This is a genomic window from Streptococcus sanguinis (assembly GCF_003943735.1).
Taxonomy (GTDB): domain Bacteria; phylum Bacillota; class Bacilli; order Lactobacillales; family Streptococcaceae; genus Streptococcus; species Streptococcus sanguinis_E.
Window position 1 is genome coordinate 1 of record NZ_RJMV01000004.1, and the last position, 57,671, is coordinate 57,671.

The window sequence follows — 57,671 nt, forward strand, 5'->3', positions numbered from 1 at the left end:
GGTATTCAAAGATTTTTTTAAATATTTTAAATCCTCTACTTGCGGATGAACGTTTTTAATCTTATATCTGTCAATTATTGATAACAAATCATCAATTGCTTTTAAAACTGTTTCTAACATACTATCTTCCTCCTCAATGAATTATTGGCCATGAATCTATGACCTCCACACCATCTAAATTCCATGGTGAATCAATGAAAATTTGTTCTTTATTGAGCCCACCTTGATAAATTCCTCCCTGACTCCCTACAGGACCGTCATAGATAGTAGTTCCTTTAGGAATCTTTATTTTATAGACTTTATCAATTGCAGACTGACCACTATACGAACCATCAGGGTTTGTCCAGATATCTTTCACTGCTGTATCAATCCTCACCTGTGCTCTGGACTGAGGTGCTTCTCTAGTAAACCATTGTCCTAAAGGATTATCAGCATTACCCGCTCTATAAAATATTGTATCTTCTGAAAGTACGGTTTTATTATATCGACCTCCATAGAAATTTCGATTTGGAGTTGTAGAAAATTCAGATAATGGACCGGGATTAGTATATGAATTATATTCATACGAATACAAATCCACATATTTAGATTGAATATTGTTCATCGACGGCAATTCCGGAGTCCAATTCTTTGATGGAAGTTTAGGACCAACCACCGGCTGACTCCCCACACTCGGAATTTTTCCTTTGATCCAATCTTTTCCTTTGCCAAAAGCTTCGGGGATTGTTGTATAAGGTTTATTGTAATACTGGTTATACCCCACATAAGCAGAATACAAGGCAGTTCCCCAGCTAAGTGTTTCAGTGATAGGATGGATGTGATTATACCATTCAGCTGTTTGGATTTCTTCGGCTGTCGCAGGCTCAAGTGTAATTGGATTGATCCCTTCTTCAAGGATGTAATGATTAAACTTCGCCATATAATTAGGGTCGCGCCAGCTAAGTAATTTCTGACTATCCATTAAAAAATAACGGTCTGTCACATAGCGATGATTGGCCCATTCAGTCTCTGACATGCCTAAACTTCCAAATGGTTTCACATGAGCTTGGGAAATGGCGTTTTTGAGCTCAGGAAATTCTTTTTCTATCTCCTCTTGGCTCATTCCATCTATTTTTTTCTTAAAAGCTGGATTAACCTTAGCTATTTTTTTGAGACAGAGATTTCTTTTGAATAATTACACGACCTGAGTAATCCCAAGCCGTGTAATAGTTTTATGAATCGATATTGGATTCTTCATAAAATATTTAATTCTAATCAGTCATGACATTTCATAAATTCTTTATTTCAAGTTCAACTTGTTCATCTATAGCATCCAACAAAGCTCTTTTTATCACAGAAATTAGATTCTTTCCACTGCTTGTCACAAAATAATCTGATAGCGCTTTGATATCTGGACTGATATTGTCACCCCAAGGAGGCATTTTACTTCTATCTTCATTATCCCAAACAACTTGATTAGGATTAATTCTTTCTAATTCCTTTTGGATGGTCTCCAATTCACGCAAAGCCTCCTCCAACTGATGTGGTTCTAGCTTTCCGCTATATAACTCATTCATCAAAATAGGGAATCTGCTCCCCCAAACATTATTTTCTAAACGAACACAAATCGTTGAAAAAAACGAGTGGAGAAAATCTCCTGTTCCAATCGAGTACCAATATAAATCTACTTTTAAACCGACTGTCATAAGTTCCTCACGCTCTCTTGAATAGAATTTCAGATTTCTGGAAGTATTATCTTGAAATTTTTGTAAACAAGCTCTGAGGCTCTTCTCTTGAATCATTTCCCATAAACCTGACAAAAGCTCTAGTCGATTCCCCTCTATACTGAATCTGAATCTCTATTCCATCCTAATGACTTCGTTTACATTTTTCATATTTTTTAGAATAAGACTGTAAATTATTAAATTGATCCCCATGTTTGAAAAATTAATTTATATATTCACCACCCATTTTCGTTATAAAATTTATCAACTAATCCCCAGTCATAATCAGAAATAGCTGAACCAGTTTCTGTTTCCCTTAAGTCAATCCCTAATTTTCTTAATGTGGCTAAGGACATGTGCCCCAAACAAATTGGGCCTAAAACTGAATCTTCCATCGAAAGTCTGACTGAAATTTCTTTTAATTTATTTATAACATCAACATCATAGATATCACTATTAACAATTTCTTTTATTATGTGATAAGACACAATTGGATTTAAATCTATATTACTTATTAAATCTTTATTATTATAAGTTTTGGTTTTAATTTTTTTAAGAATATTCACCATTTACTCCTTACTATCTTAAATGATTTGTTAACAAAGCTCTCTCATTCATATAATTTTCAAACAAACTATTAGCTATATCCTTACGTCCTATTGACTCTGCCCAATGAATTTCTTTCATATATGCATTCAATTCCATCTTCAACCTATTCTTTGTTTGGAAATGATATTCCATACCAGGGAATCCTTGTTTGACATCATCTAGATAATGTTGCCTTTCGTGCAGTAAAGCTCCATAAGATGCATTATCGTCTATAACCAGTTGTCCCGGCTTGCCTTTAGAAGGAGAATATCCCATCACTCCCTCACGATGAACTATTTCTACCCCCTGATTTTGTAAGTCATCTAAAATATTTTGCCAATCATCAGGATTTGATATTCTACCTGGTCCAAACTCTTCTCCTAATGGATCAGCCCCCTTCCTAAACATCATATAGTCATTTGTACTATTAAGAGATGGTACCACCGGCTGACTCCCCACGCTTGGAATTTTCCCTTTAATCCAGTCTTTCCCTTTGCCAAAAGCTTCGGGGATTGTTGTATAAGGTTTATTGTAATACTGGTTATACCCCACATAAGCAGAATACAAGGCAGTTCCCCAGCTAAGTGTTTCAGTGATAGGATGGATGTGATTATACCATTCAGCTGTTTGGATTTCTTCGGCTGTTGCTGGCTCAAGTGTAATTGGATTGATCCCTTCTTCAAGGATGTAATGATTAAACTTCGCCATATAATTAGGGTCGCGCCAGCTAAGTAATTTCTGACTATCCATTAAAAAATAACGGTCTGTCACATAGCGATGATTGGCCCATTCAGTCTCTGACATGCCTAAACTTCCAAATGGTTTCACATGAGCTTGGGAAATGGCGTTTTTGAGCTCAGGAAATTCTTTTTCTATCTCCTCTTGGCTCATACCATCTATTTTTTTCATGAAAGCTGGATCAACCTTAGCTAATTCTGTGGGGCTCAAACCTCGATGATCACTTTTTACTTGGTCATATCTCGCCATAATCAATTGAAGAGCATCCTGACTCATAGTTGCAATAGATACATCAGTATATCCCGTGTTTAAAAAATGTTCATAGGCCTGAATCTTGTCACCATACTTTTCCTCAAGCTCAGCTCGGGACATATCGAACACATCCAGTAGATTGTCCCCTTTTTCTGTCTTAAGATCTTTATTAAAGTTTGAAATTATTTTCTTCCATTCCGAACGTGGTTTGCCCTGCAGCTTCTCTGCGAGCTTACTTCGGTAATAGATTTCAGCAGCACCGGATAACTTCATATCTTTAACAGCCTTGTCTATAGCCTGTTCTTGTGGTGTCCGATAATCACTCTTTGAAACAGTCTGAATCTTCTGAGCCTTCATCTTAGCAGACCAGCTCATATCTATGCCATCAGTAGAGTAATTACCCTCACTGTCTACCAATACCTGACTAAGCTGCGTCGCTCCTTGAATAGCTAAGCCCAAAACCTGCAGACTATCTGTGAAATACTGGGACACCTGAGCCACAAACCATTCCAGCTTGTCAATTTTTTCCTGAATTTCCCGAATGCCGATATTTAGCTGAGTTTCAACTTCCATTAAAGCAGATGTCTGAGATAAAAGGTCTCCCAATTTACCTGTCAGCAGAGCTCCTGCATTACGGAAAAAATCTTGATTATCTGCAATCTGCTTTTCTACTTTTGCCAGTTGCTCATTTTTTATTTTCAGCTGTTCCTTCAGTAGATCCAAGTCCAATTCGCCATATCCAGCCACCTCGGAATCAGCACTTTTATAGGAAGCAAGCTCTCCCTGAATATCATCAATAGCCTCTTGTAGCTTCTTAATGGCAGGGATGATTACCTCAGTAAATAAGCCTTTTCCCGCTGTATAAGCCGCTCCCTGCAGCTCACCCGACTCCAAAGATGCAATCAAATGGTCGCAGCCACTAGATAGACGATCGGTCACTTGATTGGCTACTTGAAGGTTACCGGTCATCGCTTGGATAAGCTGGGCTGAATCTGCTGCACTATATTTTACTCCCATGGCAGACTATTCCTTTCTTTGATCAGTTTTTCTCGCTCTTCTTCCATAGTCTTTCTTGTTTGACGACTGAGCTTTCCAAGTTCATCCATCTGAACATCCACATAGTTCTTAACCTGTCGGTTAAGAGACTGAGTTTCTGATAAATCACGACTGAGGGCAGCAGAGCTTTGAGGGTGTTCATAAAGTAGATGTTCCATTCGGGTCGTCAAGTATTGGAAATCCGTCGCAAAATTCGCCAGGGAAATCTCGTATTGACGTTTCATCGTCATAAATTCGTCTTCTTTTTGGTCAACTTTGAGAATTTTTTCGTAAAGTGCCTGACGTTCTTTTTCGCTTTTATCAGCCTTCATCTCAACTCTCCCAGCGCTTGGCTTCCTCTATATCGCGTTTCTCAATTTTTGCAGCAATTTCTGGAAATTTATTGGCCTGAGTCAGAACAGCAGAGCTGAAGTCACCGACAGCCTGAAGCATTTGATTGCAGGCCTGACGGCCAGCTTCCATTCCAGCAATCCCTGTTGTATAGGAAAATTCGACTTGTTGATTTTGTGCATTGCTAGTATCAACTCCAACGAGCTCGCTGATAGCAGAGCCAGCTGAAATGGTGCTCGATTTAATTTGTCCCATTATTGCTTCTCCTTTTGGAATTTTATTCAAGAAAACATAAAATATACCCTTTCATTATAACATATCCCTCAAAATAATAGACGCAAAAAGAAAAAATCAGAAAGTCTTTCGACTTCCTGATGCTTGTTTAATAAAATACTGCTAAATCTTCATTCAGCTTCTTCATGTAGTGTTTGTGGACTATGTAAGACAACACAGCTAAGCCTGCTAAAACTAGAGCAACTATCACATAAATTACCAGAGGCGCAAGAACATTGGATATAAAGAAGAGAAGAGTAATGACAATCAACATTCCTAAAATCAGAGCGATGGCTAAGAGAGTTTTCACCATATTATTATCTCGGCTCATCAATTCTGTGACATTGGACCAATTAGTCACAAGATGCTTGTAGTCTCGGTAGTAACCCCAAGAACTCCACATTAGGCTAATTAAGGCCCAAACAATCACCATGCCCAAGAAAGTCACTGGATGCATACCGGAAACAAGGCTAGTTATCAAAAGCAAGGTCAGAGGCAGGATAGACTGGACGGCAAAGAGCTGCCAAAACTTCAGACGAATATATTGCTTCAAATCAAAGGGGAGAACCTTGAGATAATCAAAATTTTCCCTTTCCAGAGAAATCCCAATAGCCGTAAGGTTGCTGCCGCCTGAGTTTAGCGTTGCAATCAAAACAGCCAGAGCCATCATTGGCAAGAGGAAACGTGGTCCCAGATAAGAAGTCAAAGACAGGCCACCTTGTATCATGCCCATTCCCATACTGAAAATGACAATGTAAGGGAGAAAGGCCGACATAAAGATAGCTTGCATAATGACAGAACCCTCGCTCAAGAGCCTGATATTGTAATGCCAGACAAACTTTTTGAGATTTTTTGCTTCCGCAATATTGATGTCATGCACGCGCTCCCGCTTTCCTACTGAAGAACCCGTCATCAGGGCTGCCTCATAAAACTCAGGAATCACCTTGGTCTTTACGATGAAAAATAGAAGAGCCGCAACTGCCACCCATCCCAAAAATCCCAGCAGGGAAGCTGTATGAAAAGGATGAAGGATAAAATCATAAAAGGCTTGAACTGGCGGAAAGAAAGCTTTGACCTCTGTACGATTTATGACGCTTCTGTTGTTCATTTGATTAATCATAAAATAGAGGAAAAAGGATCCAACGGAAACAAGAGCCAGAATGACATTGGACAGGATGGTCTTATACTTCCTGAAAAAGGCTGTCTTGGTAATGAAATGGACGGCAATCAGAATCAGAAAGGTGATGACTGAACTTAAAATCAGAATAGCAAACAGAGCCAAGAGCAGGCCCAAGAAAGGATTACCACCTTGAAAAGCCAAAACCAAGAAATAACTGAACATAGGCAGAATGGCAATCAGCAAGGTCAGAATAACCGAAATGCTTTTGCCGACAATGATTTCTGCTTCGCTAAAAGCATAAGGACGATAAGACTGTAAGTCCTTGCTTTCATAAAAGACATTGTAAAAAACCAGGAAGCCTTGAGACATAGAAAAGAGAGCAAAAGCAGAAACCAAATTGGCAAAGAGCCCCGGATTGCCAACCAGTTGGTTCAGGGAGCCCATCAAGCCGAAAAGAAAGAGATAGACCAGTCCTAAAATCAGATACATGCGGATGGCCTTCAGCGATACATTGACCTTACGCTCAGGATTCTTAGCTTGCATCTTACGGTACTGCTGCAGCTGAGACGGCTGAATAGCATAGAGGATGTTAATATCAACGAGTTTTTTTATAGCTTTAATGCGCATCAGGACTCACCTCTTCTCTGCGGCCTGCTAGACCAAGATAGATGGTTTCAAGAGACTGTTCTGGATGTTGACCTTTTAGTTCTTCAATCGTTCCATAGAAAATCAATTTCCCTTTTTTGAGAATGGCCACCTTATCACAGAGCTGCTCTGCCACTTCCAAGACGTGGGTTGAAAAGAGAACTGTATTTCCTTTATCTGCATGTTGGCGCATCATCTGCTTGAGGTCAAAAGCTGCCTGCGGATCAAGACCCGTCAGCGGCTCATCCAGAACCCAAATATCCGGATCAGACAAAAGTGCCGCTATGACGAAGACTTTTTGCCTCATCCCATGAGAGAATGAATCAATAACCTCATACCGATGAGAGCCAAAGTCGAAAAGATGGAGCAGATTTCCCAATCGCTCTTCAACTTCAGCATTCGTCATATCGTAAGAAGTCGCTACCAGTTCCCAAAACTCATTGGCAGTTAGGCGCAAAAATAGATCAGGTGAATCAGCTACATAGCCAATTTTTTTCTTGATTTCCAAACGATTAGCGGATAATTCTTTCCCATCCACAAAAATCTGTCCACTACTAGGATTGATAACGCTGACCAATGACTTAATGGTAGTAGATTTTCCGGCGCCATTGTGACCAATCAGACCGACGATTTCTCCGCTCTGCAAGGTCAGATTCAGCTGATTGAGAGCTACCGTTCCTTCATAAACTTTAGTGACATCTTTAAATTCAATCATAAGAGAGCTCCTTTACTGATTTCTATACAGATTAGTATACTCTTTTTGAGGCTTTTTGTCTCAGCTAAAAATGTTTCATTTTCAATTTTAAAAAGATTTTTCAAATTATAAAAGAGCTAAATCTCTATGAGAGTGAAAAAACGCAAACGATTGCGCCTTTCTGCTTCTTTTGGTACAATAAAGCCAATCAGTGAGAATGAAGAGGAAAATTTATATGGAAAACCAAACCTTAATGCAGTATTTTGAATGGTATCTGCCAGATGACGGTCAGCATTGGAATCGCTTGGCGGAAGATGCACCAAACTTAGCAGCGAAAGGGATTCGCAAGGTCTGGATGCCGCCCGCTTTCAAAGGAACAGGCTCTAATGACGTCGGCTATGGTGTATATGACCTCTTTGATTTGGGAGAGTTCGACCAAAAAGGGACTGTACGCACCAAGTATGGATTGAAAGAAGAATACCTCCGAGCGATTGAAGCACTTAGCCAGAACGGTATCGAAGCTATTGCTGATGTGGTTCTCAATCACAAGGCCGCAGCAGACTATAAAGAGCGCTTTACCGTTGTTGAAGTTGATCCTAACGACCGCACAAAGGTCTTGTCAGAACCTTTCGAAATCAAAGGCTGGACTAAGTTTGTCTTCCCAGGCCGCAAAAAAGCCTATAATGACTTTGAATGGCACTGGTACCACTTCACTGGCACAGACTATGACGCCAAAAACAACAAGTCAGGCATTTACCTCATCCAAGGAGACAATAAAGGTTGGGCAGATGATGAGCTAGTGGACAACGAGAATGGTAACTACGACTATCTCATGTATGCGGATATTGATTTCAAGCACCCCGAAGTCATCCAAAATCTCTACGACTGGGCTCATTGGTTTATTGAAAGCAGTGGTGTACATGGCTTTCGCTTAGATGCTGTTAAGCACATCGATTCCTTCTTTATGAAGAATTTCATCCGCGATATTACTGAAAAATACGGCGATGATTTCTATGTCTTTGGGGAATTTTGGAATAGCGATGAGAAGGCCAATAACGATTATCTAGAAAATATTGACTACCGCTTTGACCTAGTCGATGTTAAACTTCATCATAATTTATTTGATGCCAGCAAATCTGGAGCAGACTATGACCTGCGAACTATTTTTGATCAAACACTTGCAAAAAATCATCCCGAATCGGCTGTAACCTTTGTGGACAATCACGATACCCAGAGAGGTCAGGCTTTGGAGTCTACTATCGAAGAATGGTTCAAACCAGCCGCCTATGCTCTTATACTTCTAAGAGAAGCCGGATTGCCCTGCGTCTTTTATGGAGACTACTATGGCATTAGCGGAGAATTTGCACAAGAGAGCTTTCAAGAGATACTGGATAAACTCCTAGACATCCGTCTCAATCTGGCTTATGGTGAGCAAACCGACTACTTCGACGATGCCAACTGTATCGGCTGGACTCGTCAAGGTAAGCACGATGGTCAGCCAATCGCTGTCCTTATCAGCAATGCTCAAGCCGCTAGCAAATCCATGCTAATCGGTCTAGAATGGGCTGGCAGAGAATTCAGCGATTATCTAGGCAACAGCTCTCAAATCGTAACTATTGACGACCAAGGCTGGGGAGAATTTCCTGTGGAGGAAAAATCAGTCAGTGTTTGGAGTGCTAGATAAGTCACAGAAAACATATGGAAAAAGAAAAATAAGACCGAATTGGCCTTATTTTTTTCTTCTTTCTTTCTTGGAATGTAGTAAGCCAAAGGAAGCCAAAAGGCTAACGACTGCTGCTCCCAAGAATGATGAAGGTGCACTACCTGTATTTGGTAATGTGTGTTTGGACACTCGAGACAGAACCGGACTAGTCTCAGAGTTTTCAACCCTTGCAGGACTCTTCTGCTCAGATGTTTCTGTCCCCAAAGCTGTCTGAATGTGCGTTTTTGGCTTGTAAACATAAGTACGAACGCCATTGGCATCTGACACTGAAACAAAACCATACTCCTCAATAGTCTTAGCATCTAGCAAACCAAATTCCTCAGCTGCTAAAGGTCTTCCTTCTACATCTACAAAGCGAGTGATTTCGATAGAAGGCTTGTCCTCAACCGGAGCATCTTTCGGTACTTCATGCACACTGGCACGATAGACATGCGTACGAATGCCGTCCTCGTCACTGCTGGATTGGTAGTCATAACTAGCGATAGTCTTAGACGCCACCAAACCACGTTCAGGATCTGATAATTCTTGACCTGATTCATCGACAAAACGAGTCATTTCCATGACTGGACGCTCTTCGCTTGGAGCATCTGACGGTACTTCATGCACGCTGGCGCGATAGACATGGGTGCGAATGCCATCCTCCTCAGTACTAGACTGGAAATCATATCCTGAAATACTCTTAGAAGTAACTAAACCTTGCTCAGGAGCTGATAATTCTTGACCTGATTCATCGACAAAGCGGGTCATTTCTAAAACTGGTTTCTCTTCTCGTGGAGCGTCTGTCGGTACTTCATGTACAATGGCGCGATAGAGATGAGTACGGATGCCGTCCTCATCAGTAGTAGACTGAAAGTCATAGCCAGAAATACGCTTAGATGCCACCAAACCTTGCTCAGGAGATGATAATTCTTGACCTGTTTCATCTACAAAGCGGGTCATTTCCATGACTGGCTTGTCTTCACTTGGAGAGTCTGACGGTACTTCATGCACACTTGCGCGATAGACATGGGTGCGAATACTGTCCTCGTCACTGCTGGACTGATAGTCATAGCCAGAGATTGTCTTAGACGCCACCAAACCGCGCTCTGGATCTGATAATTCTTGACCTGATTCATCGACAAAGCGAGTCATTTCCATGACTGGACGCTCTTCGCTTGGAGCATCATTTGGAAGTTGGAACTGATTGAGTTCATATTTATAAATGATCTCTTTGGTTCTTCTTGCTTCGTACTCTCCCGATTCAGCATCATAGGCAGTTAGTCGAGATTTATAAGTATAGAGCTGATTCTTATGGGAAATAAGAGGTTTAGGGCTGACTGTGTATCTAGTCTTACCTGGTTGCTCATCCGTAATAGGGTTAGCAATAGCATGACCCTGTTCGTCTTGATAACGGACAAGAACCTTGCCAGGTTCCGTATCTCTCTCATTAACCTTCTTAACACCTGAAACTTTAAAGACGAAGCCTTCAGCTTTGACCGTTCTAAATGCTGCATCTATGCCCTTTTGGTTAATTTCTAAGCCAAGTAATGTCTTACCTCCCCTGTGAAAAGTTGGTTCAACAGATTTAAGTCCACCATCAGGCGTCTCAATTAAATTATGTACACCCTCAATTTGGATCGTATAGTCTCTATCGATATAATAGCGAGTCCTGTCATGAGGTTTCATCAGATACAGTTTGTAGTGGAAGGTTTTAATATTGTTTTCACCAAACCAAGGTGGCATTACAGTCGGATTATTGCCCAGCCAGTCGATATACACTAGGTCGTTATATTTTTCTAATCCCATACGATCTAGTCGAAAAATTCTACCAATTTGAGACTCAGTGAAACGATAATTGAGTTGTCTCCATGGTGCATTGGGTTCTCTATAACCAAAGGCTAATGGATCCGTATCTCGTGTATCAAGCAATCCAATCTTTAGATTCGTATTGTAATTAGGGACATCAAAATCAATTTCCTTTTGATTAATAACAATTTTCTGAAAGTACGGATTAATAGGTACTCGTTCAGCCAATCTCCTTTCACTAGGATACGCATCAACTCGGAACATATCTGGATTTTCAGAATATATTTGCCTTATCTCTTTCATAGATAAAATCCTACGATCTGACTCAGGCAGATATTTTCTAGAAAAAGCTTCTTCATAGGTTATCCCATCCCATTTTGATGGAGTATACGCTGTCCTCAAAAACACTCTTTTGGGCATAGATTCATCAACTGTCAAATCCAATTCGGAGCGTGGAATAATAGCTTTTGGTATCTTGGCTACTTCTTCTGGAGTCGGATTTACATTCAATATAGACTCCCACTTATTCAAAAAGAAGAGTGCTGTATTATTTTGAATAAATGAATCCCAACTAGATACTCTTTTTGATGGAACTTGTCTAAAATCCTCATCTTTGACTAGATTTAAATTTTCAACTTCCTTTAAGTTAATGTATTTAAAGACACCATCCATCTTACGGATCGCATAAGCATGATCATACTTTTTAGCTGCTTCTTCTATTTGCTCCACCGACTGTATCTCTGGCATGACAGATGTCATGGTTGCAGCCTTAGTTATTTCATAACTCTCTTCCTGAGTATGATAGTCATAAAATTCTTGAGCTAACTGTTTGATTTCAGGCGTGACTTGGGCTGCTCCCTTCTCTCCTTCTTCTGAGATAGTCAGACCAGAAGGTCCCTCTGCTGGTGTATTTTTGATTGTCCCATCATTTGGCAATTCTTGATTGACAGGAGGTGTGGCTTGATTATTCTGGACTTGATTCCCCTCTGTTTCACTACTTACCTCCTCTGCTTGTACAGTCACTGCCATTGTCCCAGCAAGCAGCAAGGACAGAGGAATCGGGACTAATTTCATTCCCATTTCTACTTTTTTCCCTAAAGTCTTTTTCATCTTCTTCTCCTTTTAATCTCCTATTTTAGATAATTTAAAAACTTTTTCCCATAGATTGACTAGTAATTCTTTGTGATAGCGATTGGCAAGTTCTTTGGATCTTACCGAAAATCCCCTCCATTCTTTTTCTCCAAATTGGCTAAACTGCTCCAGATGAGCAATATATTGATTAGCATCATTTTGCGGTATCAGCCAGCCATTCTCTCCATGCTTAATATAAGCCTGATTGGCATAACGGACATCCAGACCTATCAGAGGCAGGCCATTGACCAAAGCCTCATAGAGCGATGTCGCAAAGGCTTCCGATAAAGAGGTGCTGATATAGGCATCATAAGCTTGATAAGGTACCTGAGACTGATAACCCTTAAAATGAACTATGTCTTCCAAATCATTGAGCTGAACTACATCTTGAAGCATGTCCATGTCAGGACCATCTCCATAGATGTCAAGAGTAAACCGCATTTGACCTTTAAATTTTAATAAAGCCATGATTTTCAGCAATAACAGAACATTTTTTTCCTCAGACAAACGACTGACTGTCACCAAGCGAATCTCCTTAGGATCAAATACTCTCTCTCTTGGATATTGGACCACTTGATTTGCATAGGTTGTTGGAATAAAGAGGGCCTGATCCCTCATCTTTTGAGGCAGATAAGCCTCTTGGCCTTCCCCAACCAAAATCAAAGAGTCTAATACATCCTGATCCAGCAAGCCCATCACCTTTTTATTTAACTCTTGTCCGAGGGCAATCATATGATCCTGATGAAGGACGCGACCTACATGAAAATCTTGCTCACGTCTCAAGAGAATATTTTCAGGAATATCCAGACGCTCCATCATCAGCCAGTCTTCTGGCTCAAGCTCCTCCTCAGCAAACTCCTGAAGACTCCTACCAGCTAATTCTAAGCCCAGAAAACGGACTTTAGTCCTATCAATTCCCAAGGCTTCATAACTATCCAGCACAAGCTGCCTAGAAGAGGCATTAGCATATATATCTGTATCCGCTTCAGAAACCCACAATTCATAAGGGACTTTCATTTCTTCAAAAAGTTCAAATCGATTGCGGAGAGCTATGTCAATCCCAAACGCCCTAGCACGGATACAAGAATCCACACAAACTACTTTCATTTTCTCCCTTTTAACCTAAAGTAATTCTATATACGAACATAACATATTTTTAAGAATTATACCAATAATCTGAGCAATAATTTTAGACAAAATCATCCTTTTTGTTCAACCAAGCCACTTCTTAGATAAGCATCCACCATACGCTCTGTCGCAACAACTGAATCAATATGGGTACGCTCATAAGAGTGGCTGGATTCGATACCTGCACCTAGCAGAGCATGCTTGACTTCTGCTCCTGCGCTCATGGCTGCAGAGGCGTCTGATCCGTAAAATGGATAGATGTCCAGTTTGTAAGGAATGTCCTGCTCCTTAGCCAAATTTACCAAATGCTGGCGGAAGCCATAGTGATAAGGTCCTGATGCATCCTTGACACAGATGGAAACCGTATACTCATCTGTCTGCTGGTCGTCACCCATAGCCCCCATATCAACCGCCAAATACTCCACCGCTTGCGCTGGCAGGCTGGAATTAGCCCCATGACCAACCTCTTCAAAGACACTGAAAGCAAAATGAGTCGTCACCGGCAGCTGAATATTTTCCTCTTTATAAACGCGCAAAAGATTGAGCAAAATAGCTGCGCTGACCTTGTCATCTAGAAAGCGTGACTTGATAAAGCCTGACTCGGTAACAGTGGTACGCGGATCAAAGGAAATAAAATCTCCGACTTCGATTCCTAAATCCCGCGTTTCTTTCTCACTCGTCACCTTTTCATCCAAACGGACTTCCATATTGTCCTGAGTCCGTTCAACCGTCCCAGCATCTTTGTAGACATGGCAGGAAGTCTGGTGAACTAAGATAGTCCCATTGACGGTCTTGCCACTGCTGGCCATATGGACCAGACAGTTTTCTCCTTCAATCATGTTCCAAGGGAAACCGCCAATCCGATCCAGCTTGAGGCGACCGTCAGACTTAATAGCCCGAACAATAGCCCCCAGTGTATCCACATGGGCAGTCACTACCCGATGCTGGGCGTCATTTTCCCCCTTAACCACGACATGGACGCCGCCTTTATTGGTCCGAACAGGCTCATAACCTAATCCTTCCAGCGTTTGTACCAAATAGTCTGCAACCTCAGACGTAAAGCCTGTTGGGGAAGGAATAGCCGTTAATTCTTGTAAATATTGAACTGTTTGATTCATGTATGTCTCCTCATCGTTTTTCTTTATTATAGCACAAAGAAAGCCTGAGCAAATAGATTTTCAGCAGGCTTTTAATGATTCTGAGAAATTATAACACCTCAATTTCTAGCGCTGTACTGCTACTCTTTCTCCTCCTGGACTTCAATCTTTTGCAATTCCCAAAAGAAGAGATTGCCCAGAAAACCTAAGAGAAAAAGCAAGAGAGGAATGGCATAAGGTGCTAAGGGATTATAAGCTTCTCCAGCACTAATTTTCATCTGAGGGCCATATGGAGCTATCAACTGATAATAATTAAGACCGCAAAACAAAATCGAAAAGAAAAAAATAGAAAAGTAAAGCCGATAGAGATGCCCTAGCAGCTGTCCTTTGAATAAATAAGTAACTTCTCCCATCAGTGTTGCAAAATTCATAACAGCAACTGCAAAATAAGCAATGACAACTGGAACTAATAAAAGAAAAAGGTAAAGATAACCATAAGCAACCCCCGGTTCTGGCTCAATTCCCCAATAACCGTACTGAAAAACCAGTAGATACAAAAACAGGGGCAAAAAAGGAATCACCCTAAACTTCTTATTTTTCATCAACATCTCCCTTTAAATAAAGAAACTTTTTCTTATTTTATTATAACAAATCTTCTTTATAAAACAAGAATTCACTTTTATTTTCAAGTATTCATTGACTGTAAAATCAAGCTTAGCAAATATTAGCCACCGTAAAAACATCCATTTGAATGACTGCTTGCTTTAGAGTTTATAAATTTAACCGTCAGTACATTATCAAGGATAGATGATGACAAAGACAAGAAAAAATCATCTCAGCTAGCTGAGATGATTCGTTTTGCTAATATTAATTAGCTTTTTTTGAAACGATAGACAAGAGCTGATAAAAGAATCAGAGCAAATCCTGCTGCTATCGCAAAGATAGATGTTTCGCTGCCAGTTTTCGGCAAAACTTTTTTGCCAGTTGCTGATCCAGTAACATCTTTTCCATCTTTATCTGACGAATTACCTGGGGTTCCATTTGTCGAACCGCCTGGTTTATCACCAGATGATGACGGTGGTGGTGTCGAACCTGAAGAAGGTGGTGGTGTACCTGGTCCTTGTGGACGTCTAGCTTCAAATGTCCATGTGCCTGTAAATTTGACATCTGATCCTGTAATAGTTTTACTATCCGCGTCATATTTGAGGAATTTCCAAGTACCATCACTTGCTTCAACAGTTTTCTTAGCTGGCTGAACCGCTTGAACGGCAGCACCGTCTGCATATTCAGTGGCATCTGTCGGCAACAATTCTGTTACCTCTGCTGGTAAGGTGCGATTCGGATCTGCACTTACAAATTCATAAGTCACCTTATATTTCGGTGCTGGAGTAAAATTCCATTTACCAGTAAATTTAAGGTCTTTATCTGCAACAGTCTGGCTATTCGTTTCCGCATAGCCTTCGAAAGTCCATGTGCCTTCAGTAACTGTAACACTTGTTTTAGCAGGCTTCTTAGCGTCTACATTAGTACCACTAGTGTAGCGATTAGTATCTGCTGGAAGCAAATCCGTTACTTCTTTTGGCAGGTTTGGATAGGCTGGATTAGAGCTGAGAAACTCATAGCTAACACCATAGTCTTTATAACTGTTGCTGAATGTTGGATTGTTACCTGCGATAGTAGCTTCCAATTTGCCATTGTTTTCAGTCACTGTGACAGTCACAGTATGTTCTGTACTGTCGTAAGTCACTCCAGCTTCACTTCCAGCTACTTCTTTCAGCTTGTAGGTATAAGTCCCCTCTTTATCATAGGTGATTTCAGGAAACTTGATATTACCATTGGCGTCATTTGTTGCTTGATGTTCTACGTTATTTCCGCCAACCTCAGTCAGTTTGAAAGTATACTTTTCAGCTTCAAGTGCTTTACCATCCAGAACTTTCTTAGCGGTAATCGCTGCAGTTGCTGGCTCTAACTTGTATGTATTAGTGAAAGTCTCACGGTCATAGGCAACAGTTGCTGTCTTAACGCCGTTATTGTCTGTTACAGTAACAGTAACATTGATGTCTGAATTGGCATCGTTTGTCACACCTGGCAGATTGCTTGCTCGTTCACGAATGACGTAGTTAAAGGTTCCTTCTTTTTTGAAACGAAGTTTCTTAAAGGTTACGGCACCAGCTTTATTGGTTACCGTTTGAACAACTTTATCGTTGTCATCCTTATTGATCAAATCAAAAGTAAATTCACCATCTTCCAAATTGCGGCCAGTCAATTCCTTTTTAACTTTGAAGACAACTTCATCAGAACGGGTACCTTCGCCAACACCATCAAGAGTTGTCAACGGTGCGAATGGTCGTGCTAGCAAGTCAGGCATCTTTTGCCCATTAGATGTAACAGTTACATCGTTAAAGGCTTTTTTGGTTACCTTATCTACTGGCTCAGTCAAACGAGTCCGGTAAATAACATAAATCCCTCTTCCATTCAATTCCCCAGCATTAACTGTGAAATGATTAGAATCTGTAATTGTCACAATCTGGCTAGGATTAAATGATTGACGTGTGCCAGAAGCACCTTCCCACTCAGTAAAGTAGTAACCTGTAATCCCTGTATCTTCATCCAGTTCTTGGTCTTCTGGAATAGCATCCTCAATGACAACTTGACCAAGGTCTTGGACATCGCGATTGACACGGATACGCCAGTTGACATAGTTAGGATCCTTAGAATCCTGAACACCCCACTTGGAATACCCCTGAGGTTCTTCATCAACCTTGATACGCTTCAGCCTATAGGTTCTAGCACCTGGGAAATTAACTTCTTGCTCTTGGTCATAAGGCATATTATCAGCCCAAACCACTGTGAAAGAAGATTGAATACGCTTGGTATCTGGCATTTTCGCAAAATACTCAGCATTTGTGACAGTAATGGTCGCTGTATTGGTAACAGGATCTGTCACCAACTTGGCAACAACAGTACCATCCGGTGCACTTATGTTTTCCTCCAAAGTTCGCTCAATTTTGAACTGTGATGGAACACGATAAACCATGGTATCACCATTATTTAATACTTTGCTATCTGCAAATGTATAGGTCGGAGCAATGTAAAATTTACCTTCACCGTATCCTGTATCCTTTAAAGGATTAGTATTAATGGTAACATCTGTAGTTAGCTGATAATCACTTTCACCTAACTCTGCAGCAGAAACCCTAGGACTTGAGCTTAACAAGGGAAGAAAGGTTGATACCAAAAGCAGCAAAGTCATCAGAGCATGAGACACTTTATGATAAGTTTGTTTCACCTTGAATGCGGTCCTCCTTCTTTATATATTTTATTTTTGACAAATGCTGGCAGGCACACCATCACCTGTCTACCCCCCTCATTTTCAGTTGATTCTAAATCAAGATTTATTACCAAACTAAAAATGAATGTGTTTGTATATGATAAGCAAATATGACATATACATATCAATTATAACATAAAATATTATAATTGACTCTTTGTGAACTACTTTTTTTAGTGGCAATTATCTATTCTTTGTCTACTTTTATTGCAAAATAGTTACAAAAAGTTGATTCATTCTTGCTTGGATTAATTATTATTAATTTATTAGAAATAGATGGCAAAAAAATACCTAGACTTTTTATAGTCTAGGTATTTTTAAAGGTATTTCTGAAAAACATTTTGTCGCTTACTTATTAAAGATTGATTGTCTGAAGTCGTCTGTTTCACGAAGATAAGCATTATAAATCTTCTTCTTGAGCAGGTTGACCCAGCTAGCATCAACACGGCTAGTTGCATTGGTAATGTTGCTCACATCCTCTGCTACTGCTGCGTCCATCAGCCTTTGCATATCTGCATAAGAGCGAATGGTTACTTTCTTAGTACTGTTTGGATTTCTGAGTTCGTACTCAATGGTGATTGGTTTGAGCTTGGTCAGCTGATTAATCCGCTCTTGGTACATAGCTTTCTTGAAGGCTACCCAAGAGTCATATTCACCCTTGAATACATTTTCCAAGACTTTCTGGTCTGTTATCAGACCAACATCTCTTCCGGACCATCCATCCCATGTTTTCTTACCTTCATCAAAGGCTTCCTTAGAGTACTTACCAGAAACATAAGGGACAAATCCTTCATGGTAGCCCTTGGCTGCCAGTAACTCGTAGGCTGTGCGGCGGAACATGACATCACCCGGCGCTCCATTTGGATTGCTCAAGGCTGAGTAGATTGGTGAGAAAAGGCTGAGACTGAGGTAGCCATTTCGGCCATATTTCCCACTATCCTTGTTCTCCCGACGAGTGATAACATCATTTTCAATCAGGGAGTTAAAGGTCTTCAGCTGCTTGATTTCTTCAGCAGTAAAGCTTCGCGTCTGGTTACCAGCATGAGTCTCCTTACCATACTTATCTGTAACATAGTAATTCTCCATCTTTCTGAACCACTGAAGCTTGGCATCATCACTCTGCTTCAGCATAGAGGTACCTTCTAGGTAATCTAGGGTGTAGATCATGTCAAACATACCATGAACATAGTGTTGCAGGTCTTCTGCATTTTGAACGCGTTCCTTGAAGTTATATGTGTGTAGACGCGTCTTAGAATCCTTGTCCACCTTGAAGAGGGTATTGAGTGTAATGGTTGCCTCATCTGCACTTGGAGTGGACTGCAGGAGTCCGCGAGCATAAAGCTCAGCTCCCAGACCTTCGCGGCGGCCATTGCCCTCAAAGTAAATGCCACCGTCAGAATTATGGGTCATTTCATGCGTGTAGACAGAGTTACCATAGTCTTCTAACAATTTAGCTGCATCAAAGTGGGTTACACTTCCTGTAGCATAGGCATTATAGCCCTTGCTAGGATACCACTTGCCGGCTGGTCCAAAGAATTCCTGCATAGCCAGTGATTTTTTGTCATTAGCTGGAGCCCAATATTTTTGACCATTCTTGTCAACCAATGAGAATCCATCGTAAACCAGAACAGAACGGAAGAGCTTGTCCTTGCTTTCATCGCTTAGAATCTTATACCAGAAGTCATAGTGATCGCGCTGGTATTCAGCTGTTTTTCTCACTCGGTCTTCGACAAATTCAGCTAGCTCTGCATCTGTCCGAACCCTGCCATTGGCATCAAGGCGATAACGATCATAAGCCCCCATAGAGATGGTAGACATATTAGAAATAGCATAGACACCCTTCTCAGTCATGGTCAAGAGCGGCAGAAGCATGCCCTTGTGTTCCCAATTATCAGCAGTAATCTTGTCGTAAACGCCGACAGAATACTTACTCTTACCCTCGGCTGCATCCTGAAGCTGTCTCGCTTCTGCAACATCCGACTTGGCCTCAACGATGTAGGCTTTTGTATTGGTCTTGAGCCATTCATTATTGCTCTTGTCCGGCAGGAAGAGCTGACGATAGCCTTCTAAGTAGTTAAAGAGCCCTCGCTTACCAGTCGCTTCAGAGAGCGAGGTATCATAAGCCATATAGTTATTCTTGGCTTTAAGATTATTAAAGCCTGACTGACCTAGTGAAATAATGGTATCCAGCGTTGAAGCGTTATGATTTCCAAAGAAGTCAAACTTATAGGCCGACAAATCCTTGACATTGATATTGTCATAGTTGATATTATACCAACGGTTGAGATAGGTCAGACCAAGAAGGAAGGCTTCCTTATTAGCTGTAATCTTCTGAGCTACATAGTCAGCGACGACATCGCCTTCAGTATTAATGGACTTGTCCATAGCCAGAACTTTGCGCAACTCTTCTGACAGCTTGGTCTTGACTTGATCAAAGGCGGTATCCAGATAGAGATCATCCAGAGAAGTGTCAGCATTCACGCCTAAAACAGTTCGCATAGTTGGTGAGTCAAGGACAACCTTGTTCAACTCTGGCAGCACTTGATTGAGAATTCTGCTATAGTCTGATAGGAAAGCTTCTGGTGTATAAAGGAGGTCTAAGCCGTTTACACTGTACTCTGCAATTGCCTTATATTTGAAATCTCCCTTATAGGTCAGATCCAGGTAGTCAACCGTATTATCCTCAAAGTGCAGCATCAGACGGTTAATTCCGGTCTTGTTGCTATTGATATCAGTGATAATCTGGTCACCTTTCATTGGAACAACATCCAGCAAGTACTCGGTATTGAGCTTGTGATTATCTGGAAGTTTATTTCCGTAGGCAACAATGGTTTCCTTATTGTAGAATGGCAGGAGTTTTTCCATGTTAGCATAAGCTATCAGACGGTCTTCTCGAGCATTCTTTTCTTGGGCATAGTTGACAGAATAAAGATTGAGATTCGTGTCTTCTAGCGTGGTTGTAATATCTAAGCTAGCCAGTTTCTCTTCTGCCTGTTCCAGAGTCAGTGTTGAAGTGACAAACTTATCATTTTCCAGTGTTTTATTTCCTTCAACGGCATATGCTTCTGTGATACGGTTGTTTTCATATCCCTGATCGCCAGAAATACTGTAAACATTTGTACCGCTGATGTTGCTGATGACATTATCAATTAAACCATTGAAGTAATTGGAGCCAACCACACCACCAATCTGACCATTCTTAGTAGAGTTTTGAATCTTTCCAGCTACATAAGAACGGCTGATGCGGGCATTGTTTTCTAAACGGCCAACCAGACCGCCGAAGCGTTGGTTGTTGGCTCTAGCGCCTGCTAGAATAGTCACATCTGCCCTGCTTTGGCTAATCAAGGAGTTTCCTCCCTTAAGATTGGCAACCAAACCACCGACATTGTATTCTTTGCCCTGCTTATCATTTGATACGATAGTTCCAGTAAAGGAACTATTGGTGATTTGGGTATTGTTAGCAATAACGACCAAACCTGCCACCTGCGAAGCATTTTCTTTTACTTCTACTCTACCTTGGACAGAAACATCTGTGATTCGAGCATTTTCTGCATTGCGGGCCAGGGCAGCTGAGTCATAAGTACCAACAATATTGACCTCTTTCAGGTCCAGATTAGAAATAGAGGAACCACTCTTGAGGTTTTCAAATAAAGGCTTGGCTAGATTATAAATCGCGTACTGCTTGCCATTATGACTACCAGTCAGACTGCCTGTGAAGTTTCCTTTGAGGTAGACATAATCCGCAGGTGCCAGACTAACCTCGCTAGCATCCAAATCAGCTCCCAGAACGTAGTTGCCAGCCATATTTTGTTTCATAGCGTCTACCAAACTAGCAAAGCTAGTGTAGACATTTTGTTGGCTAGGGACTGCCTTACTGATATAGAAGTCATAGCCAGACTTATAGCCTGTCTCACCTTCTTGTATCAGCTCAGGCAGAGAGACTGTTACTTTATAGACATCCCTGCCATCCTTATGGCTTTCCGCTATGCTGTGAACCGGTAGGAGCATTTCCTTAGATTCACTTGATTTGACTTTGACAAAGTAGTTTGACAAATCCGTAGGCATAGAGCTCATGGACACGACGCGCTTAAACTGGTCGTTTTCTTTTCTGTAAAACTCGACCGAATCAATATCTCGGAAGGCGATCTTCTTGTATTCCAATTCAAAATTGCGACTATCGGTTTCAAGGTCTGTGAAGCTGCCATTATCCAGTTCATAAGTCAGCTTGGTTTTTAGCGTATAACCTGTGTAGTAGTCTAAGTCGCCAATCTTCAGACTTCCTGCGAAATTGGTAATCGGAAGAGTGCGAATAAGCTGATCTCCCTGGTACAATTCTGCAGTCGCTGAACGGAAGGACTGGGTCTGGTCTTCCAGTCTATATTGGACTGTAACCGACTTATCCTCTGCATTTTCTGTCAGACTTAGAATGGAAACTATCGGCTTGACTTTAGGTACTCCATTTAGAGCTTCTTTGGCTGCTGTCAGGCTAGCAAAAGCTTGGTTGACCTGCACTTGTGTGGCAGTTTGATTGTTCAGAACTCCTTCTGCCTTGGCTAATTCGTCAGTATAAGCTGTCTGCTTATCTGAATCTGCATTTTTATATTTAGCATTTGTTTTAACTTTTGGATTTAAATCGTATTCGTTTTGAAGAGCCGTTTTGACAACCTCAAGGCCACTTAACTGTGCCTTGGATTGATTGATTTGTTCAACAAGCTGGTTGACTTCTGATTGGCTAGCATGTGATTGGATCAGAATCGCTTGACCTGCTGTCAAAGCAGTATCATAGCTAGACTGATGACTCTGACTATCGTTGAAATAACGTGCCTGAGCTTTAATCTGATCCGCTTCCGCTAAGAGATTGTGAAGTGGAATTAAATCGAACTCTTCTAAGGCTGCTGCTTTTGGTGCATCGTTCGGTACCATGGTTGGCTTAGCCGTACCAACTTTGACGACTTGCGTTACTGGAGCTAAGGTTTCTTCGTTGGACAACTCTTGACGGTCAACTTCTTGACCGTTGGAACTGTAGATGCGAGTCTTGATTGTTCGCTCGCCTTGCACACCTGGAGTCGCAATTTGACGGGCATCACGAACAAGTTCATCCGTTTCTTCTTCACGAATAGAGAAGTTAATCTTCTCAACTCGCGTTTCGTCGGTGTATGTTAATTGATACTCTGGCAAAGCCTCTACTTTTGGCGCATCGTTCGGTACCATATGCGGCTTAGCTGTTCCGACTTTGACAACTTGCGTTACTGGAACTAGAGTCTCCTCATTCGATAACTCCTGGCGGTCAACTTCTTGACCATTGGAGCTGTAAACACGAGTCTTGATGGTTCGTTCACCTTGCACACCTGGAGTGGCAATTTGACGGGCATCGCGAACTAGCTCGTCCGTCTCTTCTTCACGAATTGTGAAGTTGATTTTTTCAACTCTAGTTTCGTCTGTGAAAGTCAGTGGATACTCTGGCAAAGAATCTGCTTTTGGTGCATCACTCGGTACCATATTTGGCTTAGCAGTTCCGACTTTGACGACTTGCGTTACTGGAGCTAGAGTTTCTTCATTGGAAAGCTCTTGACGATCAATTTCTTGACCGTTGGAACTATAGACGCGAGTCTTGATGGTTCGCTCACCTTGAACTCCCGGAGTTCCGATTTGACGGGCGTCCTGTGGCAACTCATCGGTATATTGTTCCTCGATGTTGAAAGCTACTTTCTCTACGCGAGTTTCATCGGCATAAGTCAACTGGTACTCTAGCAAAGCGTCTGCTTTTGGCGCATCACCTGGTACCATGGTTGGCTTAGCAGTTCCGACTTTAACAACTTGTGTTACTGGAGCCAAGGTTTCTTCATTGGACAACTCTTGGCGGTCAATTTCTTGACCATTGGAACTATAGACGCGAGTCTTGATGGTTCGCTCACCCTCAACACCTGGAGTAGCAATTTGACGAGCGTCTTGAGGCAATTCATCAGTATATTGCTCTTCAATATTGAAGGCGATTTTCTCTACACGCGTCTCATCCGTATAAGTCAGCAGATATTCTGGTAAAGCATCGGCTTTCGGAGCTTCATTCGGTACCATGTGCGGCTTAGCGGTACCAACTTTGATGACTTGCGTTACTGGCGCAAGAGTTTCCTCGTTAGAAAGCTCTTGGCGGTCGATTTCTTGACCATTGGCACTGTAAATGCGAGTCTTAATCGTCCGCTCGCCCTGAACACCTGGTATTGCTATTTGACGGGCGTCCTGTGGCAATTCATCAGTGTATTGTTCTTCAATATTGAAGGCAATTTTCTCAACACGCGTTTCGTCTGTGTAAGTCAGCGGATACTCTGGCAAAACATCTGCTTTTGGCGCATCGTTCGGTATCATATGCGGCTTAGCTGTTCCGACTTTGACAACTTGCGTCACTGGAGCGAGAGTTTCCTCATTGGACAACTCTTGGCGGTCAATTTCTTGACCATTGGAACTATAGATGCGGGTCTTGATAGTCCGCTCGCCCTGAACGCCCGGTGTTGCGATTTGGCGAGCATCTCGAACAAGTTCGTCCGTTTCTTCTTCTCGAATTGTGAAGTTGATTTTTTCTACTCGAGTTTCGTCCGTGTAAGTCAGCGGGTACTCTGGCAAAGCGTCTGCTTTTGGCGCATCACCTGGTACCATGGTTGGCTTAGCAGTTCCGACTTTAACAACTTGTGTTACTGGAGCCAAGGTTTCTTCATTGGACAACTCTTGGCGGTCGATCTCCTGACCATTGGATCTGTAAACACGGGTCTTGATTGTTCGCTCGCCTTGCACACCTGGAGTCGCGATTTGACGGGCATCACGAACTAGTTCGTCTGTCTCTTCTTCACGAATGCTGAAGTTGATTTTTTCTACACGCGTTTCGTCTGTGTATATCAGTGGATACTCTAGCAAAGCCTCTGCTTTTGGCGCATCGTTCGGTACCATGTGCGGCTTAGCAGTACCAACTTTAACAATTTGCGTTACTGGTGCTAATGTTTCCTCGTTAGAAAGCTCTTGGCGGTCGATTTCTTGACCGTTGGAGCTGTAAACACGTGTCTTAATCCTCCGCTCGCCCTGAACGCCAGGAGTCGCGATTTGACGAGCGTCTTGAGGCAATTCATCAGTATATTGCTCTTCAATATTGAAGGCGATTTTCTCTACACGCGTCTCATCCGTATAAGTCAACGGGTATTCTGGCAAAGCGTCTGCTTTTGGTGCATCATTCGGTACCATATGCGGCTTAGCTGTTCCGATTTTGACAACTTGCGTTACTGGCGCTAGAGTTTCCTCGTTTGAAATTTCTTGGCGGTCAACTTCTTGACCGTTGGAACTGTAGACACGAGTCTTGATTGTTCGTTCACCCTCAACACCTGGAGTCGCAATTTGACGGGCATCCTGTGGCAACTCATCAGTGTATTGTTCCAAAATATTGAAGGCTACTTTTTCAACACGCGTTTCGTCCATGTAAGTTAATGGGTTCTCTGGAAGAGCATCGGCTTTTGGTGCAACGTTCGGTACCATATTTGGTTTAGCCGTACCAACTTTGACAACTTGCGTCACTGGGGCTAGAGTTTCCTCATTCGATAACTCCTGACGGTCAACTTCTTGACCATTGGAACTATAGACGCGAGTCTTGATTGTTCGCTCACCTTGCACGCCTGGAGTCGCGATTTGACGGGCATCACGAACCAATTCGTCCGTTTCTTCTTCACGAATGGTGAAGTTAACCTTTTCAACACGCGTTTCATCGGCATAAGTCAACTGGTACTCTGGCAAAGCGTCTGCTTTTGGCGCATCGTTCGGTACCATGTGAGACTTAGCTGTACCAACTTTGACAACTTGCGTTACTGGCGCTAGAGTTTCCTCATTTGAAAGTTCTTGGCGGTCAACTTCTTGACCGTTGGAGCTGTAGATACGGGTCTTGATAGTTCGCTCGCCCTCAACTCCTGGAATCACTATTTGACGGGTGCCTTGAATTAGCTCGTCAGTCTCTTCTTCACGAATTGTGAAGTTGATTTTTTCAACTCTAGTTTCGTCCGTGTAAGTTAGCGGGTATTCTGATAGCTCTTCTACCTTTGGTGCGTCAGCCGGAATCAGACTTGACTTACTTGTACCGACCTTAATAATTTGAGTGACTGCTGCAAGAATTTCTTCATCCGATAAAACTTGGCGATCAACCTCTTGGCCATTCGAGGTATAGATACGAGTGGTAATCGCCCGCTCGCCCTCAACTCCTGGTGTGACAATCTGGCGACTGCCTTCTGGAATCTCATCAGTATACTGTGCTTCGACGGAAAAATCTATCTTTTCTCTTCTTGTTTCATCTGTCGCAGTCAGTTCTAATTCTTGGGCTTGATGAACGGGTGCGTCATCTGGTGCTGTACCATAAGTTGTTAGTTCCGGAACTTCTTGGACTGGAGCGGTATCTGGTGCAATGCCAAAAGTCGTTGACTCAGGCACTTCTTGAACCGGTGCAGTATCGGGCGTTGTGCCATACGTTGTCAATTCTTGGACTTCTTGTACTGGAGCGGTGTCTGGTGCAGTGCCATAAGTCGTTAGCTCAGGCACTTCTTGAACCGGTGCAGTATCGGACGTTGTACCATAGGTCGTCAATTCGGGAACTTCATTCACAGGCGCAGTATCTGGTGCGGTGCCATAGCTGGTAAGCTCTGGGACTTCTTGAACTGGCGCTTCTTTTGGAACAGATTTGACTGCAGTAGTTCCAACCAACACAATTTCCGAAACTGGCTCTGCAGTTACCTGGTCTGAAACCACTTCGCTTTTTACAATTTCTTTACCTGCAATATAATTGCGAGTGACAACAGTACGTGTACCAGCGACACCTGCGCGAATGACCTGAGATTGCCCCTCTGCGAGCTCATTTGAATATTGGTATTCTGTTTGATAAGGCAGGACTTGGGTTTGGCTGCTTTCTTGGCTCTTGAATTCCAGTTCTGGTACTTCAGTAACTGGAGAAAGCCGAGCAAATTCGCGTTCTTTGGCAGCAATAATCTCTTTTTCTTGCTCTGTCAGTTTCTCTGTTTCAGTAGATACCGGCTTGTTGGCAGTACTCAGATTCCCAGAAAGACTAGCAAATTTACCTGCCTGCTGATCGACTTCAACAGCTGATAAGTCCTTTTGTGCCGTAGGAAGCTGATGACTTCCTGCTGCGTTCTCCTTGCCTTGTTCACCGCTTTTTAGATAGCCGACATACTCAAAACCAGCAATCTCTAAAGGCTCCGGCAGCTTATCTCCCACTGTCAAATTTAGCCTTTGATTGTAGGCGGCTAATTCAATATTGGTCACTGCAAATACAGAAGGAGCTAAGAGAATAGAGCCTAGACCCGTCACCAGCAAAATAGAAGACAGGTATCGCTTGCCATTTCGGCCTCGTGCAATTACTAAGACTGCTAAAGTCAGTCCAGCAGCTGCAAAAGTTGCTTCCCACAGACTTGAGTAGCCCGTCTTTGGCAAACTTTTTGCCGAAAGTCCCTGGGTCTTAGGACGGTAAACTAGATAATAAGCATCAGAGTTTTCTTCCACAAATTTTGGAAGCTCCTTAACAACTGCATTCTTCTCAGCTTCAGTCAGTTCAGACTCTACTACGTAGTGATACTGGACTGGAACGGTTTTTCCGGCTGAGACTTCTGCAGCCTCAACCGTGCTTATATTTCCCCCTATTGCGGTACTCAAAAAGAAGCTTCCGATAGTGGCAGAAACCAATCCTACTGATAACTTTCTAAAAGAATAGCGCTGGAGCGTATCGCCAGTGATTCTTTTTTCCATAATAATTCCCTTTTCTTCATATAATAATCTCTTAAAATTTTACAGAATTTCCTACAAAAATTCAATGCTTTTGCTTAAAAATATATCTTTGAAGGCTGAAATCTTTTGATTTTTGAACAACCTGAAAATAGTGTTCATTTTTAACTAAAAAAACAAATCTTCGGTTAGAAAATTTGCTTTTTAATCTATGTTTTAATTTGTTAATCAAGAGCTCAAATTCAACTCAAAGAGACCATACTCATGCTTGTCTCCTTGCAATTCTGCCGCATAGTGGCGCGTGACAGTTTTTTGATGAATCAAGGCCCCAATAGCTGAAGCTTGTCGCTTCTGCGCTTCTTTAAAAATCGGATAGGCCAAGGCAGAGCCCAACCCCAAGAATTGCTCATCTACTCCTAGATACATAATCGTATAACGTTTTGGAAAACGCTTGGTCCAAAAAAGCTTGGCTAGGTTAAGAGGAGTCAGTTTTTGATAAACCAGAGAACCGTAGTCCGGCATGGCAATCAGAAAACCAGCCAGCTTGCCCTCCTTATAGGCCAGCTTAACCATTGAAAAATCAAGAATATACTGGTATTTTTGAAAAATCTGACTGAACTTCTGACTAGAAATTGACCGATAAATCGGAAAATCTTGATAGAGACGATTGAGAAGCTCAAAAACCTGCAGCGAGGCTTCTTCCCAGTCCTTCTTTTTGGGAGAGCAAATGGTGAAACCCGCTTCTTCAAAAGACTCAAAGCGATGAGCCAGCTTGTCCTGATGAGTTTTATTGCTGACCTTGGGATAAAAATTGGACAGATAGCGCTCCTTGAGCTCAAAACCAGCAGACTGCCACAGCTCAGGATAATAGTCTGGATTATGAGGTTCTCCAGTAAAAGGAAGCTCCTCTGTTCCAGTCAGCTGCATTCGATAGCCCAGCCAAAAACTTGCCTGTACGGGACCTATTATCTTAATCGCTCCGAGACTGCGAGCAAAACCTGCTAAATGCTCGATAAAAACAGATGCAATCTGTTGGTCATTGATCGACTCGAAAAATCCCAAATAAGCAGCCTCATCCCCTGGATAGAAGGTCAGGAGGCCTCGAATACAAGGCCGACTGTCTACATAGCCAATAAAGCCATAGGTTTCTATGTCAGAACTCAACGGGTGACTGCCCTCAATCAAAGTTAGTTCTTCCTCTTCCGACTGCATGAGGTGATCTGGCTGGTAAATCTGCTTGGGCAGGGCTAGAAAATCGGCCAGCTCTACAGTATTGGGTTTGACTGGTTTAATTTCCAGCATGGTCTTCCTCCTTGATTAGTCGAATCTTGCCAGTAAGGCCATCCATCTCAATCCAGTCACCATTTTGCAGCTGGCTGCAGGCGCCTCTAACATTGACAATGGAAGGAATACCTAGCTCGCGGGAAATAATGGCCGTGTGCGAGAGCAAAGACCCCTGCTCGGCAATGACACCCTTGGCTTGGGTCAGAAGATAAACCCAGCCCGGATCGGTCATCTTGGTCACGATAATCCGGTCCTGAGCAGACTCAATCTCCTGCACATCTTCCACGACCAAAACCTGAGCCTTAACGCAGCCAGGTGAGCAGCCAATCCCTTGTAAGGCTTGATTGCTCGTATTATAACTGCTGGTGCGGTTTTGCGGTTTCATATATTTCTCAAAGACTTGTCCAGTAAAAACATAGCGACTAAAGGTTGGCAGTTCCTTGTCAGCCTCCAACTTCTCCCGACGCTCGGCTATCAAGCCACTAACATCTCTGGGCTTTCTGGTCAACTCAAACAATTCTTCCTTTGTCAGGTAAAAAACATCGTCAGGCATAGCCAGCAGCCCTTGCTCGGCTAATTGCTGCCCCAATGTTCGGAAAATCTGCCGCATCATACCGTAGATCCGTGTGCGGTTTAAGCGTGAGCTTTCCCGATATTTAACACCAGCCATGGCTCGCTTGCGAAGAAAATTCGCCCACCAGTCTGATTTTTGCTCAGCTTCTTCAAGTTTCTGAGGAGCCAACTTCTTCTCCTCTTGCTGGCACATTTGCAGCAGGAGCTTGAGCAGACGCTCTGGATGCGTTCGGAAGGTTGATGTTTCTAACTTCAACTCTTCCGGAGCCCGATCGCCAAATTCATGGATAAAATGGACTATTTCTTGAACCAAAGGATGCTGGCGACTTAGAAAGACTGCTGAGCTTTCAGTTTCCATAGCCTGTCTAATATCTGCATTTTCTTCTGCTTTCAGCTGAGCTGTTAAAGCCTGCAGAGCCAAAGCCGGCCTCATACTTTCAATCTGCTCAATTCCTGCAATCTCAGCCTGAACAGCCCCGCCGCGACGCGACTTCTTTAGCAGTCCAGTATAGACAAAAGCATAGAGGTCATTGACTAGCGTAATGTCCCAGTGAGCCAGAATATCCTCTTTTAGCTTGCTGACCAAGGTAATCAAGGTCTCCGCATCTGCATCAGGAGAAAAGCTCGCTTCGTATTCGCGCTGAATCTGGGCAAACTGCTCTTCTAATTGCCGCATTTGCTTGGGAGCCGTCCAAAACTCTCGGATGATTCGGAGCATGATTTGCAGGCGTTTGAAAGCGGACAGGTGCACTGGCATCTGAGGCACCTCCGTCTCTCTCACTCCCAGCATATCCTGCCAGATAGGAATGATTTTCTTAGAAAAAGGCAGAAGCTGCAAGAGCTGATACCAGCTCTGAATCTGGTAATAAACACGACTATTGACCGGCTGCAGCATATTTTGAAAAGTAGCTTCATAGGCAGCCAACTCAGGGGCACCCTTGCCAACCAAGCGCTGGGCCAGACTGCGGAAAATGCTAGCATAAGCCTCTTGGATAAAACTAATAGTCAGAGGGCTAGAAACTCCCGGATAACTTTCAACAATATTGCTATTATCCAGAATAATCTGCTGTCCCTCTGGCAAGGTGGTAATAGGTCGTGCTTGCAAGAGATAGAGTTGGCCATTGGCGAAGGTAAACTCCATATCCATATAAGGTCCGAAAAGCTGACTCACCTGACCAGCTAAAGATTGTAGCTCCTTGAGTTGTTCCTGTGATACGTCTGGTGAGTCCTCCGTCTGCTCTGTATAAAAGAGCTGGTCCTTGGGATGGAGGGTCACCATTGTCGTAGGAATCTTATCCTCAACAACCTTATTGCCCAAGCCCCGACCGATAACAATGATATGCTCGTTCAGAATGCCCTTGGGATTAGCTGTGAAGTAAATCCCAGACAAGTCTCCCTCCTGCATGACCTGCACAAGGCAAATCATCTGTGCTTGCTTCAACGATAGGCCTTGCTCAAATAAATAACTAAGGGCTGACTCCTGATAAAGAGAGAGCAAGGTCGCTTGAATAGCTTCTTTAAGCCCTTCTGGCTTCACATTGAGCTGGCTCTCAAACTGACCGGCAAAGGATGAAGCCTTCCCATCCTCAATGGTTGCTGATGAGCGAACCGCAAAGCGACAGTCTGTCTGAGAAAACTCCTGATGAATCCAGTTTTCTGCTGCTGTCAGATCTTCTTGCGCAAACTGCTCTTTAGCCCAGTCCTGCAATTGCTGACTGAGCTGAGACAAGTCCAATTCTCCAGCCCGATAGGCTGCTTCCATCCGCTCCAAGTCAGCAGAGCTGGCAGATTTTTGAAAAAAGTCAAAAGCAAACACTGCAAAGTCAGGAACCGGCAAACCAGTAGCCTGCATTTTCAGCAAATGATAGGCCTTGCCTCCGACCTGGTCAAGCCCTGTCTGCTTGATTTTTTTCATCAAAGTACCCCCATCAAGAGATAAACAGCAACGGACAGAACCATGGTCGTCTCCGTGATATAGGTATAGCGCTCCACCCGCTCCCGGATATTAAAGCGAGTCGGATCCTTGATAAACTGCTCAAACTGGACGGTCATCCAGATGACATTCAGCACCAAGACCACCACTCCGACATGGGAAATATTCCAGAGGAGAGCGAAATTGGTCAAGATATCCAGCAGAGTCACTACCTCGATAAAGCGAGTGGCTTTTTTGTAGCCAAAAAGCTTAGAATAGGTTACATACTCTGTCTCGTCTTTTGGCGCCCGAATCTTGCGGCAGACTTCCCAGATCAGACTTGGGAAATACATGGTAAAGGCTAGCAAGACGGTCGGCAGGGACAAGAGAGGCAGATTGTACTTGTAGCAGACAAAAGAAATGGTATAGAGATTCAAAATCATCATGACCGGATTATGGGTTACTAGAGCCAGTGGCAGAGAATTTTGAATCTTGTCACGCTTGAAGAACCAGAAAGACATGAGGGTCCCATAGATATAGAGGAAGAGGAACCAGCCGATATTGTTCATAAAGAGGACATTGAGCAGCACTGATACAGCTACGATAAAGCTGAGAGCAATAGCCAGGTCCTTCTTTTTCACCCGGCCAGAGGGCAGAGCTCGATGAGGAAAGAGGCGTCTATCAGTCTCATAGTCCTTAAAATCGTCCGCAATCCGCAGAATCATCAGAAAGACAAAAATCGTAAAAATTCCAATCAGTTCTTGATGGTCAAAGTGAAAGGTGGTCACTCCGTCATTGAGCAGGAGGACAAAATAAATCTCAAAAAACATGATGGCAGCCACAAAAAAGCGTGGCAGCAAAGGGAACATTTCCTTATAATAAACAGCTAATCGTTTAAACATAGCTTTTCTCCAATCTTTTCACCCATTTGAATCTGGGTTTCTATTCCGAGGTCTGAGTAAGTCAGGATATCCTGATCCAAGCGAATCGTGTCTGCCGGATAGAGGACAATAATGGTTGAGCCGCCCAGACCAAAGCACCCCTTCTCCTGTCCTCGGACCAGATGGTCTTGACCGTGATTGTATATTCTGCCGACCAAGAGCGCCCCTACTTCCATCTGCAGGACAGGTCCTAGCTCGGTATCTAAAAGACAGTATTCTCTTTTATTTTCTTTGTAAATAAGGCGCCGCTTCTGGGCTACATGTCTGACCGTATGCAGGCGTCCCTTGATTTTTCGTCTTTGGGTAATTCTGCCGGATTCAGCTACCAGATAGCGGTGCAGGTCTTCTACTCCCAGTCGATAAACCAGCGCTGTTCCGCCACTAAACAGCTGAGCCAACTCTTCATCCAGCAGTAAGTCAGCTAGCCTGTACGTCTGACCCTTAATTGTCAGCCGTAAGTCCTGACTAATGGTAAAAGCCTCTAGCTTGGCATCTGCCACTGCCAATACTTGACTGTCAGGACAAACTGGACGCAAATCAGGCTTGATTTTTCGCTTGAAGAAAGCCGCAAAGCTAGAATAGGGGCCACCTTCATAGTCAGCTAGATCCAGCTGATAATTTTTCACAAAATCTGCTATTTTCTTGCGAGAACAAGGAGTGTAGTCTTTCAAAGTCAGAAGATAAGACAGGCTAGGTCGGGTCAAGATAGGCAATAAGAAGCGACCCCAAGCAGTACCATAAAGCTTGTCTAGCAGACCCGCCTTGTATTCTGTCGGTTCCAGTATCTGGCCAGTCTTTCTTTGATAGACCTTAACCATGGGGCAGAACCCCCAGACCAATCAGACTTGCAACAGCTAGAATCGCAAAGACCAGATAGGCCAGCTTATTTGGCTTGGGAATACGGCAGTTGTAAACAAATAGGAAGGTCAGTAAAAGAGACAAGCCAAGCAACACCCAAGCAAAGAAACCAGGCGCCAGCCATTGACATACCAGATAGGTCAGAGGGAAAAAGAGGGCGCTGTAAGTGACGGGCAATCCGATAAAATAGGCCTCAGATCCTTCATCATGCTTGGCCAAGCGGTTAAAATGCGCCAAGCGCGTGACGGCGGCCAAGACATAGAGGACAGCCAAGATGATATTGGCCGCTCCCAAGGGCAGCTGAGTCATGAGGAGAACAGCCGGAAGAGCCGCAAAGCTAATCATGTCGCAGAGCGAATCAATTTCAATGCCGAAGCGCTTCTGACTTTCAGTCCGCTTCATCCGCCGCGCCACCACACCATCAAAAAGGTCACAGATACCGCTAAGGATAAAGGCCATCATGGCTAGTCGCAGCTGGGACTGAATGATGGCATAGACTGCCAACAGTGCAAAAGCAGCACCCATATAAGTCAGGATAACAGATTTGTCGTATTCACCAATAAACAAAGGTTCATTCTTCTTCATGAATTCTTATTTCTCCTCTTCTTCCATCTAAAGTAACCAGCATGCCAGTTTCTAGCAGCTGAGTTGCATTTTTGGCGCAGACAAGAGCTGGGATCCCGCATTCACGAGCGACAATGGAGGCATGGCAGAGAACCCCACCATACTCTGTCACAAGACCGCCTAGAATACCGAAAACATAGCTCCAGCCCGTATCTGTATAGCGAGTGACAAGAATTTCTCCCGGCTCAATCGTCTCAATATCAGCCAAATCCAAGAGAAGTCGAACCCGACCGGTTACCTGACCGCTACTGGCTGGCATTCCCGTCAGCAGAGCTTGACTATCATGGGCCACCTCTTCCAGGTTCATCTTTTTGTCGGTCAAATCGCCTACTGGCTCAAAATTTCGATAGGCTTGGCAATAATGCTGATTATCAGCAGCCTCTTCTTGAAGCTGATCGGCAGTTTTTTGCCCTTCCATAAAGGCAGACAGGCTTTCTTTCTTAATGTAAAAAATATCTTGTTCATTTTTAAGAAAGCCTCGCTTTTCATAGGCTCGGCCGAGTTTGAGGCTAATCTGACGAATGAGGTGGTAATAGCGCGTGGAAATATCCTTGAACTCCTCCCGCCACCAGAGCAAGTTCCTCAAGTCTTCGCTGATTTTTTCTATCTTTTTCTGCTTGGATCGAGATAGACGAGCCAAATCCAGCTCAGACTCTGAGCCAGGACTGAGCGAAGATTTGGCCGCTTGGTAGTAAGCAGGGTCAGTGATCAACTGTTGGACCGCTTTCAGAAGCTGATGAGGATCTTCTTCATAACTAGCTACTCGCAAGTCCAGCTCCCGTGCCGAGTGATAGCCAAAATCTTTTTGGAAATCCTGAACCTTGATGAAATCCGTTCGCTCAGGATATTTTGCAGCCAACTGATATAACTCTTCCACCGATAGCTTCAGCCAATCATCTGTCAGTTTCTCGTCTGCCAAAATAAGATCCGCAGCTTCTAGCATCCTAGCTAAAGGCTTGGTATGCGAAACATTTCCTAACTTGGCAATCAGTTGGAAAAATTCATCGACCGTCAGCCATTTGAGTAGACTGGTCTTTTTCATAGACAGCTGGACCGTATTGATGTAGGCCTGCCAGAAATAAGTTACCTCACTGTCTAAATAAACCTGATTTAGCACTAACTGCCAAAGACTCTCGACTTGTTGCAGCGGGGTTTGGTCGTTCAGTTCTCCTATTTCTTGATGAAGACGGGTAAATTGCTGGCGCAGCTCTTGCAGCTTGTCTGGTGCCTGATACAGAAAAGCCTTAGTTACCTTTTGCGTTTTCAAGGCTACCCGCAGGAAATTCAAGAGCAAGGCTGGACTTAATTTGCTGGTAAAACCTTGACCTTGGTAGTCTTTATTGACTCCCAGCTCATCATCAAAGTCTCGTTCAATATAGCCTGGAATCTGCTCCATGCCTTGCTTGACCACGCCTAAGTTCCAGAAAGGCCGAGCATAATGGAGACGCATCAGCGGCGGCATAACACCTTCAGGCTCTAGGCCAATAGCCAGCAAAAAGCTGGAAAGTGCCTCTTGCCAAGAATGGCGGTAAAGGCTCCACATCAGGTTGGGACAGGGCTGAGCCGCCACGCCTCCGTCCCGAAAATTCGCTGTCGTCCAGCGGCCACTGTCGATTTTAGTTGGTACTGTCGTGATGGGCCGAGCCTGTAGTAGATAGACTTGCTCTTGTACGGCACACCACTCAATATCCATCGGCCGACCAAAATACGTCACAATCTGCAAAACTTGCTCGTGCAGCTTCTGCAAGACTGGCAGAGAGATTTCAACATTTTCACACTGGCTCCAGTCTGGCTTGTACCAAGGAAGTGTCAGCTGTTCAGGATTAACTTGACCGCTGACTAAACTTTCAGCCGAGCCTTTTACATACTCTAATAGCATGGTCTGGTCTTGATTAGTCGCTACGTCTAGGGAAAAACAGACACCGCTGAAGTCAGGCTCTATCTGCTCCTGAATCAGCACGGCCATAGCAAAATCCTGCTCAGCCAGACCCTGACGATGCCAATAAGCTAGCGCCTCTGGGTTGAAAAGAGAAAGCAGACAAGAACGAATGCCCTGCTCAATTTCTGACAGTGTCCGGCAGTTGCCAATCGAGTCATATTGACCGGCAAATGACATGGCCTGTCCGTCTTCTAAAAGGGCACTGCTACGAACGATATAAACTTGATTTTCCTGAAAAAAAGCTGCTAACTCCTGTAGCCAAGCTGGCTCCAAGGGATATTGCAGCAAACGCTCCGCAATTTCCTCCTTGCCTAAATGAATTAACTCTTTAAGTCCTTCTTTTGAGTATTCTGGCAGAGCTGCGTTTAGCCAAGTCATTACTTGGTCCGCAGGCAAAATCAAACCCTTAGGAACCGAAAGCCCCAGTTGACATAGGTTGATTAACTGATTGATTTTACCGCCATAGACGGCCGAAGGCTCTTTTTCCAGCCATAGTTCTTTCATCAAAAACTCCCATATTACATACGATTTTTTCTAAGCTTAGCCCAGTAGAGCAGACGATTGACTCCTAGATGCGTGCCCGCCCCTAGGATTAGGATGCCCAACATCTTCTGCCAAGACAGAGGGATATAGAAAAGCAAGAAAATAATACAGCCAATCAAGGAATCAATCTGGTCTATCCAGATAAAGGTCCATTTCCAGGCATTCTCCGCCGTCTTGCCTTCTCTGATTTCCAAACGGCGCTTGATAAAACTATTGGGCAGCTCAAACAAAACATAAGCCAGCCCCAAAAGAGCCCCGAGCACCAGATTAAACAACACGGTATTTTCGTAGAAGGCATAAACCAAGTGCAGCTTCTCTAAGGTAGGAATACTCTTCAAGAGCAATCCCCAAAGGATCTGAGCCAAAGCTCCCCAGATAATCATGCCAAAGAAACCTTTCCAGGTCTTGTTAGCTCCAAAAAGCCTCTTCCCATCCTTTAAAATCAACCCAGCATCCATTGGTCGATAAGCCGCCTGCAGCAGTGAAGACTTGCAAAAGATCATATTCAGAACTCCAGCCAGAATGACCGGCATCAGGGTGATATATAAGGCAAGAATCGAATGCATACTTATTTCCTATTCTTTTTATGAAAATCAGCTTGAAAAGATTAAGAGACTTCTCAAACTTTTATGAATTCATTATATCATAAGTCTCTAAAGCCCTTACACAACAAACTGTCAACATCTGTCTCATCTGATAGTCGTGCAAAAAATTCGCTATTCTACATTCTTATTTCTTTTTGTATCTGTAGCTACCATGATTTTTCAAGATATACTAAGAGTTAGTAGCAACTAAACAAGATTATAGATAATATATCAATCACTCTTCCTTTTATTATAAAATGCTTTTAAAACTTTGTAAAGAAGAGCTTTATGATTCAAATTAAAAAACCAGCTTTTCAAGCTGGTTTGTCAGTTTATTCTCTGTCATCATAGCCATTTGGATGACTGGAATGCCATTTCCAAGCAGTTTCGATAATGGTTTCGATATTGTCAAATTTCGGCTGCCAGCCCAGAACTTTTCTGGCCTTCTCAGAGGAAGCAATCAGCGTATCCGGATCACCTGGGCGCCGCTCTGCTATTTCCAAAGGAATAGGATGGCCGGTCACCTTTCGAGCTGCTTCTACAATCTGCAGGTTGGAGAAACCAGTCGAAGAGCCAAGGTTAAAGGCATCTGAAGGATGGCCGGCACGTAGATGCTCAACAGCCAAAATATGGGCCTCAGCCAAGTCGAAAGGATGGACATAATCGCGTACATTAGTGCCGTCTGGAGTATCGTAATCATCGCCAAAGACGGCAATCTTCTCACGTTTGCCCTGAGCCACTTGCAGCACAATGGGCAGCAGATGAGTCTCTGGTCCATGGTCCTCCCCGATTGAGCCGTCAGGTTTAGCACCGGCCACATTGAAATAACGCAGGGCTACAAACTTAATGCCATAGGCCTGGTCTGCCCAGCGCATAATGGTCTCCATCATGAGTTTGCTCTCACCATAAGGATTGATAGGCTTTTGAGGAGTCGTTTCCAGAATCGGAACTTCCTCAGGAATGCCATAAGTCGCCGCTGTTGAAGAAAAGACAATATTTTTAACGTCGCATTCCTGCATGACCTCCAAGAGAGAAACCATGCCAGCTGTGTTATTGTCAAAATACTTGAGCGGATCTGACATAGACTCTGCCACCAGTGAAAAAGCAGCAAAGTGAATGACTGCATCGATAGATGGATGTTTGGCAAAGACATCACGCATAAAGTCCTTATCCGCCAAATCCCCCTCATAAAAGACCGCTTTCGGATGGACGGCTGCCCTATGGCCAGTCACCAAATTATCAACGACGACTACCTCTTCCTTGCCTGCCGCTACTAGACGGTCTACCATGTGCGAGCCGATATAGCCAGCTCCACCTAATACTAAAATTGCCATAAAACTTCCTTTCCCTGTTACGCTAGATTCATTATAACACATTTCCTAGGGCTGGATGCCGACGGATTGGACGAAGCGCATGAAAGCTTCCTGCCCCTCCTCTGTTCGCTTGTAAACTCCAGCATCTTCCAGTACTCGGCTGAAAATTTGTCCAACCGATGCCTGAACTACTCCTTCCACCGTCTCAGCAGTAACATCTGGATTCTGGTCTTTGAGTTGATTGGCCCACTCCTTATGATAGGCAGCAACCTGACAGTCTTCTCCCAGCAAGAAAAGTTCCACCTGCTTGAGTTCTTCCTTGAGTCGAGGTGGCAGAATAGCCAGTCCCATGACCTCAATCAAACCAATATTTTCTTTCTTAATGTGCTGGACATCCCTATGGGGATGGTAAATACCATCTGGATGTTCTGGCGACGTTTGATTGTCCCGCAAGACCAAGTCTAGCTCAAAAGATTCATCTTTCCTGCGGGCAATCGGTGTGATGGTATGATGCGGTTCACCCTCAGACTCTGCCAATACCTGCACACTCGGGTCAGAATAGGTCCGCCAAACTTGCAAGATCTTGTCAGCCAACTCAATCAACTGTTCCTTCTTCTCAGACCTCAGACGAATGACGGACATGGGCCACTTGACAATACCTGCTTCCACCTCATCAAATTCGCTAAAAGTAAAGCTACAATCCAGCTCTGCCATTTCCATAGGGAAGGTATGACGTCCGCCCTGATAGTGGTCGTGGGTCAGGATGGAGCCACCAACAATAGGCAGGTCGGCGTTGGATCCTGCGAAATAGCCTAGAAAGGTCTCAACGATGTCCAGCAGGCGTTCAAAGGTCAGCCGGCTGATGGACATAGGAAGGTGCTGGCTGTGCAGAAAGATGCAATGCTCATTAAAGTAGGCATAGGGCGAATACTGGAAGCCCCACTCCTGTCCAGCCAAGTCAAAGCGAATAATCCGATGATTGGCGCGAGCTGGGTGGTCCAAGCGCCCTTGGTAACCTTCATTTTCCATGCAAAGCTGGCAGGCTGGATAATGGCTGGTCTTTGCCTTTTTAGCTGCCGCAATTTCCTTGGGATCCTTTTCTGGCTTAGAGAGATTGATGGTGATTTCCAAATCTCCATATTCAGTCGGTGCTTTGAAAGCAATGTTTTTAGCAATGGCCTTGACCTTGATATAGTCATTCTTTTGACTAAGCTGGTAAAAATCAGCTACAGCTTGCTCAGGATTGGAGGCATAAGTCGTCCAGAAGTCCCGATTGAGCTGGCTAGGGGCAGGTGTAATCAAGTTCATGAGCTCAGCTCCGAGGATTTCGCGCGCAGTCTGACTATCCTCAATCGTATCTAATCGAACCGCCTCCTCGACCAGCTGGTCCTTGAGGTCAATCAATTCATCCAGATCAGTCTCAACTTCCAAAACACCTTCGCCCACTCGTGCTAAGACACGATTGGTTAGGTAGATTCGATCCATTTCCTCAAATGAACTTCCAGCAATGACTTCCGTGATAAATGCATCTAGAACTCCCTGACTCATTGATTCTCCTTCTTACTTTCTAAATAGTCTCTGACAGCATCTAAATCTTGAAAAACTTGTTCTGTTTTATTTAAGAAAGACTGTGCTGGCATTTTTAAGTCTGGAATACAAACAACTGGTATCCCAGCTCTATACGCTGCTTCAATCCCTGCTTCACTATCCTCTAATACTAAGCAATTCTCTGGTAAAACATTCAAATCACTACAGGCCTTTAAAAATATATCAGGGTAAGGTTTGCTTCGCTTTAAATCTTTTGCAAAAACTAGATGGTCAAATAGGGACAGTATACCATTACTATCCAAAATTATTCTAGCTCTAGATTCAACACTTGAAGTTGCTAGAGCGATTGGAATACCTTCTCTTTTCAAAAAAGCAAGCAAATTTTTAGCACCTTTTTTAAATTTACACCTTTGGCTAATATTCGAGCTTCCAGTTCATAAACTTTTTCCAAGGTTTGGTCAAAGTTCCAAGGTAAATCATAGGTATCTAAAAATCGTTGAACATTCTCCTCTTCCCTATGTCCACTGTATTCTCTAGAATATGTTTCTTCTGTAAAAGGAATTCCAAAATCTTTAAGCAATTCTTGATAAACTTTTAGAGAAATGATCTCAGTATCAGCTAATAAGCCATCTAAATCAAATATTACAGCGTCCATTTACTTCTCTCCTAGTCTAAAACTCGTGTCCCCGATGCAACTTCAGCGATATAGAAGCTTGGAGCGTATCCAACTACTTCCTCATAGCGTTTGCCAACTGCTTCTTTGAAAGATTCCACCGCATCCTTACCAACTAAAGCAATGGCGCAGCCACCGAAGCCTGCTCCGGTCATACGAGCCCCCAAAACACCTTCTTGCTCCCAGGCTGTGTGAACCAAGGTGTCCAGCTCTAGACCAGTCACTTCATAGTCATGCTCCAAAGAAACATGGGACGCATTCATGAGACGGCCAAACTTGTCAAGATCGCCTGCCTGCAAAGCTGCCCGTGCTTGCAAAGTCCGTTGATTTTCTAAAACAGCATGGCGAGCCCGTTTGAGACAATTTTCGTCCTCTATCAGATAGCTATACTCATCAAAGGACCATTCATCCAACTCACCCAAGGTTGCGATAGATAGCTTACGGTTCAGTTCTTCAACAGCTTTTTCACACTCAGCACGGCGCTCATTGTACTTAGAGTCAGCCAACTCACGTCGCTTGTTGGTATTCATAATCACTACAACATTGTCCTGGAGATCAAGCGGTACCAAATCATACTCGAGAGTATTGGTGTCTAGGTAAATAGCCCGCTGGTCAGCTCCCATTCCGATAGCAAACTGGTCCATGATGCCAGAATTAACCCCGATAAACTCATTTTCAGTTAATTTACCGATTTTCACTAGGTCCAGACGTTCCAACTGCAAGTCAAAGAGTTTCTCAGCAATGACACCCGTCAAAAGCTCTAGTGATGCAGAAGAAGACAAGCCAGAACCATTTGGAATATTTCCATAAACATAGACATCCATGCCTCGGTCAATTGTATGACCTGCCTCCTGCAGAAAATGCAGAACTCCTTTCGGATAGTTGGTCCAGTTATGCTCAGGCTCAAAGTGCAGGTTTTCCAGCGACACTTCAATAATCCCTTTTTCTTCAAAATTCCCTGAGAAGAATCTCAAGAGCTGATCGTCCCGCTTGCGAGCCGCTCCATAAGTTCCTAGAGAAATCGCAGCAGGAAAAACATGGCCGCCGTTATAGTCCGTATGCTCACCGATCAGATTGATCCGACCGGGTGAAAAGAAAGTGTGGTCCGCTTCTACTCCAAAGACCTTGGCAAAATCTGCTCGGACTTGCTCCTCTGAAATTAGGTTTGACATAAGCTAAACTCCTTTAAAACGAATAATCGATATTGTAATCGTTTTTTTATCTTTATTATAACTGTTTCCGAGTAAAACTTCAATAAATTTAGTAAAATTTTACTTAACAAAATATTTACTAAATTCTTCTTTGTTATTTACTAATTTTTGAGTTATAATTTATGTAGACAGTAAATTAAAAAGGATCAAATCAAATGGCTACTATCAAAGATATCGCCCAGACTGCTGGTGTTTCTCCCGCAACTGTTTCGAGGGTTTTGAACTATGACAAGTCCATGTCTGTCAGCGATGAGACGCGTAAGAAGATTTTCGATATCGCTGAACAGCTCAATTACCAAAAAAGCAAAAGGCAGAAAAAGACTGCACCTCAGACCCATCGCATCGCTATCGTCGAATGGTACACCGAGCTGGAAGAGCTGGATGATCTCTACTACTACTCCATCCGCTTAGGCATCGAAAAGAAAGCCCAGGAACTGGGCTATGATATCGTACGGATTTTCAACAACGACTCTCTGAGCCAGCTAGAACAGATTGACGGCGTCATTGCCATCGGAAAATTCAGCACCAAGCAAGTCAGGGAGCTGGAGCAATACAGTCCTGCCCTGGTTTTCGTGGATAGCGATACGCTCGACCAAGGCCACAGCTGTGTGACAACGGACTTTGAGCATGCCGTTACTCATGTTCTCCACCATTTTCTTCAGCAGGGCATTCGAGAAATCGGTATGATTGCTGGACGTGAAGAGACCGCAGACGGAACGACAAGTCTTGACGATCCGCGCTTGGCCTGCTTCTGCCGTTACCTTAGTGACAAAGGCCTCTATCAGCCGAACTATGTCAAGATAGGAAAATTCTCCTCAGAGTCTGGCTACCAACTAATGAAAGAGCTCATCAACCAGCAGAACGAACAGATGCCCAAAGCATTCTTCATAGCCAGCGATGCTCTGGCTGTCGGGGCCCTCCGTGCTCTTCAGGAAGCGGGAATAGCTGTTCCCCAAGATGTCCAGATTATTTCCTTTAATGATACATCCATCGCCAAATACGTCTATCCGCCTCTCAGCACTGTGACAGTCTTTACAGAGGAAATGGGCAAGCAAGCTCTGCAGATGCTGGACCAGATGATTAAAACTGACGAAAGCCTCATCCCTTACATGATCAAACTCTCTACCAAGCTGACACTAAGAGAAAGCAGCCATTAAGTTAGAAAGACCGCCTATGAAAACCTATGAAAAAATCTTTGACATCCTCAGCCAAGCTGACGACTATGTCAACGGCGAAAAAATAGCCCAAGAATTGGGCATTTCACGAACTTCCATTTGGAAGGCCATTCAAAAACTGGAGAAAGAAGGAATCCAAATCGAATCCGTCAAAAACCGAGGCTATCGATTGACAGCGGGTGACTTGCTGATTCCTGATTGGATTGAAGCAAATTCCCCTGTTCAGGTCTCATTTAATCCTGACTGCCAGTCCACTCAGATGGACGCCAAGGCTGGCATGGAGGCCGGACGCCCGGCCAACACTCTTTATCTGGCCGCTGCCCAATCTGCTGGCCGTGGCCGTTTCGGTCGTGCCTTCTTCTGCCCCAGCCAGGGCGGCTTTTACATGTCTCTCCACCTCAAGCCCAACCTCCCCTTCGACCAGCTCCCCTCCTATACAATCTTGACCGCAGGAGCTATCTACAAGGCAGTAAAAAATCTAACCCTTATAGAGGTTGATATCAAGTGGGTCAATGACATTTACTATCGAAACAAGAAAATTTCCGGCATCCTGACCGAGGCTACGACTTCTATTGAGACAGGACTCGTCACTGATGTTATCATTGGTGTTGGCTTTAATTTTTTCATTAGAGACTTTCCAGCTGAGATTAAAGAAAAAGCTGGCTCCCTCTTTGAAGAGAAACCAGCCATTAGTCGCAATGAGCTCATTGCCGAGATTTGGAAATGCTTCTACGAAAGTGACCCAGAAGAGCTAATCTATCTCTACAAGCAGCGTTCCTTGGTGCTGGGACGACAAGTGACCTTTAGCCAAAAAGGCATGGACTTCCAAGGTTTAGCCAAGGACATCTCAGACAGCGGGCAACTCTTAGTCCAGCTGACAGATGGTCAGGAAATCTGGCTCAACAGCGGCGAAGTCTCGCTAACCAGTTGGTAATCAAAAAATTCAATTTCAAAAGGACTGAGTCATGAGACTCAGTCCTGTTTTCATTATTTCGGTCCTAAATGTTTATCGATTTCATCCACAATCCGCCCCATGACATAGGAAATCTGCAGATTGCGCAGCACCAAAACTGCCCAGAAAGCAGCCATAAAATAGCGCCCCGCCATGATGGATTCATTGAAAAAATAGGTTTCTAAGGCCGTAAAAACAGCCATTACAATAAATTGTCGTCTATTCATAGTTTTATTATAACACGAAAGCCTAGAAAAATCTTTTTTTAATCCTCTTGAATGGTAATTTTTTCTGCTAAAAAGTCAAATCCCTCTGGAATCAGGCTTTCCTCTTCCTTCTCTTCAACCTCGGCCTTGCCATTGCGGCTGCGAGCCGAAAAATCCGCCCGAATTTTGGTCCACTCTTCTAAGGAAATGGCCAAAATCTCTGGTGAAAATCCAGCTGCATTACTGAGGATATTGCCAAACATGGTATTGAGATTGTCCCGCTTCATTGTCTGCTCAGCGTTGAAATTAGACTCAAAAGCTAAGATAGCGTGGCTTTCGTTGGCCGCCACCGGCTGCGATCCTGCCAGCAAGGCCCTATCAGCTCCAGCCAGACTTTCGATAATCTCGCCCCAAGCATTCTGCAGCTTGGTCAGGTTGCTGCGAGCCAGACTAGGATTCTCAACAGCCTCTTCTAGGATGGCATTGACCTTATTGCGGTCTGCTCGATAGCCCTTAGACTTCTGCGGTCGAATATCTGAAGTTTTGACAGCTGATGCAGGTTTCCCATTGCCATTAGCCAGCTGCTGTTTAAGACTATCTATCTCTTGTCTCAGACCCTTGATCTCATCAGCTAGATTATCCGGAATCACTGCCGCTACAGGATGGTTGCTGGTTTCTGCCAGTCGAATGGTCATCATTTCTGTATAAATCTTAGGCTGCAGGCTGTTCTTGATATCTGCCAAACTCTTGGTCGCCATATCAATCATGGCAAAGAGAGTGTCCTGCGGTGTCTTGAGATTTTCCAGAAAGAGCTCGCTGGCATGATGATTTTCCCCGCCAGCTTTGACAATAATCAAGTCACGCAGATATTGCAGGAGGTCCGTTACGAAACGGGCCATGTTTTTACCGCTATCAAAAATCAGATTGAGATTATCCAAGGCTGCTACTGCATCATGAGCAATCAAGGCTGCTACATAGGCGTCCAAGGCTCCTAAGCTGATAGAGCCAGTGATTTCTTCAGAAATGTCTGTAGTCAAACGATTTTCCTGAGTTAAGCTAAGAGCCTGATCGAGGATAGACAAGGCATCCCGCATACCGCCCTCAGCTCGACGAGCAATAATCTGCACACCTTCTTGCTCAAAATTAATGCCTTCCTGCTCCAAAATCCACTCAATATGCCCAATAATGTCCTGCGTCTTGATAGACTTAAACTCAAAACGCTGGACGCGCGAAAGAATGGTCGCTGGAATCTTATGCAGCTCTGTCGTCGCTAGGATAAAGACTACGTTTTCTGTCGGTTCTTCCAAGGTCTTGAGCAAGGCGTTAAAGGCCCCAGTCGAGAGCATGTGGACCTCGTCAATGATATAGACCTTATGCTTAGCTAGACTGGGTGCATAGGTAGACTTGTCCCGAATGTCACGAATCTCATCTACTCCATTATTAGAAGCAGCGTCGATTTCGATGACATCTTCAAGGCTCCCCTCAGTAATAGCCTGGCAGATATAGCAGTCATTGCAAGGCTCACCGTCCTTTTGATTAGGACAGTTCATAGCCTTGGCAAAAATCTTAGCAACACTGGTTTTCCCTGTTCCACGCGGGCCAGAAAAGAGATAGGCATGACTGATTTTGCCTTGCTCCACAGCCTGCCGCAGGGTAGTGGCGACCACCTGCTGACCCACCAACTGACCAAAGGTCTGACTGCGGTACTTTCGATATAAAGCTTGATACATTAGGCATTTTCTCCAAACATTTCAAAAATCCAAGTCGTTTTTTCAAGCAAAATCTGAACAAATTTTTCCAGATATTCCTGATCTACCTTATCATAATCACCCGTCAAGGCCGAGTCCAAATCCAGCACTCCCAGAAGACGACCATCTTTTACCATGGGTACCACTATCTCGCTTTTCGCTCTGCTATCACAAGAGATATAGTTAGCATGCTGGGTCACATCATCCACGATAATCGTCTGCTCTTTCTCCGCGGATTCCCCACAGACACCCTTGCCTAAGGCAATATGGACACAGGAAACACCGCCCTGAAAAGGCCCCAAAATTAGCTCATTACCATCAAAAAGATAGAAACCAGTAAAAACCGAATTAGGCAGCGCTTGATTGAGAAGTGCGCTAGCGTTCGACAAATTTGCCAAAGCATTGGTCTCACCCTCTAACAAGGCTTCCAGCTGAGCCAGTAAAAGTTGATAACTTGAAATTTTTTCTTTTGTATTCATAGAGTCTATTATATCAAAAAGCCGGTCTTTCAACCAAGCTTTTCTTTAATTTTGTTATTCAAAAATTCATCAATCAGTCTATTTACAATATCGGGTTGGTCAGCATTAGAATTGTGCCCCGCCTCATCAATCCATTGAACAGACTTCCCAGTATTTCTTTCATAGGCCTTCAAATATCGTATACAAGACCCTGCACGATCTTCTTTTCCACATATAGCCAATTGTGGACATTTTACTTCATAGGAAAGTTTCTTCTCCACTGCTTCTGAAAATATCTTATATCCGTATCCCGCAAGACGAGCATACCTTTCTTGATCGCCATCATAAATCATCATCATATCATACATCAGTTTTCTTCCATAGTCTGTTGTTGATACGCTTTTAGGGCCTGATTTCAAAAGAAATTTCCATGGATAGATTCTATAAATTGTCTCCATATTTTTTAAGAGCCACAATTCCATAGCTGTATAATACTTCCTTTGAAGGGAAGGTGAATCAATCGTAACAAGACCTTTTAATTTCTCAGGAAAAAGTTGAGCATAAACCTGTCCTACATATCCTCCCATTGACTGACCAATTACTATTGGATTTTCTATTCTCTCTTTGATAAATATTTCATCCAGCCAAGTTGCTAAATCAAATAAAGTAAAATCGAGACGAAATGGATAAGATGAAGCGTGTCCAGGTGCGTCCCAAACCAAGACTCTATATGTATCTTTAAAATATTCTATTTGTTTTTCAAATAACCTATGATCAGCAGTTAGCCCAGGTAAAAAGACAAGAGCACTTTGGTATGATTTAACAGCATCATTTGTCCAATAATGAATTATTCCACTTGGTGTTTCATATATTCTTTCAATCAAAGTTCAACACTCACATTCTAATTTGTTTAATCTAGTTTATCGCAATTGCACTCATTTCTCTTATTAGAGTTTCTCAAGTAGGACAACTAGAACATATATTCTGCTTACTTATCCTCCTCCAAAACCTTCACTTCTTCACCCTCCACAAGCACAGCTTGGCGATTATTGAGGGGAAGCAGATTCAGCTGGTCGCTGTATGTATCCAGAGTGGCCTGGGCACTTTCGACAAAAGGTTCTTCGCCAACATGAGGAAGAACATAAAAATCCACCTCGTTTAGTGCCCCTGTATCGTGCAGTTCTGCTGCAACTCCTTTATCGTCCATGAGCTTATTGTAGTCAATGTCTTGGGCTGTGATGATAGCACCAGCAGATTCGCCCACATAAACCATGCCATCCGCAATCTGTTCTTTTATCAAGGACAGAAGCTGCTTTTTCTTTAGTTCTTGCAGAAGGTAAAAAGTATTGCCGCCAGAGACATAGAGGAGTTTGCTTTGGATAATTTTGGTCTGAGCTGTCTCTCTATCACAAGCTGAAATATCTAAAATTTCTACTTGAAAACCCAAGTCGACAAAAGTTTGCTGGGCTTCGTCAATATAACCTCTGTACTCTTCTACATTTCCAGCCGTCGGGATAAAAAGCACATGTTTGCCCAATTGCTTTTTAGATGCATATTGTTTAAATAAGTTCTTAACTCCCGCAAAATATGAACATAAAAATAATTGTTTCATAAGATACCTCCTTATTTTTTAACAATCTTATAAAGAATCCATTGATCCTTTCTTTGACTATCGATGAGATGCAGGTCCAAATCTGTCAAATAGTTTTCCAGTTTTTCTTGCTTTGTAAAGTCTTGTTGGTAATAAGCTAATTTGCTCCATTCACATGCCAGTAGAATGGTTCCATCTTGCTTTAGTATCCGTTTAAGTTCTGTGAATGCCTGAGTTAAATCCGACCAATGAAAATGCGTCTGAAAGGCTGTAATCAAATCAAATTCCTCAACAGGAAGATTTGTTTTCTCAACATTTTTCACCTCGAAAGATAGGCCAGGCTCAGACAATTCTTCAGCTGATTTGATGGCTGTAGTTGAAATATCAATCCCCAAAACTCGACTATTAGGAAAATGTTTTTTCAAATATTTCGAGGATTCCCCATTTCCAACTCCAACATCCAAAATAGCATGAAATTGCTTCTTATAATCTAGCAGACTGACCGCCCAAACAACCATGGGCATATAAACACGATTCCACAATTTCATCATCCATAACCCAACAAAGCTGGACGGTTTCTTAGATTGGTAAATTAAGTAAGGAAAAGCTAGAATAATCAGAAGACCAATCATTGCTAGATAAATCATCTATTTTCCTTCTCATATCTTCCGCCATAAAGCTTTTTAGCTTCATCTGTATAGTTCTTGATAAAATCCGTCTTGGAGTCGGTATAGGCATCACGGTTGTGCTCATACTGTTTCCACAAAGACAGTTTGAGTTGTTCATAGTCCTTGGCTACAGCAGGATGCTCCTGTAGATAGTCTCTAAAGTATAGCTCATCATGATCGCCTTCATAGCGCAAATGCAGATGGAAAACCCGCTCCGCAAAACCGCTCGGTGTGTAACCTTTATTAAATGACATCCGCCCTTGGCTTTCTGACATGAGGAGATAACCATTTTGCAGCAGCAAGTCTCTCATTACCACCATATCTGTTTCTTTGGGAATTTCCAATAAGATATCCACTATTGGCTTGGCCCAAATGGTCTCTACCGATGTTGAGCCAATATGGCTAAGACGAACAATCTGATGTTCTGGCAAAAAACTCAAAAGCCGAAGCCGTTCCGTCTCATACCATTCTTTCCACTCATCCTGATGCTCTCTTAAAAAAATCGGAAAAAGCTGCCACAGCTCTTCCAGTGACATTTCCTCTAAAGATGGACTCATAAGCACCTCCTTAGGTAATTTATACAAGCGTTTTCTCTAGTTATGATTATAGGAAAAATACACATCCGAGTCAAACCTTTCACTTATTGAACAGATATTTATTTTTGTAATATTTTTGAAAAGTTTTAGTTGTCAAACAATCTATTTTTTAGTAGAATGATGTCGGAGATATATTATTTAAAAGGAGTTCTTTATGAAAAAGTTTAGGTTTGGCACTTGGCTTGTCCTGTCAGCCGGCTCTTTGTTGTTACTTTCACAGGCTCTTCCTGCAGAAAATGTTGCTGCCAATCAGAAGAACCAGATTAAGGTCCAGCTGCTTAACCATAGCGATGAAACAGCTATCGGGACTCTGGAGTTGAATGGAGAGTATCAGCTAAAGCTTGGGAAAAAGGACAAATACGGTCGGGCTACTGCTGCTCATGTACAAATGCAGGAGCAACACAAAGCCAAAAAGAAAAAGGAGACCAAGGTCACTTACAACCCCATCGGTTGGCACAATTACAAATTTTACTACGGTAATGGAGATGATCGGGCTTGGCTCATGAATCGCGCTCACCTGATTGGCTTCACTTTCAGCGGCCTCAATAACGAAGGGAAAAACCTCGTTCCGATGACAGCTTGGCTCAACTCTGGCAGTTTCCAAGGACTGGACGACAATAACCCAGATAGCATGCTCTATTATGAACATCGCTTGGAGCGCTGGCTAGAGGAAAATCCAGATTATTGGCTGGATTACAAGGTTACTCCGATTTACACGGACAATGAGCTTCTTCCTCGCAAGATTGAGCTCCAGTATGTCGGGCTCGACGCAGAAGGCAATGTTGTCAGCATCCAGCTAGGGGGCAAGGAAACAATAGACGAGGACGGAATGTCTCATGTCCTCTTGGACAATGTCTCTCCAAATGCAGAGATTGACTACCAAACAGGCACTGCTGTCAATACTATGATTGAGTAGAGTTACAGATAAGAACATAAAAACAGACCATCCTTGCTGTGATGATCTGTTTTTTATTTATTTTTACCAATACAGACAGCCGTAAACCAACAAGACTGCAATCATACTGAAAAGCGAGCCAATCAGGTAGTATTCAGCAAAGGACTGACTTTCTGAAATCTTATTATAGCGGGCGATAGACTTAGCCGTAAAGACTAACCCAATGGCAGTAAACTGCCCGAAAATAAGAGAAAGTCCCATAATCAAGCGTTCCAAAATCCCAATCATAGCACCAGCCCCTGCAATAGTCTCCCCACTGTCTTCTCCTGCCTGATACTTGCTGAAGAAGAGTTTAAAGAGGATATTGACCGGCTTACCAGTCAGGGCTAAGAAAAAGAGAGCCTGCAGCATGAGATAGCGCTCAGACAGCCAATTAGGAGCTGGAATTTTCTGCTGTCCTAAGAGAAAATAAAGAGCAAAAATGCTAATCAGATGCAAAACCTGATCTAGTAAAAAGGCTGACTTTTGAGCATGATGGCGGACAATCGATGAATTCAGCCTATTCTTCAAGAAGTCAATAAGCGCATGACTGAGCCAGACCAAGGCGAAATATAGCAGATAATTAGGTAAGATGAGCCCCAAGAGCAACAGGGGCAAGAGAACAATTCCCAAGTGGAGAATTAAGAAATTCATCCGCCGGCTTTTTAGGTCAGCCATTTTCTGACTTTGAAGCTGAAAATCAGCTAGTACATGAGCCAGCAAAGTCAAAACAAGAATCGGATTCTGCATGAAAAATTCTGAAAATCCCATAAAATTTGTCATTCTTCAGCCTCCTTTGCTGCCTGTAGAATCATTCTCATAGCTAAACGGCGATTTCTCAGATAGATCTTCAGACCAGACGACTTAAGCCGCTTACTAAGCGCACTGGGACTAATCTGCAACAGCTCTGCTATTTCTCCATGAGAAAAATTCTCGTCATAGATATATTCCATGAGCATCCGCTCCAGAACTTCTCTCTGACTGTTATTCCACTTACTCTGGATGAATGAAGTAGCTGCCAGCACCGTATTGACCGCCTGACTGAGCTCTTCATCTCCCAAGGATACAGCTATACGGCTGCTGCCGTAGTCGTTCTTCTCATGAATAGCCTCAATGGCTGCGCGCGCCCTCCAGTAGGCCGGACCGTCCGCACCAATACTCTGCTCTCGATTGATGTCCGTCACAATCTCCCCCAGACCAAGCCCAAAGCGAATCGGGTGAGGAAAGCCCAAGGCAATCTGATCAAGGAGCTGCATGATCTCTGGATTAGGCCGCAGCAAAGCCTGAAACTCATCTCCAGTCGTTACCGTGAAAGGTGACACCAGATAATCCTGATAATCCTGATTTAGCACTGCCATCATGTCCTGCAGGTCCTTCTGCGCCTGCTTGCGATTTTTCAGCTGTTTGGATTCTATTAAATCTCCAATAAGAGCAATATAAAGCATACCAAACCTCCTTTAAGTCCATTATAAAGAAAAATTTAAAAAATGTCTATTTAAACGGCAACTTTTTAGAATATCCATTGTAAAGGAAAGACTATTTTTTCTTTTTAGGTGCTGGTAAGTCAGGATAGGCAGCTTCAATCAAATTACAGAGAAAGGCAGCATCTTCTACTTCTTTTATATGAAGCATTGGCTTTGCGCCTAGATAAGGAGACTCATAAACCGGATTTTCAAAAAAATCCAGAGCTGGCTGGACCGGCTTGAGCAGCAAGCGATTGTCATAAATCCCACCGAATAAGCGCCCCCGATAATAGAGCAGATATTCCCCCATCATCTTGCGAAAGCTAATTTCTTGGCCTAAGCCCTCCAGCTGCTTCAGGATAAAATCCAAATATTCTTGACTAGATGCCATCGAAATACCTCCACGCATTGATACTTTATTATACCAAAAATGAATGAAGATTTCCTGACTAAGAGATAAACTCATCTCCTTCAATTCGTAGTCTGTCTATCCTCAAGTAAGTAGAAAAAGCTAGACCATACAAGTCTAACTCTTTTACTTCTTATTTTTTTAAAAGTCCTTCCTTGACCAGATAATCACGCGCGATATTTTCGGCCTTTTTACCTTCAATACCAACTTGATAATTCATCTGGCTCATCTGGCTTTCCGTAATTTTGCCAGATAGCTTATTGAAAATACCTTCCAATTCAGGGTGTTTTTCGAGCAATTCAGCTTTCATGAGAGGTGCTCCTTGATAAGGAGGGAAAAGGTGCTTATCGTCTTCTAAAACTTGTAAATCATAACGCGCAAGTTCTGCGTCAGTCGAATAGGCATCCGTGATTTGAATATCACCCGATTGGATAGCTTGGTAGCGAAGGGCTGGCTCCATAGTTGACACATTGAGATTCAATCCATAGACAGACTGGAGTCCCTTGTTCCCATCTTCACGGTCGTTAAACTCTAAGGTAAACCCTGCCTTGAGCTTGTCTTGGACTGCCTTAAGGTCAGAGATGGTTTTAAGATTGTATTCTTTAGCAACACTCTTAGGTACAGCAATCGCATAGGTATTTTGATAAGCCATGTGATTTAGCAAGACTAGATTGTCCTGTTTTCTGATTCCATCACGTGCTGCTTCAAAAACTTCTTCAGCATCATTGCTGACCTTTGGAGCAGGCTGCAAGAGAGTTCCAGTAATCGTACCGGTAAACTCAGGATAGATATCAATATCGCCTTTTTTCAGAGCTTGATAAAGGAAGTCTGTCTTACCAAAGTTTGGCTTGACTGTCACAGTCATATCCGTATTTTCCTCAATGAGAAGTTTATACATATTCATGAGAATTTCTGGTTCTGGACCTAATTTCCCAGCTATAACCAGATGATCCTTCTCCTGCTTGGGAAGCAGACTCGGTGTGTAAGACGCGCCGAGGCCGAGGATTAAGACCGCAAAAGCTGTAAATACCGTCCGAAGCTTAGCCTTTTCCATCCATTTAAGGAGACTGTTGAAAAGAATTGCCAAAACTGCAGATGAAATTGCCCCAATCAAGATCAGACTGGCATTGCGACGATCAATTCCTAGAAGGATAAAGGAACCTAGTCCACCAGCTCCGACAAGGGCCGCTAAAGTTGCTGTCCCGATAATCATAACCGTTGCTGTCCGAATTCCAGAAACGATGACGGGCATTGCTAGAGGCAGTTCAAACTTTTTGAGTCGTTCCCACTTGGTCATCCCAAAGGCGATTCCAGCTTCTTCTAAACTAGGATCAATCCCATTCAAAGCCGTGACGGTATTTTCTAAAATCGGGAAAATAGCGTAAATCACCAGAGCAGTCAGTGCCGGCAGTGTACCAATCCCCATGAGGGGGATAAAGAGTCCCAGCAAGGCCATTGAAGGAATGGTTTGAAAGATTCCCGCAATTTGCAGCACCCAATTAGCTGCCTTTTTGTGACTATGAAGATAAATAGCGAGCGGAATGGTCAGGAAGATGGCCACTAGTAAGGTCAGAAGAGACAGCTGGAGGTGTTGTCCTATGGCTGCTAACCATTCGCCAAAGCGCTCCTGAAAGGTAGAAAACAAATTAGCCATGTTGAACACCTCCAAATAAATCTGCTACGAAGCTGGTCGCAGGTGCAGATAAGATTTCCTCAGGTGTCGCCACTTGACGAATCTCCCCGTCCTGCAGAACAGCAATCCGATTCCCCAATTTCAAGGCCTCATCCGTGTCATGGGTCACAAAGATTGTTGTCATCCCAAACTGGTCGTGGATACTCTTGGTCAAGCTCTGCAATTGCTTACGCGAGATGGCATCAAGAGCTGAAAAAGGCTCGTCCATCAGCAGGATTTTGGGTTGAGCGATAATGGCACGGACAATGCCCACCCGCTGCTGCTCACCACCAGACAGCTCACTCGGCATACGCTGAGCATAGTCTTCAGCAGGCAAGCCTACTAGCTTCAGCAATTCATCGGTCTTCTGCTGAATCTCTGCCTTGCTCCATCCTTTCATCTCAGGAATGAGAGCAATATTTTCAGCCACAGTTAGGTTTGGGAAGAGGGCAATCGCCTGTAAGACATAGCCTGTAGAAAGGCGTAACTCACGCTCATCATAGTCTTTGATGCGCTTGCCATCCATATAGATATTGCCATCTGTTGGCTCTAAAAGACGGTTGATCATCTTGAGCATGGTTGTCTTACCGGACCCAGAAGGACCTACTAAAACCATGAACTCTCCATCCTCAATCTGTAAGTTGACATCTCTCAAGACATCCTTTTCTGTATAGCGTAGCGCTACATTTTTATATTCAATCATTCTTTCTCCTCACTTTAAAACTTCCCACGATTCGTCAAGTCTTCTACCTTAGGCATGACTTCTTTATTGTCCCAATGCTCTACAATCAATCCATTCTCCAAACAGAAGATGTCATACTGGGCATAAGCCACCCCATCTATCTGATTCTGCCCATAGCTAACCACCTAATTTCCTTGTCCCAAAAGCTGGAAAACAAAGTCAAAAGTAATCCCATGCTCTGCAACATAGTTTTTATAAGCCTGACTTCCTTGGCCAATCTCATGATTATGCTGAATCAAATCTTCTGCCACATAATCATTCCATTGATCGAGTTCCTTGTTTTGGAAAATTTCTGTCAGGAAACGACGAACGGTTTTTTTATTTGCTACTGTCTTATCCAAATCCGTGATTTCAAAATCCCCAAAGATCTGATCTAACTGTCCATTTTCTGGAGCACGATAGTAGTCAATCACATCCCAATGCTCCACGATACGGCCATTCTCATCCGCACGGAAAGTATCCGTCGTCACCCATTGAGCTTCCCCGCCATTGAGATATTGGTGAACATGGACGAAGACTAGATTGCCGTCTTCAATGGTGCGAACAATCTTCATCTCACGCTCGGGATGACGCTCAAAGAAATTTGCAAAGAAAGCCGCAAACCCTTCTTTCCCATCTGGCACACCTGTCGAGTGTTGAATGTAGGTATCCCCAACAGACTGAGCTTGAGCCTCGGCAACGCGCCCATCTTGAATGGCATGAATGTATAAATTTTGTGCATTTTCAACTTGTTTTGACATGATTTATGCCTCTTTTTCTTTTAAATTTGCTAAGATACGTTCCTGGTAACTTTCAAACTGACGAATTTCTTCCTCTGAGAAACCTTTATAAAAAATAGCATCCAATTTTTGACTGACACGATGGCCAACTTCTTTCTGAGACCACCCCTGATCCGTCAATTTAACATATTTTTTTCGCTTGTCTAAACCACACTGACTAAAGGTCACCAAGCCCTGCTCTTCCAACTTTTTCAGCATAGTTGTCAGTGTATTGTTAGCAAGTCCTGTTGCGAGCGCAATGTCTGTCGCCGTAGCGCAGCCCGTCTCACTATTCCATAAGACTGTGAGAATCTTGCCTTGTTCACTTCGATAAAGGGCTTCAGGATCCTGATTCAGTAACTTTTGAAAAATCCGCCCATTCAACAAACGAATATGATAAGCTACTAAATGACTATCTTTCATACTTCCTCCCAATTTATTTCTATATCGAATTGTTTTCATTAATTGTAACACTTGTTGTTTCATCTGGCAAGAATTTTGTTCTATTTTGATACAACTTAAAAATAGGTATAGAAAAAAGCAGGTTGAACCTGCTTTAAAATCTAAAATTTATTTTTTCCGATTGATGTATCTGTTGAACAAAATGGTCATAACTTTCAGCTTCTTGAGGAATAAGAATGGACCACTTTTTCAAGAGCGCCCCGTAACCTGATAATTTACCTATGTCGTTATCAACAACCTTCCCCACGCTTGGGAAAATAAGACCGGCTGTTTTAGCTTCTAAAATGTATGTATAGGAAATCAGTTGATATAAATCCTCACGATTGATTCCTTTTTCAGTAAATTCTAGCTTTTTATATTTGGCATCTAGTACGATTTTAAAATCTTTATGATAGAAGTCTGGATAAATTTTTCGAACATGACTGCTAAATACAGAAATGCCATCCGTCTTTTCTTTATTTCGTGGATGGATAAAACCTTCTGGCAATAATGTCTGGACATACTCTTCCCAAAGCCAAGCAACATCAAAAAGAACACCGTGTATTTTTTGCTCTTGAAATCCTAAACCGTGCTTTTCTGAACTCAGAATCAACAGACAGAGTTCCTGTAATTTTCTATATTCTCGAAAATAGGCATGACGGACAGGTTTAGTTTGATTTAGTCTGATAATCTTAACACGATCAGCTAGTTTATAAGACGGAGTCACGCGGATAATTTCTGTTACATTTTCACGTTTAGCATCAAACACTCCACTTCCAATTGTTTTCTGATCCTTAATATACTCAATGGTGTGTCGAATCAGCTGCATCAATGGATTATCATAAGCAAACTCTCTAGTAGTGTAGGAAATATTTCCCATAAAAGGAACATTTTTCTTAAGATGTTTTCCTACATCAATCGCTCCCTTCACATGGCTATCATTATGGAAAAATCGCTGGTATTCCTTATAAAGTCCTTTTCTCAAAGCTGCTTGCAGATATTTTGGAAAGAGGTAAACCAATAGTTGATAGAGTTTATCTTCACTAGATAAACCAACATCCAAATTAGTGAGATTGATATTGAGGACCTTCTGCAAGAGATAATGTAAAAAATAGTCGTTATTTGCATTTGAAAAACGAGAGGAAATCGTTAATCTTTCCTGACCGTAACCCAGAAAACCAATCACATTTCCTGTCTTAATATTCTGATTTACAGTTTCAAAAATTTTCTGGTCCTTGTCCAAGTCAGAAGTATTTTTCAAGTCATTAGGAAAAATGAAAATACCATCCTCTTGAGAAAGACTTTCTAAAGTTCTATCTAAAAGTACCTGACTAATTTTTGGGTAGATTTCAACAAAATCCTCTTTTTTTATAAGTTGCTGGTTATCTGTTATCCGTATCGTCACTTCCATCGCTTTCATTGTCACCAGTTATTGACTGATTGGTTCGCTCGTTGCTTGTCTTATCAAATGCCTTTTTCAAAGTTTCTAAAGTTTCAACCTCATCATAAGAACCTCGCAAGTAATCTTCTAGGAGCGGCTTAATATAATCGGACCAGAGCAATTCATAGTCAAAGTCTACTTCCTGCAACTTAAGGAAATAACTTGGCCCAACATGGTAATGACTATTGAGCTCTTCTACTTTTTCTATGGCAGCATTCAAGTTTCTTAGACGCATTTTCGCTTCTTCAGCTCCATCTCCAAGAGGTTCATCAAGCATTCCAAGCTGACTTTCAGCCGTGATTTCTACAAAACGGAAACGACGGCGCATGGCAAAATCAAAGGTATCCACCGAGCGGTCAATATCATTCATTGTTCCGATAATGTAGACATTTTCAGGAATATAAAACTTCTCATTAGTTTCATGTAAATTAGCATATTGGGTCGAAACCTCTCCATCCTTACCACGATAGCCCGGATCAATGGAGAAAAAAAGTTCACCAAAAATCTTAGAAATCTCACCACGATTGATTTCATCGATGATGAAGACGAAGTTTTTAATACTTGGTATTTCAGCTGCTTCTTTATAAGTTTTTAATGAAAACCTTTCTTTCAAGACTTTTAGAACTGTTTTCCCGCTACTCTTATAATATCTTTGTTTATCATAATTCTTATTTTTATATAATTCATAAACATAATGTCGAGGCAATGTCCATCCAGATGCTCCACTATCATAATTGACAGATAAATTTTGCCTGCTATTAACTGACAAGTAAGATGTCTTTGTTAAATACTCCTTCTCTTCAGTGGTATTTATAAACTCCAAATAAGATTCCCAGGCTTCCTCAAAATTATCCTGACCGCCTGTCTTTTGCGCTAATTTAGCTCTTTCGCAAAATTTCTTAAAAATTCCATCTTGTAAGCCGAAGCTAATCTGCTCATCATCACTTGGAAGCGGCCGCAATCCCTCTACAAAATCTGTATAGTCATAAGAGGGATGGAATTGAACAAAATCAATTTGTTCCTCATTTCCTCCAGTCAACTCCCTTGCAATTTGTCTAGCAAGA

General features: G+C 42.9%; 43 protein-coding genes and 2 pseudogenes (1 of these 45 running past the window's edge). 4 read left to right on the forward strand and 41 right to left on the reverse strand.

All coding sequences use genetic code 11. The features are described from left to right. Positions 1-133: 133 nt before the first annotated feature. From D8877_RS05855 to D8877_RS05895, 8 genes are all read right to left on the reverse strand, one after another. On the reverse strand, positions 134-1,102 hold the full coding sequence (locus D8877_RS05855) for a hypothetical protein (RefSeq protein WP_125341276.1): 969 nt from the start codon (positions 1,100-1,102) through the stop codon (positions 134-136). 166 nt (positions 1,103-1,268) lie between these two features. Further along, positions 1,269-1,781 carry an immunity 70 family protein gene (locus tag D8877_RS05860; RefSeq protein WP_081103046.1) on the reverse strand — a complete coding sequence of 171 codons (513 nt, stop codon included), beginning with the start codon at positions 1,779-1,781 and terminating at the stop codon, positions 1,269-1,271. A gap of 158 nt (positions 1,782-1,939) precedes the next feature. Then, on the reverse strand, positions 1,940-2,272 hold the full coding sequence (locus D8877_RS05865) for a hypothetical protein (protein WP_061412902.1): 333 nt from the start codon (positions 2,270-2,272) through the stop codon (positions 1,940-1,942). A 10-nt stretch (positions 2,273-2,282) separates the two neighbouring features. Further along, positions 2,283-4,298 (reverse strand): coiled-coil domain-containing protein, encoded by a 2,016-nt coding sequence (locus D8877_RS12275; protein ID WP_260468669.1) that lies wholly within the window; start codon positions 4,296-4,298, stop codon positions 2,283-2,285. After that, positions 4,289-4,648, reverse strand: a complete 360-nt coding sequence (locus D8877_RS05880) for a hypothetical protein (protein WP_061592880.1) — start codon at positions 4,646-4,648, stop codon at positions 4,289-4,291. Before D8877_RS05880 ends, D8877_RS12275 begins: the two co-directional genes overlap by 10 nt. A gap of 1 nt (position 4,649) precedes the next feature. Continuing rightward, positions 4,650-4,922 carry a hypothetical protein gene (locus D8877_RS05885; RefSeq protein WP_061592879.1) on the reverse strand — a complete coding sequence of 91 codons (273 nt, stop codon included), beginning with the start codon at positions 4,920-4,922 and terminating at the stop codon, positions 4,650-4,652. A 127-nt stretch (positions 4,923-5,049) separates the two neighbouring features. After that, positions 5,050-6,687: a hypothetical protein gene (locus D8877_RS05890; protein WP_125352680.1), complete on the reverse strand. Its 1,638-nt coding sequence runs from the start codon at positions 6,685-6,687 to the stop codon at positions 5,050-5,052. After that, positions 6,677-7,420 (reverse strand): ABC transporter ATP-binding protein, encoded by a 744-nt coding sequence (locus tag D8877_RS05895; protein WP_060976712.1) that lies wholly within the window; start codon positions 7,418-7,420, stop codon positions 6,677-6,679. Before D8877_RS05895 ends, D8877_RS05890 begins: the two co-directional genes overlap by 11 nt. Before the next feature lie 196 nt (positions 7,421-7,616). Between D8877_RS05895 and D8877_RS05905 the strand changes: the two genes are divergently transcribed. Then, entirely contained in the window at positions 7,617-9,083 is a 1,467-nt protein-coding gene (locus tag D8877_RS05905) for an alpha-amylase (protein WP_125352682.1), read from the forward strand. A gap of 45 nt (positions 9,084-9,128) precedes the next feature. Here D8877_RS05905 and D8877_RS05910 read toward each other — a convergent pair whose 3' ends face one another. From D8877_RS05910 to D8877_RS05995, 17 genes and pseudogenes are all read right to left on the reverse strand, one after another. Continuing rightward, positions 9,129-12,017: a MucBP domain-containing protein gene (locus D8877_RS05910; RefSeq protein WP_125341280.1), complete on the reverse strand. Its 2,889-nt coding sequence runs from the start codon at positions 12,015-12,017 to the stop codon at positions 9,129-9,131. 12 nt (positions 12,018-12,029) lie between these two features. Next, positions 12,030-13,145 (reverse strand): glycosyltransferase, encoded by a 1,116-nt coding sequence (locus tag D8877_RS05915; RefSeq protein ID WP_125341281.1) that lies wholly within the window; start codon positions 13,143-13,145, stop codon positions 12,030-12,032. Positions 13,146-13,237: 92 nt separating this feature from the next. Continuing rightward, entirely contained in the window at positions 13,238-14,284 is a 1,047-nt protein-coding gene (locus D8877_RS05920; protein WP_125341282.1) for a M42 family metallopeptidase, read from the reverse strand. 119 nt (positions 14,285-14,403) lie between these two features. Further along, positions 14,404-14,871 carry an ABC transporter permease gene (locus D8877_RS05930; RefSeq protein ID WP_125341283.1) on the reverse strand — a complete coding sequence of 156 codons (468 nt, stop codon included), beginning with the start codon at positions 14,869-14,871 and terminating at the stop codon, positions 14,404-14,406. Between the two features lie 263 nt (positions 14,872-15,134). Next, positions 15,135-17,552, reverse strand: coding sequence for a Spy0128 family protein (locus D8877_RS05935; protein ID WP_125341284.1), 2,418 nt, complete (start codon positions 17,550-17,552; stop codon positions 15,135-15,137). Positions 17,553-17,942: 390 nt separating this feature from the next. Then, entirely contained in the window at positions 17,943-27,374 is a 9,432-nt protein-coding gene (locus D8877_RS05940) for a ZmpA/ZmpB/ZmpC family metallo-endopeptidase (protein ID WP_125352684.1), read from the reverse strand. 204 nt (positions 27,375-27,578) lie between these two features. Continuing rightward, positions 27,579-28,652 carry a hypothetical protein gene (locus tag D8877_RS05945; protein WP_125352686.1) on the reverse strand — a complete coding sequence of 358 codons (1,074 nt, stop codon included), beginning with the start codon at positions 28,650-28,652 and terminating at the stop codon, positions 27,579-27,581. Next, complete coding sequence (locus D8877_RS05950; protein WP_125352688.1) at positions 28,639-31,122, reverse strand: phosphoenolpyruvate synthase; 2,484 nt, start codon at positions 31,120-31,122, stop codon at positions 28,639-28,641. The genes D8877_RS05945 and D8877_RS05950 overlap by 14 nt, the downstream gene beginning before the upstream one ends. Next, on the reverse strand, positions 31,122-32,021 hold the full coding sequence (locus D8877_RS05955) for a UbiA family prenyltransferase (RefSeq protein WP_002906717.1): 900 nt from the start codon (positions 32,019-32,021) through the stop codon (positions 31,122-31,124). Before D8877_RS05955 ends, D8877_RS05950 begins: the two co-directional genes overlap by 1 nt. Next, the gene (locus D8877_RS05960) at positions 32,006-32,878 is read right to left on the reverse strand and encodes a phosphatidylserine decarboxylase (RefSeq protein ID WP_125352690.1); all 873 of its coding nucleotides are present in this window, start codon (positions 32,876-32,878) and stop codon (positions 32,006-32,008) included. Before D8877_RS05960 ends, D8877_RS05955 begins: the two co-directional genes overlap by 16 nt. Further along, positions 32,871-33,503: a CDP-alcohol phosphatidyltransferase family protein gene (locus D8877_RS05965; RefSeq protein ID WP_125352692.1), complete on the reverse strand. Its 633-nt coding sequence runs from the start codon at positions 33,501-33,503 to the stop codon at positions 32,871-32,873. The genes D8877_RS05960 and D8877_RS05965 overlap by 8 nt, the downstream gene beginning before the upstream one ends. Then, the gene (locus tag D8877_RS05970; RefSeq protein ID WP_125352694.1) at positions 33,490-35,985 is read right to left on the reverse strand and encodes a PEP/pyruvate-binding domain-containing protein; all 2,496 of its coding nucleotides are present in this window, start codon (positions 35,983-35,985) and stop codon (positions 33,490-33,492) included. The genes D8877_RS05965 and D8877_RS05970 overlap by 14 nt, the downstream gene beginning before the upstream one ends. 14 nt (positions 35,986-35,999) lie before the next feature. Continuing rightward, positions 36,000-36,590 carry a CDP-archaeol synthase gene (locus D8877_RS05975; protein ID WP_125352696.1) on the reverse strand — a complete coding sequence of 197 codons (591 nt, stop codon included), beginning with the start codon at positions 36,588-36,590 and terminating at the stop codon, positions 36,000-36,002. 350 nt (positions 36,591-36,940) lie between these two features. Continuing rightward, on the reverse strand, positions 36,941-37,942 hold the full coding sequence (gene galE, locus D8877_RS05980) for a UDP-glucose 4-epimerase GalE (RefSeq protein WP_185760178.1): 1,002 nt from the start codon (positions 37,940-37,942) through the stop codon (positions 36,941-36,943). A 45-nt stretch (positions 37,943-37,987) separates the two neighbouring features. Further along, a complete protein-coding gene (gene galT, locus D8877_RS05985) occupies positions 37,988-39,469 on the reverse strand; it encodes a UDP-glucose--hexose-1-phosphate uridylyltransferase (RefSeq protein WP_125352700.1) in 1,482 nt (493 codons plus the stop codon). Further along, positions 39,466-40,124 (reverse strand): annotated as a pseudogene (locus D8877_RS05990) (HAD family hydrolase). The gene galT and the pseudogene D8877_RS05990 overlap by 4 nt, the downstream one beginning before the upstream one ends. A gap of 11 nt (positions 40,125-40,135) precedes the next feature. Continuing rightward, complete coding sequence (locus D8877_RS05995; protein ID WP_125352702.1) at positions 40,136-41,314, reverse strand: galactokinase; 1,179 nt, start codon at positions 41,312-41,314, stop codon at positions 40,136-40,138. Between the two features lie 194 nt (positions 41,315-41,508). Here D8877_RS05995 and D8877_RS06000 point away from each other — a divergent pair, with 194 nt between their 5' ends. Next, positions 41,509-42,510: a LacI family DNA-binding transcriptional regulator gene (locus tag D8877_RS06000; protein ID WP_125352704.1), complete on the forward strand. Its 1,002-nt coding sequence runs from the start codon at positions 41,509-41,511 to the stop codon at positions 42,508-42,510. A gap of 16 nt (positions 42,511-42,526) precedes the next feature. Then, positions 42,527-43,462, forward strand: coding sequence for a bifunctional biotin--[acetyl-CoA-carboxylase] ligase/biotin operon repressor BirA (birA, locus tag D8877_RS06005; RefSeq protein ID WP_125352706.1), 936 nt, complete (start codon positions 42,527-42,529; stop codon positions 43,460-43,462). A gap of 53 nt (positions 43,463-43,515) precedes the next feature. Here birA and D8877_RS06010 read toward each other — a convergent pair whose 3' ends face one another. The 7 genes from D8877_RS06010 to D8877_RS06040 form a co-directional block, all read right to left on the reverse strand. Then, positions 43,516-43,707, reverse strand: a complete 192-nt coding sequence (locus D8877_RS06010) for a DUF3272 domain-containing protein (RefSeq protein ID WP_002895701.1) — start codon at positions 43,705-43,707, stop codon at positions 43,516-43,518. Between the two features lie 38 nt (positions 43,708-43,745). Next, positions 43,746-45,416, reverse strand: coding sequence for a DNA polymerase III subunit gamma/tau (gene dnaX, locus D8877_RS06015; protein WP_125352708.1), 1,671 nt, complete (start codon positions 45,414-45,416; stop codon positions 43,746-43,748). Further along, positions 45,416-45,913, reverse strand: coding sequence for a free L-methionine (R)-S-oxide reductase MsrC (gene msrC / locus D8877_RS06020; protein WP_125352710.1), 498 nt, complete (start codon positions 45,911-45,913; stop codon positions 45,416-45,418). The genes dnaX and msrC overlap by 1 nt, the downstream gene beginning before the upstream one ends. 29 nt (positions 45,914-45,942) lie before the next feature. After that, the gene (locus tag D8877_RS06025; protein WP_125352712.1) at positions 45,943-46,776 is read right to left on the reverse strand and encodes an alpha/beta fold hydrolase; all 834 of its coding nucleotides are present in this window, start codon (positions 46,774-46,776) and stop codon (positions 45,943-45,945) included. Positions 46,777-46,880: 104 nt separating this feature from the next. Next, positions 46,881-47,504 carry a Type 1 glutamine amidotransferase-like domain-containing protein gene (locus D8877_RS06030; RefSeq protein ID WP_125352714.1) on the reverse strand — a complete coding sequence of 208 codons (624 nt, stop codon included), beginning with the start codon at positions 47,502-47,504 and terminating at the stop codon, positions 46,881-46,883. An 11-nt stretch (positions 47,505-47,515) separates the two neighbouring features. Then, on the reverse strand, positions 47,516-48,130 hold the full coding sequence (locus D8877_RS06035) for a class I SAM-dependent methyltransferase (RefSeq protein ID WP_125352716.1): 615 nt from the start codon (positions 48,128-48,130) through the stop codon (positions 47,516-47,518). Next, complete coding sequence (locus D8877_RS06040; protein ID WP_125352718.1) at positions 48,127-48,708, reverse strand: GrpB family protein; 582 nt, start codon at positions 48,706-48,708, stop codon at positions 48,127-48,129. The genes D8877_RS06035 and D8877_RS06040 overlap by 4 nt, the downstream gene beginning before the upstream one ends. 193 nt (positions 48,709-48,901) lie before the next feature. On the opposite strand from D8877_RS06040, the gene D8877_RS06045 reads away from it, so the two are divergent. Continuing rightward, positions 48,902-49,663, forward strand: a complete 762-nt coding sequence (locus D8877_RS06045) for a DNA/RNA non-specific endonuclease (RefSeq protein WP_002895710.1) — start codon at positions 48,902-48,904, stop codon at positions 49,661-49,663. A 63-nt stretch (positions 49,664-49,726) separates the two neighbouring features. Here the strand turns inward: D8877_RS06045 and D8877_RS06050 are convergent, their stop codons facing one another. The 9 genes and pseudogenes from D8877_RS06050 to D8877_RS06090 all read right to left on the reverse strand — a co-directional run. Further along, positions 49,727-50,464, reverse strand: a complete 738-nt coding sequence (locus D8877_RS06050; RefSeq protein ID WP_002906739.1) for a DUF3307 domain-containing protein — start codon at positions 50,462-50,464, stop codon at positions 49,727-49,729. After that, complete coding sequence (locus tag D8877_RS06055; RefSeq protein ID WP_002906740.1) at positions 50,461-51,126, reverse strand: SatD family protein; 666 nt, start codon at positions 51,124-51,126, stop codon at positions 50,461-50,463. The genes D8877_RS06050 and D8877_RS06055 overlap by 4 nt, the downstream gene beginning before the upstream one ends. 91 nt (positions 51,127-51,217) lie before the next feature. After that, positions 51,218-51,535 carry a TfoX/Sxy family protein gene (locus tag D8877_RS06060; RefSeq protein ID WP_125352720.1) on the reverse strand — a complete coding sequence of 106 codons (318 nt, stop codon included), beginning with the start codon at positions 51,533-51,535 and terminating at the stop codon, positions 51,218-51,220. A gap of 151 nt (positions 51,536-51,686) precedes the next feature. Further along, a complete protein-coding gene (locus tag D8877_RS06065) occupies positions 51,687-53,207 on the reverse strand; it encodes an ABC transporter permease/substrate-binding protein (protein ID WP_125352722.1) in 1,521 nt (506 codons plus the stop codon). Continuing rightward, entirely contained in the window at positions 53,200-53,928 is a 729-nt protein-coding gene (locus tag D8877_RS06070; protein ID WP_125352724.1) for an ABC transporter ATP-binding protein, read from the reverse strand. The genes D8877_RS06065 and D8877_RS06070 overlap by 8 nt, the downstream gene beginning before the upstream one ends. 14 nt (positions 53,929-53,942) lie before the next feature. Further along, a pseudogene (locus D8877_RS06075) lies at positions 53,943-54,707 on the reverse strand (nuclear transport factor 2 family protein). Positions 54,708-54,710: 3 nt separating this feature from the next. Further along, on the reverse strand, positions 54,711-55,148 hold the full coding sequence (locus D8877_RS06080) for a MarR family winged helix-turn-helix transcriptional regulator (protein WP_125352725.1): 438 nt from the start codon (positions 55,146-55,148) through the stop codon (positions 54,711-54,713). A 133-nt stretch (positions 55,149-55,281) separates the two neighbouring features. Next, entirely contained in the window at positions 55,282-56,586 is a 1,305-nt protein-coding gene (locus D8877_RS06085; protein ID WP_125352727.1) for an McrC family protein, read from the reverse strand. Next, a protein-coding gene (locus D8877_RS06090) for an AAA family ATPase (RefSeq protein ID WP_125352729.1) crosses the window boundary here: on the reverse strand, positions 56,549-57,671 show its 3' portion. The gene runs 551 nt beyond the window's last position; only the last 1,123 of its 1,674 coding nucleotides appear in the window; the start codon falls outside the window, past its right edge; it ends in the stop codon at positions 56,549-56,551. The genes D8877_RS06085 and D8877_RS06090 overlap by 38 nt, the downstream gene beginning before the upstream one ends.

Excerpts from the sequence above, each read along its gene's own strand:
- D8877_RS05855 (WP_125341276.1), bottom strand. The coding sequence starts at position 1,102 with ATGAGCCAAGAGGAGATAGAAAAAGAATTTCCTGAGCTCAAAAACGCC.
- D8877_RS05860 (WP_081103046.1), bottom strand. The coding sequence starts at position 1,781 with ATGATTCAAGAGAAGAGCCTCAGAGCTTGTTTACAAAAATTTCAAGAT.
- D8877_RS05865 (WP_061412902.1), bottom strand. The coding sequence starts at position 2,272 with ATGGTGAATATTCTTAAAAAAATTAAAACCAAAACTTATAATAATAAA.
- D8877_RS12275 (WP_260468669.1), bottom strand. The coding sequence starts at position 4,298 with ATGGGAGTAAAATATAGTGCAGCAGATTCAGCCCAGCTTATCCAAGCG.
- D8877_RS05880 (WP_061592880.1), bottom strand. The coding sequence starts at position 4,648 with ATGAAGGCTGATAAAAGCGAAAAAGAACGTCAGGCACTTTACGAAAAA.
- D8877_RS05885 (WP_061592879.1), bottom strand. The coding sequence starts at position 4,922 with ATGGGACAAATTAAATCGAGCACCATTTCAGCTGGCTCTGCTATCAGC.
- D8877_RS05890 (WP_125352680.1), bottom strand. The coding sequence starts at position 6,687 with ATGCGCATTAAAGCTATAAAAAAACTCGTTGATATTAACATCCTCTAT.
- D8877_RS05895 (WP_060976712.1), bottom strand. The coding sequence starts at position 7,420 with ATGATTGAATTTAAAGATGTCACTAAAGTTTATGAAGGAACGGTAGCT.
- D8877_RS05905 (WP_125352682.1), top strand. The coding sequence starts at position 7,617 with ATGAAGAGGAAAATTTATATGGAAAACCAAACCTTAATGCAGTATTTT.
- D8877_RS05910 (WP_125341280.1), bottom strand. The coding sequence starts at position 12,017 with ATGAAAAAGACTTTAGGGAAAAAAGTAGAAATGGGAATGAAATTAGTC.
- D8877_RS05915 (WP_125341281.1), bottom strand. The coding sequence starts at position 13,145 with ATGAAAGTAGTTTGTGTGGATTCTTGTATCCGTGCTAGGGCGTTTGGG.
- D8877_RS05920 (WP_125341282.1), bottom strand. The coding sequence starts at position 14,284 with ATGAATCAAACAGTTCAATATTTACAAGAATTAACGGCTATTCCTTCC.
- D8877_RS05930 (WP_125341283.1), bottom strand. The coding sequence starts at position 14,871 with ATGTTGATGAAAAATAAGAAGTTTAGGGTGATTCCTTTTTTGCCCCTG.
- D8877_RS05940 (WP_125352684.1), bottom strand. The coding sequence starts at position 27,374 with ATGGAAAAAAGAATCACTGGCGATACGCTCCAGCGCTATTCTTTTAGA.
- D8877_RS05945 (WP_125352686.1), bottom strand. The coding sequence starts at position 28,652 with ATGCTGGAAATTAAACCAGTCAAACCCAATACTGTAGAGCTGGCCGAT.
- D8877_RS05950 (WP_125352688.1), bottom strand. The coding sequence starts at position 31,122 with ATGAAAAAAATCAAGCAGACAGGGCTTGACCAGGTCGGAGGCAAGGCC.
- D8877_RS05955 (WP_002906717.1), bottom strand. The coding sequence starts at position 32,021 with ATGTTTAAACGATTAGCTGTTTATTATAAGGAAATGTTCCCTTTGCTG.
- D8877_RS05960 (WP_125352690.1), bottom strand. The coding sequence starts at position 32,878 with ATGGTTAAGGTCTATCAAAGAAAGACTGGCCAGATACTGGAACCGACA.
- D8877_RS05965 (WP_125352692.1), bottom strand. The coding sequence starts at position 33,503 with ATGAAGAAGAATGAACCTTTGTTTATTGGTGAATACGACAAATCTGTT.
- D8877_RS05970 (WP_125352694.1), bottom strand. The coding sequence starts at position 35,985 with ATGAAAGAACTATGGCTGGAAAAAGAGCCTTCGGCCGTCTATGGCGGT.
- D8877_RS05975 (WP_125352696.1), bottom strand. The coding sequence starts at position 36,590 with ATGCATTCGATTCTTGCCTTATATATCACCCTGATGCCGGTCATTCTG.
- galE (WP_185760178.1), bottom strand. The coding sequence starts at position 37,942 with ATGGCAATTTTAGTATTAGGTGGAGCTGGCTATATCGGCTCGCACATG.
- galT (WP_125352700.1), bottom strand. The coding sequence starts at position 39,469 with ATGAGTCAGGGAGTTCTAGATGCATTTATCACGGAAGTCATTGCTGGA.
- D8877_RS05995 (WP_125352702.1), bottom strand. The coding sequence starts at position 41,314 with ATGTCAAACCTAATTTCAGAGGAGCAAGTCCGAGCAGATTTTGCCAAG.
- D8877_RS06000 (WP_125352704.1), top strand. The coding sequence starts at position 41,509 with ATGGCTACTATCAAAGATATCGCCCAGACTGCTGGTGTTTCTCCCGCA.
- birA (WP_125352706.1), top strand. The coding sequence starts at position 42,527 with ATGAAAACCTATGAAAAAATCTTTGACATCCTCAGCCAAGCTGACGAC.
- D8877_RS06010 (WP_002895701.1), bottom strand. The coding sequence starts at position 43,707 with ATGAATAGACGACAATTTATTGTAATGGCTGTTTTTACGGCCTTAGAA.
- dnaX (WP_125352708.1), bottom strand. The coding sequence starts at position 45,416 with ATGTATCAAGCTTTATATCGAAAGTACCGCAGTCAGACCTTTGGTCAG.
- msrC (WP_125352710.1), bottom strand. The coding sequence starts at position 45,913 with ATGAATACAAAAGAAAAAATTTCAAGTTATCAACTTTTACTGGCTCAG.
- D8877_RS06030 (WP_125352714.1), bottom strand. The coding sequence starts at position 47,504 with ATGAAACAATTATTTTTATGTTCATATTTTGCGGGAGTTAAGAACTTA.
- D8877_RS06035 (WP_125352716.1), bottom strand. The coding sequence starts at position 48,130 with ATGATTTATCTAGCAATGATTGGTCTTCTGATTATTCTAGCTTTTCCT.
- D8877_RS06040 (WP_125352718.1), bottom strand. The coding sequence starts at position 48,708 with ATGAGTCCATCTTTAGAGGAAATGTCACTGGAAGAGCTGTGGCAGCTT.
- D8877_RS06045 (WP_002895710.1), top strand. The coding sequence starts at position 48,902 with ATGAAAAAGTTTAGGTTTGGCACTTGGCTTGTCCTGTCAGCCGGCTCT.
- D8877_RS06050 (WP_002906739.1), bottom strand. The coding sequence starts at position 50,464 with ATGACAAATTTTATGGGATTTTCAGAATTTTTCATGCAGAATCCGATT.
- D8877_RS06055 (WP_002906740.1), bottom strand. The coding sequence starts at position 51,126 with ATGCTTTATATTGCTCTTATTGGAGATTTAATAGAATCCAAACAGCTG.
- D8877_RS06060 (WP_125352720.1), bottom strand. The coding sequence starts at position 51,535 with ATGGCATCTAGTCAAGAATATTTGGATTTTATCCTGAAGCAGCTGGAG.
- D8877_RS06065 (WP_125352722.1), bottom strand. The coding sequence starts at position 53,207 with ATGGCTAATTTGTTTTCTACCTTTCAGGAGCGCTTTGGCGAATGGTTA.
- D8877_RS06070 (WP_125352724.1), bottom strand. The coding sequence starts at position 53,928 with ATGATTGAATATAAAAATGTAGCGCTACGCTATACAGAAAAGGATGTC.
- D8877_RS06080 (WP_125352725.1), bottom strand. The coding sequence starts at position 55,148 with ATGAAAGATAGTCATTTAGTAGCTTATCATATTCGTTTGTTGAATGGG.
- D8877_RS06085 (WP_125352727.1), bottom strand. The coding sequence starts at position 56,586 with ATGAAAGCGATGGAAGTGACGATACGGATAACAGATAACCAGCAACTT.